Below are 56,066 nucleotides of genomic sequence, written 5' to 3'. Positions count from 1 at the left end.
AGCATGCGTACACGAAGCAGCTGCTGAATGACGTGCCGAAGCTGAACGAAACCTGGTCATTGAACTAAAACCTCACCAAAATTCTACCCTACTTCTCTTTCCTGAAAACCCTGGCCATTCGGCCAGGGTTTTTTCTTCGCCAAAATTCATATCGCATCTTCCAATCCCCAAGGAAAGGTTGTATAATTATAATCAAGAGAAAATTTGTCCAAAGAAGAAAGGAGCCGCAATATGTATCGATCCTTAAATCCCGGTATGATTGGTGTAGACCTTCCCTTTGAGAAGCTTGCTAAATTAGCCCCTCAATATGGCTATGGCGCTGTTGAACTCTCGCCTACCGCTCTTGTTGAAGAATATGGGGTGGCTGGCACGCAGGATATTATGGGACAGAATGGTTTGATACTGTCCTCCTTCATGCTGCCGGTGTCCTTCCAGTGGGATCCCTCCAAGTTTGAAGAGACCTTCCCCAAGCTGGAAGTTGCCGCCAAAGCTGCTGAAAAGCTTGGCTGTCATCGCTGCAGTACGTATATTTTGAACTTTTCCGACGATCTTCCCTATAAGGAAAACTTTGAGAATCACTGCCGCATGCTGACGGAATGCGCCAAGGTGCTGGCTGATCATGATATCCGGTTTGGATTGGAGTTTGTAGGACCCAAGACTCTGGCGGAAGGTCATAAATATCCCTTCATCCGCGGTCTTAAGGAAATGCTGGAACTGTGTGATGCCATTGGTACTGGCAACATGGGTATTCTTTATGATGCTTATCATTGGTACACTGCGGGCCTCGATTTTTCTGCATTTGATCTGTTCCGCAAAGAAGAAGAGGTTGTGTCCGTGCATATCAACGATGCGAAGAAAGGCCTGCCCATTGATGAGTGTCTGGATGGCCTCCGCTATCTGCCCGGTGAGGGCGGCGGCGTGGATCTCAAAGGCTTCCTGCAGCATTTGAAGGATATGCATTACACCGGCCCTGTAATCGTGGAGCCCTTCAGCGAGACGCTGAAAGCCATGAATACGCCGGAAGAAAAGCTGGCCGCTGTGCAGAAGGCCGTGGATTCAATCTGGGTGGATTGATTGCAGCGCAATGGGGGGGACGGGGCAGACCGTCCCCTTGTTCTTTAAGGAGGTCACGATGAAGGATAAAATCGCAAAATTGAGCCGGATGATGATTGAGTTTGATCGTGAGACACCGGATCGTGTGAACCATTTTTTAAAGGTGTATGGCTTTGCAAAGAGCATAGGTGAACTGGAAGGACTGGATCAGCAGACCCAGTTTACGCTGGAGACAGCCGCGCTGGTGCACGACGTGGGTATTAAGATCAGCCGTCAAAAGTACGGGGACGGCGGATGGCGTCATCAGGAGATCGAGGGACCTCCGGTGGCCCGCAGGATGCTTGAAGAACTGGCCTTCCCACCGGAAATGATTGAGCGGGTATGTTTCCTGGTTGCCCATCATCACACCTATAACGCTGTGGACGGTGCAGATTATCAGATTCTACTGGAGGCCGATTTTCTGGTCAATATATTTGAAAAGGGTATGAATCGTAGCCAGATTGCAGCCATCCGGGACAAAAATTTCCGCACAAAAACGGGAATGGAATACATCAATTGGCTGTTTTTGAGCTAATCAAACAATGGCATCGAAGCAGTAATTTTATCCGCACCTCTTGCCTTTTTTAACGCGTCCCTGTATAATATTATCCGTCCCGCACTTCGGGACGAATAATCAGGAGAAGTATCGAAGTGGTCGCAACGAGCCGCACTCGAAATGCGGTTGTCCGCAAGGGCACGTGGGTTCGAATCCCACCTTCTCCGCCAGATACCCGTACAAACTCAGTTTGTACGGGTTTTTATTTTTGAGGACGATTGAATGCGCTGCCTTTTTGGATTGTTCCGAAGGGTTAAACGAGAGCCTTTTTTATCGAAAAAACGTTGAAATTCTTGGTGTTTCATTGCCATTTGTTTGCAGTTCTGATATCCTTATTATGTCTATAAATAGTGGTGAGCCGATAAAACCATTGCTCAAACCATTGTCCAGTAAGCATGCGTCTCCAGCATCGGTTTACTTTAAAGAATAAGGAGTTCAGGAATGAATAACCGGGGAGAATTAAATCGATATAGACGGAGATTTGCCGCGGTTCTAATCGCGGCGCTTCTGATGATGACCGTGCTGCCGTTGCCTGCGATGGCCGCGGAGGAGGACGAGCCACGCGTGCTGCGAGTCGCCTTCTATCAAATACAGGGGATGACTGAGACATGGGAGGACGGAACGCGTCATGGTCTGGTAGTGGACTATCTCAATGAAATCGCCAAATATACGAACTGGGAATATGAGTACATCGACGTGGGCAGCGGTGAGGAGATGCTGGAGCGGTTTCGAAATGGCGAATTTGATCTGATGGGCGGGAACTATTATGCACCCGAATTGGAAGAATATTATGGCTATCCGGATTACAATACGGGATACAGCCGCTCCGTCCTTCTGGCCAGGCGTGACGATTTGAGCATGCATACTAACATCATGGAAAGCATCGATGGCAAAACCATCGGAGTTTATGCCAATGCCAAGGAAAACATCCGCCGCCTCAAAGAGTTTTTATCCATAAACAATTTGAACTGCCCCATCAAGGAATACTCCGTTGAACAGCTGTCAGTGAAGGGTAATCTCTATACCTATTTGGCCAGCGGAGAGGTCGACCTGCTGCTGGGCAATTTCACAGAGCACAGCGAGGATTTTCGAATCGTAGTATCCTATGATTCGCAGCCCTATTATATCGTGACCACGCCGGGAAACCAAGAGGTTCTGGACGGATTGAACATGGCGCTTGCTGAGATCAGCGCTGCAAATCCAAATTTTGGAACGGAGCGTTTTGAAGCCAACTTCACGGACCCGACGCCAGATATTCTGCTTGATGCTGAAGAACTCGCCTATGTTCAAACGAAGAAGACCGTGACGGTGGCGGTGCCGGAGGGCTGGCATCCGCTTTTCTGCATGACCTCACAGGAAAGTACCCATGATGGGGTGGTGCCGGATATCTTAAAGAAGGTTGAAGCCTATACCGGCTTATCCTTTCACTATGTGTATGCAAAAAGCTATATGGACGCCATTCATATGGTCCAAGAGGGGCGAGCGGACATACTGGGTTTTTATCTGGATTCGGAGGAACATGCATCGGAGGAGGGACTGGCGCTGACGGCCTCCTATGCGAGTTTGAACAATATCGTTGTGCGCAATAAGGCGTCCTCTTATCCGGATGATGGATTGGTGGGCGGAATCGTGGAGGGGCGGGAGCTTCCCATGAACGTTCCGGCGGCGGAAGTAAAGACCTATTCGGATATGGATGAAGCTCTTGCCGCGGTGAATCGTGGCAAAATCGATTTTGTTTATGGGCTGCCCAATCGAATCGAGCTAGAAATTCAGCACAGCTATCTTAACAATGTGGTGCCGGTAACGCTGGTCAACGATATCAGTCATGTGGGCTTTGCGCTGGCTCGGCCTACGGATACGAAGCTTCTCACCATTTTGAATAAGGCGATCAACAGCCTCGATGCCGAAGAGAAGGATGATATTCTCAATCGTAATCTGGTCTCTCTTGGCGCCAGTCAGTTGTCTTTAATGAATTTTGTCTATGCCAATCCGTTCCTGTTTGCGGCTATTCTGGGCGTCGTTCTGCTGATTGTTTTGGCGGCGGTGATTCTGATTGCCCGTTCCCGCATGAAAGCGGCGGCTATGCAGAGCAATTTGGAAAAGGCGGAGGCTTCCAGCCGGGCCAAGGGAGAGTTTCTCTCCAGGATGAGCCATGAAATCCGCACTCCCATGAACGCGGTGGTGGGCCTCGCTGACCTGACCAGCATGATGGAGGATATTCCGGAGGCCGCACGGGCGAATCTAAGAAAGCTGCGCACGTCCTCCCAGTACATGCTCAGCCTTATCAATGATATTCTGGATATGAGCCGCATCGACAATGGAATGCTATCCATTGCCGACGAGTCCTTCTCTTTGGAACAGGTGCTGCATGACCTGCAAAGCATGATGAGCGGAGAGGCCTCGCGCCATGATCTGTCCTTTACTCTGGAAAAGAAGTTCACCCATGGTGCCTTGCGGGGCGATGCTGTTCGGCTGCGTCAAGTGCTGGTGAATCTTCTGTCCAATGCCTTTAAGTTTACCCCGGAAGGCGGGAAGGTCTTGCTGGAGGTGCTGGAAACCGGGTCCGATGAGCGGGGAGCCGCCTTTACCTTTCGGGTGGTCGACAGTGGTATGGGCATCCATCCCGAGGACCAGGAGCGGATTTTTGCTTCCTTTGAACAGCTTGGCAGCAATTCCTCAAAGAGCCAGGGCACTGGACTTGGGCTGGCCATCAGCAGCAGTATTGTCCGGCTGATGGGCGAGGAACTCAAGGTCAAAAGCCAGCCCGGCGAGGGTAGTGAATTCTATTTCAGCATCACGCTGCCCTTCGGCGAGGTGGTGACTGAACCTGAGGAAAAGCGGGAGGGTCAAAGGCTGGACGGCGTACAGGTTTTGATCGCAGAAGACAACGATCTGAATGCCGAAATTGCGATGGAGCTTTTAAAGATGCAGGGTGCAGTGGCCCATCGGGCGAAAAACGGCGCGCTGGCGGTAAAGCGTTTTGAGGAAAGCAGACCTGGCGAATTCCAGATCATTCTGATGGATGTACAGATGCCGGAGATGAACGGGCTGGACGCCACGAGGGCTATTCGCGCCCTTGACCGACCGGATGCGGCCGTCATTCCCATCGTTGCCATGACGGCCAACACCTTCCAAGAGGACGTTGACGCCGCCAAGAAAGCGGGGATGAATGATTTTCTGGCAAAGCCCCTTGATGTGGCCCGTCTTTACCGTGTCCTGCAAGGTCTGATTAATGGATGAGGGAGAGGCTAAAGTTTCTCCGGGACGCGCAGGGCCCGAACCTCGGGAAAACCAAGCCGGTCCATCAGCTCTGCTGTGAAGTTTAGCTGACGAATGGAAATGTCCTCTAACTCGACGGCAAAGGCGGCGCTGTCCTCCCGCTCCAAACAGTCCAAAAGGATTTCAAGATGGGGGAGTAAAACACGATTGAAGTCCCTCTGATTTCCATGGATGCCCCGCAGGGGGTGTCCCCAAAACAGCAGCTGGAGCAGCTGGGTATACACCATTCGAATCGTTTGCAGAGGTGCATGGCGGGAGATAAATTTCATGGAATCATAGATTATCGTTTCATACCGGCCGGTGCGGCGGATTTCGTTCAGCAGGTTCTTCCACTGCGTAAGGCTGTCCGGGGAAACGAAGGTACTCTCCGCCGTCCTTCTGCAGGTCAGGGTGAGGATCTGCAGACTTTCAATATAATCCTGCAGGCGTTTGCGGATGATGGGTTGGGTGAAATCGCAGTTTTCTGAGCTTTGGTCGAGAAGCAGGACCTGTGCGCCGACGCCGTTGATGGACCTTATCGCTCCGATCTGGTTGAGGATTGTCAGGGTCCGGCGAATGGTGCTTACGGAAACCTGTTTTTCTTTCGCCAGCTTTTCCAGACTGGGCAGATAGCTGCCCGCCGGGAATTCACCCCGGCTGATTGAGCCCAGAATCTCCCGACTGAGCGAGTAACACAGCTGGGACGGTTTTTTATAGCCGTTCCAGGCAAAGGAAATCTGCGGCTGGGCAGGAGAAGGCACAAGCCGCTCGGCGTAAAATTGAGAAAGAGCGGAGGGAAACACCGTCAAAAAATCGTCCACCGCGGCCTGCAGTCCTGTCCAATCCTTTTTCCGGCAGCACCCGGTCATATTCAGCAGAGGGTTTCCCGCTTTCACAAAATATTTGATATTCTCGGCAATGCTGAGAAAGGGCGCTTCAAAAAACATGAAGTTCTGCCAGACAAGACGCATCATGAGATCGTTGTGAAGCGAGTCATAGATCAGCTGCAGCTGGCGCGCATAGGAGAGGAATATGTTCTTCTCCCGGGCATAGTCTTCGATCTTATCCAGGGCCTCCGGCGGCATGGTTTTCATTGCCAGCCATTGGGTTTTGCCAAACAGAAGCCGCATGGATTGGCTCAAATCCAATAGAGCGTCCCTGCGCTCCCCATAGAACGCCCGAATGTTCCGTTCGATCTCGGCTCCGCTGTAGCGCACCCTTACCGTGGTGCCTATGCTTTTGGATAAGGTGATTAAGCCATCCGCTTGAAGCCGGCGGTAGGCTGAACGTACGGTATCAAAGGAAACCAGCATCTGCTGGCTCGCTTCCTCCATGGTGGGCAGACGGTCTCCAAAACGGTAGGCCCCAAAGCGTATTTGTGTGGTGAGGAAACTGTATATGACTTGGCAAAGCTCCATTTCATTGTGCAAAAGCTGTCCCTCCTGAATCCGGTGCAAACGTGCGGAAAAGAGTGTATCATACGGCTTTTTTTATGATAACATTTTTTCCTTGCAAATGCCAATCTTAAGCGCCCTCAGCAGGCCGGGCGGTTGCTATTCCTGTCTGATTTTGCTATACTGTACCTTATATTAGGTATATGAACAAGGATGCTTTATGAACGATAATACGCGGTAAACGAAGATGCAGCTGTACGATAAACAGTGTGAGGAAAGCATAAAATGTTGATAACAAAGCGTAAAATTTTAGTGGTGGAGGACAACGCACTCAACCGCATGCTTCTATGTCAGATTTTGGCCGGCGAGTACGAGGCACTGGAAGCGGAAAACGGTCAGGATGCTCTGGATATTTTGGAGCGGTATGGCGAGGAAATCTCCCTGATTCTGCTGGATATCAAGATGCCGGTGATGGATGGCTATACCTTTTTGACGATCATGAAAAAGAATCCGGCTTTTTCGTCCATTCCGGTGATCGTGACCACCCAGAGCGACGGCGAGACGGATGAAGTGACCGCCCTGTCCAAAGGTGCGGCGGATTTTGTGTCCAAGCCGTATAAGCCGCAGATCATCCTGCATCGGGTGGCCAGCATCATCAACCTGCGGGAATCCGCTGCGATGGTCAACCTCCTTCAATACGATCCCCTCACTGGAATTTACAGCAAAGCTTATTTTTATGAACGCGTGAAGGAAACGCTTCGGCAAAATCCCGATAAAGCGTACGATATCGTCTGTTCCAATGTGGAAAATTTCAAGGTGGTCAATGACGTTTTCGGCGTTTCGGCCGGCGACCGCCTGCTGTGCGGGATCGCCGATTTATATTCCGGTTTTACGCGGGGCCGGGGCCTCTGCGGCCGCCTGAACGCCGATCGGTTTGGATGCTTGGTGGAGCATCGGTGGGACTACACACAGACCATGTTCACGGACGCCCTGGAACGGATCAACACCCTGTGCGAGGCCAAAAACATTGTGATGAAATGGGGCATCTACCGGGTCAATGATCCCGCAACGCCGGTGGAGCAGATGTGTGATCGGGCTCTTTTGGCCGCTCAGAGTATCAAGGGGCAGTATGGCAAATATTACGCTGAATACGATGAGAAGCTGCGCAATAAGCTGCTGCGGGAGCAGGCGGTCACGGACTGCATGGAGTCCGCTTTGGCGCAGGATCAGTTTGAAATATATCTGCAGCCCAAGTACCGGCTTCAGGATGGCGCGCTGGCTGGCGCCGAGGCATTGGTGCGCTGGAATCATCCTGAGTGGGGGCTTTTGCCGCCGTCGGAGTTCATCCCGCTGTTCGAGAAAAATGGGTTTATCGCGAGGCTGGATCAGAGAATCTGGGATAAAGCGTGCCAGGTTCTGCGGGACTGGGACGGCAAAGGGTATCCTGTGCTTCCCATCTCGGTCAATGTATCCAGGGCCGACATCTATCAGGCGAACCTTACGGATATCTTGATGGAACTCATGCGAAAGTATCGGCTTTCCCCTTCGCGACTCCATCTGGAGATCACCGAGAGCGCCTATACGGAAAACCCGAGGCAGCTGATCGACACGGCGGGCCGCCTGCGTAAGCTGGGTTTTCCCATAGAAATGGACGACTTCGGGAGCGGCTATTCATCGCTCAATATGCTGAATGAGCTGCCCATCGACGTACTGAAGCTGGATATGAAGTTCATTCAAAGTGAGACCGCGAAGAAGGAAAGCCAGGGCATCCTGTGCTTTATCATGGATCTGGCAAGATATATGGGTCTGAGCGTGGTGGCGGAGGGCGTGGAAACTGCGGAGCAGCTGACGCGGCTGAAGGGAATCGCCTGTGACTACGCCCAGGGGTATTTTTTTGCCAAACCCATGCCGGTGGAAGATTTTGAAAAGCTGTTTCGGGACGGAGCAGTGGCGAAGGATCCGGAGCTTTCAAAGGATACCCTCTATGAGGCTGCCGGCCGCCAGCCTCTGCCCACGGAGCATATACTCAAACGGCGTCAGGAACTGCTCAATGATTCAATCGCCGGGGGAATGATGGGCGGATACATCGAGGAGGGCTTCCCCTATTACTTTGTGAACCGGCGGATGCTTGCCCATCTTGGCTATGCGGATGAGGCTGAGTTTGTTGCGGATATCGATGGATACATTACCAACTGCATGCACCCGGAGGACCGCGAGATGGTCGATGAAGCGGTGGGACAGCAGATGGAGGATTCGGACGAATATGTGGTCGAATACCGCATGAAGAAGAAGGATGGCAGCTATATCTGGATCCACGACGTGGGACGCAGAGTGATCGCGGAGGACGGCCGTCCAGCCATCATGTCGGTATGTTTTGATATCACCAAAGAGAAACGGCTTCAGGAGCAGGTGAAAAACCTCTACGAAAAAGAGCTGGCCTATTTTACGGAGATGGCTTCGACGGAAGGCAGTCATAGGGGCACCTTCAATATCACCCAAAACCGGCTGGAGGCCTACTACTTCACATCGGATGTGGCTATCGCCCATGTGGGCAGTTCCTACGACGAAACGGTTGATAATCTGGCGGCCTCCGCCGTGGATGAGGCCTATGGAAACGAGATCCGCAGACTGCTGAAACGGGAAACGGTGCTGCACGACTACGCTGCCGGGCGCACGGACTATCAGCTGGAATTTCTGCGCCGGCGCAGCAAAGGAGGCGTCTTTTGGGGGCGAACGAGTTTGAGAACCTCCCAGAACCCCGAAACAGGCGATATCATCTCGTTCTTCTATACGTTGGATATTACGGAGCAAAAGCTGCAGGAATGGCTGCTGGATGGAATCGCCAAGCTGGACTATGACGTTATCACTGAAATTGATACGGTGCGGGGAACCTACCGGCTCACCGCCCATGACAGCGCCTGGGAGCCGACGGTCCCGACCAAGGGGGACTTTCAAAAGGAGATCCGGGAGGCGGCGGAGCGCTGCATGGACGATCAAAACCGAAAGGAATTTTTGGCCCAGCTGGATTTTGCCTATATGCAGAAGCGGCTGGCCAAGGAGGATTCCTACACTTTTGTTCTGGAAATGAAGAACAGCCAGGGGGAGCTGCGGGTCAAACGCTTTCAGGTGTTCCAGGTCAGCCGGGAACTGAACCGCGTGTGCATGACCCGCACGGACGTGACCAACGTTGTCCTAAGAGAACAGCGCCAGAAGGAGGAGATGGCCTCCGCGCTGGTCGCAGCAGAGCAGGCCAATGCCGCTAAAAGCGATTTTCTTTCCAGGATGAACCATGAGATCCGCACGCCCATGAATGCGATTATTGGCATGAGCGCCATTGCGGCGCAGCATATTGGCGACGATGAGCAGGTGGAGGACTGCATCTCCAAGATAGGCATCTCCTCCCGGTTTTTGCTGTCGCTTATCAACGATATTCTGGATATGAGCCGCATTGAAAGCGGCAAGATGCTGCTAAAAAATGAAAAGATCCCCACGGAGGAGTTCCTGACCGGTATCAATTCCATCTGTTATGCTCAGGCGTCCGCCAAGGGCGTGGAGTATGAATGCATCATGGATCCGGTGCTGGACGACTATTACATAGGCGACGCCATGAAGCTTCAGCAGGTACTGGTGAACGTTTTAAGCAATGCCATCAAGTTCACTGGCGAGGGTGGCAAGGTGACCTTTTCGGCCGAGCAGCGCCGCAGGTCGAAGAACGATGCCGTACTGCGCTTTGTGGTCAACGATACGGGCATCGGCATGAGCGAAGAGTTCCTGCCCCATCTGTTTGAGCCCTTTTCGCAGGAATCCGGCGGCACCACCGCCTTGTACGGCGGCACGGGACTGGGTATGGCCATCTCCAAAAATATTGTGGATATGATGGACGGAACAATCAAGGTCCGGTCCATTAAGGGTGTGGGTACGGAATTCACCGTGGAGGTAAAGCTGGGCATCACGGAAGAGGAAAAGCTGCGCCATAAACAAAAGAAGCAGATCCATAATTTTTCGCACCTGAAGACTTTGGTGGTGGACGATGACGTGGCGGTCTGCGAGGGCGCGGTGGCCACGCTTTTGGAAATGGGCGTCACGGCGGAATGGGTGGATAGTGGGCGCAAGGCCGTCGAACGGGTAAGACGCCTTTGGGGTGAAAAGAAATATTACGATATGATTCTTATCGATTGGAAAATGCCGGATATGGACGGCTTGGAAACCGCCCGAAAGATCCGCGGCATTGTGGGTCCGGAGGTGACCATCATCATCGTGACGGCCTATGACTGGATATCCATCGAGCATGAAGCCAGGCTTGCCGGGGTGAACCTGTTGATGAGCAAGCCGATGTTTAAGTCCAGCCTGGTTTCCGCATTTACGAAGGCGCTGGGGGAGAAGGAGGAACTTGAGCAGCAGTCGTTGCCTTCCGAATATGATTTTACCGGCAGGCGGGTGCTGCTGGCGGAGGATAATCTCATCAATACCGAGGTGGCGGTGATGCTGCTGAAGAGCAAGGGATTTGCGGTGGATACAGCGGAGAACGGCCTGCGGGCGCTGGAACTGTTCAGCAAGAGCCGCGCCGGTTATTATGATGCCATTTTAATGGATATCCGCATGCCCCAAATGGATGGGCTGGCCTCCGCCAATAACATCCGGCATCTTTCCAACGCCGATGCCGGAACGATTCCCATTATCGCCATGACGGCCAACGCCTTTGACGATGACATCGAAAAAAGCAAGGCGGCCGGAATGAACGCTCATCTGGCCAAACCCATTGAACCGGGTCGGCTGTACCAGACGCTGTATGATTTTATCTATGGAAAGGGGACCTAGACGATGGGCGCATTTCAAAAAATCTTTGATGATTACGGTGCGGATTATTCCGTGACGATGGAACGCTTCATGGGCAATGAAGGAATGTATTTCAAATTTTTAAATATGCTCTTAGAGGATCAAAGCTTGAAAAATCTGGGAGCAGCGCTTGCGGCATCGGATTATCAGGGCGCTTTTGAAGCGGCGCATACGCTCAAGGGCGTGGCAGGCAATATGGGACTGACGCCGCTCTACAACGTGGTCTGCGAGATCGTGGAGCCGCTTCGCTTAAGAGAGCGACGGGACGATTATAAGGCTTTATATCAAAACATTGAAGAGGAGTTTCGGAAGGTGGAGGCGCTTCGAACGGCACTGGAAAAATAATCGTGCACCCATGCTGAAGGCTGCGCAGTGAGACAATCCGCCTAAGCGCCTGGTCTGGAATGCAGCAATCAAAGAAAGGAATCAAGAGGCTATGAAGAAAAGGACTTTGCTGCATACCAACCTTCTGGTCTGCGCCATTATTGTTGTGGGTTTTCTCATCACCGCGGTCATTGGCTATAAGGCCAACTGGGATGTTTTCGAGAAGGATGTGGAGCAAGTATCCGATCTGACCATGGAGAGCATTTCCCACCAGATTGATTCCAACTTCACCAAGCCGGTCAATATCTCCCTGACGATGGCCAACGACAGCCTGCTCAAGGGCTTTCTTGCCGACGAAGAGGATCATCTGGAGGACGAGGACTTCATTAAGACCATGCGGGAATATCTGGACGCCTACCGGGTGAAATATGACTATGATTCCGTCTTTCTTGTTTCCACAAGGACGAACCGGTATTATCACTTCAATGGTCTGGACCGCGTGCTGGAGCAAGGAAATCCGGAGAACGACTGGTACTATGCGTTCCTGGAGGCGGGGGAGGAGTATTCCCTGAACATAGACAACGATGAGGCCGCTAAAAACGAAGTAACAGTTTTTATCAATGCGAAGATCACCGGCCAGGCCGGCGAAATCATGGGAATTGTGGGCGTGGGGTTCCGGGTGGACACGCTGCAGGCCCTGCTACGGGAATACGAAGAAAAATTTGATGTTCGGGCCTATCTGGTGGCCGCGGACGGCACGATAGAAATCTCCACGGACCGAACGGGCTATGAAGCGACGGATCTGTTTGAGGACAGCCAGTATGCTCAGCTGAAGGACAATATTCTGCAAAGCGGGGAGGGCAGGCAGGCGTTTTGGTATGGGGAACAGGGCGCAAAAGGCTATCTGGCGTCCCAGTATATCTCCAATCTGGGATGGTACCTGTTGATCGATCATAATACCGCCGACCTGAACCGACAGCTCACCCTTCAGCTGCTTGGGGCCTTGGTGGTATTGGTCGTTGTCGTGATCTTTGTGCTGCTGACCATCACCGGCATCATCCGCAAATACAACCGGCAGGTTGTCGAGCTCACTGTTGCCCGGGAACAGGAGCATCAGGCCGCGTTTGTGAAGGCGACCGAACAGCTGTATGAGAACATCTATGAGCTGGATATCACTCATAACCGGGCGGCCAGCGAAGCGACGGAGGCATACTTTGAGAGCCTGGGTGCGCCAAAGGGGACTCCCTTTGATGAAGCACTGCGGATCATTTCTGAAAAACAAATCAAAGAGGAATTCCGCCAGCAATACCTCGACATCTTCTCGCCGGAACGCGTGCTGGAGGCTTATCAGCAGGGCACGGAAAATCTGCGCTATGATTTTCAGATCTCCACCGACGGCACCAACTATTATTGGATGCGCATCAACGCCCACATCTACACCGTAACGGAGGATGGTTCGGTGAGGATGCTGGTTTATCGACAGAATATTGATGCGGAAAAGCGTCGGGAACAGTATATGCTGGATAGGATGCAGCAGGATTCCCTCAGCGGCCTTTTTAACAAGGCTGCCACACGGGAACATATCCGTTCAATGCTGAAGTCCCCCGGCCCCTTCGCTTTTTTCATCCTGGATATCGATAACTTTAAGCAGGTCAACGACCGCTTTGGGCATGACATTGGGGATAAGGTGCTGCTGGATTTTGCCCGGACGATCCGAAGCCAGTTCCGGGAAAGCGATATTGTGGGCCGCATCGGGGGCGATGAGTTTATCGCTTTCCTGCCGGTGCGGGACCGGGAAGCCGCTGAGAAAAAGGCGCAGGAACTGACCGCCGTTCTGCGCCGGGAAATTGAGACGGATGCCGGCGTTTGCAAAATCGCTGCCAGCATCGGGGTGGCGCTGTCTCCTCAGTCGGGCGTTGATTTTGAGAGCCTCTATAAGAACGCCGATATTGCCCTTTACCAGGTAAAGAAAAAAGGGAAAAATAGGTACGCCTTTTATCCAAATGAACCTTAGCTGCGGCACGTATTCAGCGCTATTCGCCAGCATTTTATGCTTTGCTGGTCCGCTTGCCGTAGCGCAGCTCTCTTGGCGTTTTTCCGTACATCTGCCGGAAAGTTTGAATGAATACTTTATAGTTGAAAATACCGTTTTGCTCCATGAGCTCCGTGAAGCTTTTGCCGGAGGTCTGCATATCCTCCCAGAAACGGCTAGTACGATAGCAGTTTAGATATTCCAGGAAGGTCTGGCCGGTGTACTTCCGAAAAATTCTGCAAAAATGTTCCTTGGAGATGCCCAGAAGGCCGGCGGCTTCCCGCAGCGTCAGCTTCTGTCTGTAGTTGTTCTGGATCCATTCCATGACGTCCGCTATCCGCTGCAGATCCCGGTTATTGCCCTCATCGGAATCCGGTCTCATCTGATAGGCAAAATTCCGATACAGCAGATACAAAACTTTATAGAGGTTCGCCATGAACAGCAGGGTGTATCCGTCGTCCTGCGAAAGGTAAGCCTGCTTCATCTGCTGAAAAGCCTGGATGACTTCGGGAAATGGGGAGATCTCTTTCGCTGGAATGTAATTTTTGAAATGAACGATTTCAAAGGCGGGCATCATTTCCCGAAGACGCTGAACGGAAATTTGAATTAACACATAGGGAGCATCCGCACCGAGGGAAATGGTCCGATGAAGCTCATTTGGATTGACGATCAGCATATCTCCAGGCTTCAGTTCATATTGCTCCCCCTGGGCCGTTGCAGTCATTCGGCCGCTCAGCTGATAGATCATTTCTATATGTTCGTGCCAGTGCATGGTCATATAATGACATTTACGATTGATATGAAAATAAACGGGGATCTCCCCGTTGTTGTCCACGATCTCATGCTGTGCCGTCCAACGATCGAGCAAAATGGACGCCCCCCTTCTTTGGCGTGTTCTATTCCTTAGCATAGCATATCCATAATATCAATATCAACCGAATTTGGGTCAAAAATATCATAGAATCATCGGAATAAGAACACTATAATGGGAATTGTAAATCTATGAAATTCAAGAGAGGCTGGTCTAAATGGCATTAAAAGTAGGTATCCAACTGTATTCTGTTCGCAATTCCTTTCAAGAAAACAATTTTGCAACCCTTGCCAAGCTTTCGGAAACCGGATATAAGTATGTTGAAGCTGCCAATCATCACGCCGATACTGACGATGGCGTAGGCTTTGGATTCCCCGCCAGGGAGCTTCGTGAGAATCTGGCCAATTTGGGCCTGAAGATCGTCGGCAGCCATATCAATCCCCTTCGGCTGGACCGTCTGCCCGCCATCCTTGATTATCATCAGGAGCTGGGAAACAAGCAGATCGGCTGCGATACGGAGTTTTTCCCTTACAATGATATGGACTACATCTATCGCCGGTGCGAGTTCTTCAATGAAATCGGCAGGATGTGCCAGGAGCGGGGGATGCGCTACTATTACCATAATCACTACATGGAGTTCCAGCGGTTCAATGGAAAGAGCATCTACGATATCATCATGGAAAATACGGACCCCAGCCTTGTTTTCATTGAAATGGACACCTATTGGGTCACCCGCGGCGGCTTTGATCCGGTGGCGCTGATCAAAAAATATAAGGACCGCCTGGTTCTTCTTCATCAAAAGGATTTTCCGAAGAATGCTCCGCAGGCCATCAACATGTATGATGGGATCGTGGACGAGGGCAAAGAGGTGACCCGTGAAATCTTCCACGACACCAAGGACCCGCGCTGCTTCACCGAAATCGGCACTGGCGTTCTTCCGATTCAGGCCATCATTGACGCCGCTTCCAATGCGCCCCATCTGGAATACATGGTCCTGGAGCAGGATTTTACCCAGCTTCCTGAATTGGAATCCATCAAGGTCAGCATGGACGCATTCCGGAAGTTCAATGGCATTCAGTTTGAATAATAGGCCCTCTTTCTCATGTGTGGGGATTGTGACTTGGTCACAATCCCCAATGTTTTTTGCACGCTTCGGCCGATTCCGGGCGGCAGGTTCCGTGCGAGAAAAGAGCGGCTTGGAAGGAAATAACTCTGAATCTGTGGAACTATATGAATGGCCATGACTGACGACGGGCGCCGGGAATAGGGGCGTCCAATATATAAAGGTAAAGGTGAGTCCGATGAAATACGAAATCAGTACGTTTCTCGAAAACTTGAGCCATTTTTCGGCGCCGGGCCCGGGTGTGACCCGCCGCTCCTTTACAAAAGAGTCCCAGGATGCATGGGAATATATCATCGGGACGATGGAATCCCTGGGGCTTGATGTTCAAACGGATAACCTTGGAACGATCGCCGGACATTTGGAAGGCAGGAGGAAGGAAAGCATTGTGCTGGGTTCCCACTATGATTCCGTTATCCAGGGCGGGAAGTATGATGGCGCGGTGGGAATTGCCGTTGGCTTGGCGGTGGCCGCATATTTCACGGGAAAGGGGATCCAACCTGAATATTCCCTGGACATTCTGGCGACCAATGACGAGGAGGGAGGCACGATCGGCGATGGTTTTTTGTCCAGCAAACATATCTGCGGACTGCTGCAGGAGGAAAAGTGCCGAAATGAGGCCACTGGCAAAAGCCTGAATGCGTATATTTCCGAGGGGTGGTACACGAAAAACGGCCGCGGCCGGGACGATCTTCGATTGAATACGGCATTTCAAAACGTTATTCAATACATAGAAACGCATATTGAACAGGGCGGCATTCTCTGGGAGAATCAAGAACAGATCGGGGTCGTAAAGCATATTGTAGGGCTCACCAAATTGTTTGTTACGATTCGGGGGGTCAGCAATCATGCGGGAACTACGCCCATGAATCTTCGCAAAGATGCGATGGTTGCTGCGGCGAAGGTGATTTCGAAGATCCCGGAGCTTGCACGCGCCTACGAGGGCGCGGTTGCAACCGTGGGTGCGATCTATTGCAGTCCGAATGCGGATAATGTAATCCCGGGCGAAGTAAGATTTGCCGTGGACATCCGTTCCGCCTGTGATGAGGATCGAAGAGAATTGGTGGACGCTATTGCCTCACTGATCCAGCAGGAAAGCCCGGTGTCCTGCGAGATTGTCCAAAGCCTCAACCAGGTCGCGGTGGCTATGGCTCCCAAGCTGGTCAGCGCAATGGAACGGATTTGCAGGGATGCCCACTACCGGTACCGGGTTATGAACAGCGGGGCGGGGCATGATGCCCAGCTGTTTGGTCTTTATTTGGACACGGTGATGCTTTTTATTCCCAGTCAGGAGGGGATAAGCCACAGTCCACAGGAATTTTCGCGGATAGAGGATATGGAGCGTGCGGCGCAGGTATTGATTGATTATACGCTGTCTCTCGGGTAGAATTCAAGGGAGCTTAGAGGGCCCGTGTGAAGAGAATTCAGAACGATAAACAGAACACCAACGCTGCCAGCAAAAACGGCACCGTTGGTGTTTTCGTCCTTAGAGGGGCCGCATTTGTGCCGCCCTTTCATGTGAGGCAGGAAGCGCACAGGGAGGAAACTGCGGTCTATATCAGTCGTGAATCCAAAAGGGGATGCAGGGGCTAAGCGATCAAAAGGGCCCGAGATGATCGAGCCCTTTTGATTTAGCAGCACCAGCACAGCCGGCAGAGCAAGTTCATAAGACAAAAGCCCATGCAGTATTTGCCGATGTTCATGCCCGGCATATTGAATTGGCGGCCATAGGTGCCGTAGGCTTGCTCGGGACTGTGAAGAGCATCCAGGAACTCTCGATACTCCGGATTGCTGGGGTCCATGGACACCGCTTTTTCGGCGTAATCCTCGGCCTGCACCCGGTTGCCCAGTCCGGCATGGGCGATAGCGGCATAGTAGTACCATTCCGCTGTACGGTTTTGCATGCTGTCCAGAAGATTAAGCGCCTCCTGATACCTTCGGTTCTGGATAAAATTGCGGACAGCCTGCATATGGGCGTCCTCCGGATCATCATAGGCGTTGCTGCTGCGCGGACCGTAACCGCCGCCGAAGGGCCCATAGCCGCCAAAACCGCCAAAGGGTCCATAACCGCCGCCATAGCCCCCGCCGCCGTAACCCCCGCCCTGATAGCCGCCGGCGGAGCTCTGAGCGGTCTTATTCATGATCTGATCATAGGCGACGTTGATCTCCTTCATCCTCTGCTCAGCGACCTTGTCTCCCGGATTGGCATCGGGATGATACTTCTTGGCCAGCCGGCGGTAGGCCTTTTTTACCTCGTCGTCGGAAGCGGTGCTGGGCAGCCCAAGCACCTCATAAGGGTCCCTCATGATTCGTTCCTTTCCTTTTTCTTTTGAAGAAGCGTGTATTTTGTCCACACTCCGGAATAGAGAATGTTGCGGAGTATGGGCAGATCCTGAACCAGGGGCAGTTTTTCAAACGCAATGGCGCATTCGCCAAGAAAGAGGGTGAGAATTCGCTTGCACCGCACCTCAAAATCGGGGCCCTGATGAAGCTGGACCAGCGGATTGTAACGCCCTTTCCGCACATCCTTTTCCACGTCCTCGTAGGCGTCCATGGTGTAGATAAACCGGCCCAGGCCGGCAGCCATTCGCCGCAGGGCGTCCGCCCATGCGTCCTCCTTCCAAACGAAGATCTCCGCCATCAACGCGCCAAAGGCGTTGGCTGCGCTGTCCAAATCGGGAACGCCCGCTTTTTCGATGGCGGCCAGCTTGGACAGCCCCTCGGCGATAGCCTGGCACTGACGGGGATACCGCTTTTCGATGGCATCATAGTGTTTGCGGAGGAGCCTGGCCTCCGAATATCCCGCAAGGCTTCGATCGTCCTGCCAGTCATCCCAGCAGTTGTGATAGGCAAGAGCAACGTTCATATCCGCGGCGTAATCGGTGATGGGGGTACGCCAAAACGCATGGGTTTTAAAGGGGTGCACGGCACAGCGCCGCTGCCCCTGTTCGGTTTCCGGCTCATAAAGGGAGGACAGCAGCACAATGAGAAAGGTCATGTCATAGGTGAGGGTCACCCGGCCTCGCAGCCCATAGACCTCGCCCAGCCGCTGGCACAGGCCGCAGTAGCAGGCGCGGTAGTGCCGGGCGTCAGCCTCGGACAGATCCTCCTGATTGGCGATGATGTATCCAAACATTTGCGGCCCCCGTCAGGTGGTCTTAATAAAGGATTGCTTGCACTTGGGACAGGTGATGCGGATCTTGCCCTTGTTCTTGGGCACCCGAACGGTGGTGCCGCAGCCCGGGCATTTGAAGAACCGGTGGGTCTTCCGCTGGCTGGCCTGCTCCTTGGCACGGGTCCATCGGCTGGTGAAGCGGTAGCGGAAGCTCATGTAAGCCATGTTTTCCCGATAACGCTTATCAATCTTTCGAGAGAACATGCGCACATAGGAATAGATCAGCAGCGCCAGGGCCAGAAAATAAAAGATGGGCCCTACCACGGTCCGGCTCGTAAGAAGAGCGACGACCAGCAGAATACAGCAGATCACCAGGATAAATTTGCCCAGCTGATCCATACCATAGCGACCCCGCATGAAGCTCATCAATTTGTTTTTCATCCGTTTCCCACCTATACTTTGTAAGATTTCCCTTTCTGGATACTCTTAATGGTAAGGATACTCCAAAACGGCGTAATTGTCCTCATTTTTTTGCGAACAATTTTATCAAAATTGTGTCAGGGTCAAGTCGAAGGAGATTTTCGGAATCGCTGGAGGGAAAGGATCGTTGCGAGTATAATAAAAGCATGACAAAGGGTCAGCCCTTTTTTTGGAAAGAAGGTTGAAATATGAAGATTGGTCGAAACGATGCGTGCTGGTGCGGCAGCGGCCAAAAGTACAAGCGCTGTCATATGCAAATGGACGAGAGGATCGAGCATTACCGGGCCTTGGGCCATGAGGTGCCCGGACGGGAACTGATCAAAACGCCGGAGCAGATCGCCCGGATCAAAGAGAGCGCCGCGGTAAACAATGGGCTGCTGGACTACATCACGCCCTTTGTGAAGGCGGGTATTTCCACCGGGGAGATCGACCGGCTGGTGGAAGAGTATACCCGCGGGGCGGGCGCCGTTCCGGCGCCCCTTCATTACAACGGTTTCCCCAAAAGTGTATGTACATCCCTCAACAGCGAGGTGTGCCACGGCATTCCCAGTTCCGACGTGGTGCTGAAGGAAGGGGATATCATCAATGTGGATGTTTCCACCATTCTGGACGGTTATTTTTCCGATGCGTCCCGCATGTTCATGATCGGTGAAGTGAGCGATGCCGCTCAAAGACTGGTGCAGGTGGCCAAGGAATGCGTGGAGGTGGGCATTGCGGCGCTGAAGCCTTGGGGCTTTATGGGTGACATGGGCGAGGCGGTCCATGAGCACGCTTTAAAGAACGGCTATTCGGTGGTGCGGGAGATCGGCGGCCATGGTGTGGGCCTGGAATTCCATGAGGAGCCTTTTGTGAGCTATGTTTCCAAACGGGGCGCGGAGATGCTGCTGGTGCCCGGCATGATGTTCACCGTGGAGCCCATGGTGAACGAGGGCACGGACCGGGTGGTAACCGATGAGAAGAATGGCTGGACGGTGTACACGGCCGACGGCAAGCTTTCCGCCCAGTGGGAGAGTATGGTGCTCATTACCGAGGACGGCGTGGAGATCCTCAGTTGCTGACGGGAAGGGTGCGCCTCTACGGTAAAAAGCCCTACGGTGCGGCGGTGCTTCACGGCGGCCCCGGCGCGATGGGCTCGATGGAGGACGTGGCTCGTCATCTGGCGAAGTGGGGGGCAATGGAGCCCTGGCAGAGCCGGTTAACGGTGATGGGTCAGGTGGAGGAGCTCCATGAGCAGCTGACAGCTTATGGGGAACTTCCTGCGGTGGTTATCGGCCATTCCTGGGGAGCCTGGCTGGCACTGCTTCATAATGCCGCTCATCCCAAGGCGGTGAAAAAGCTTATTCTGGTGGACAGTGGACCCTTGGAGAGCCGTTATGTGCCGGAGATCATGGAGCGGCGGAAGGCGAATCTGGGCCCGGAAGCGAGGCGGACATTTTTGAGGCTGCTTGGCGAGGCGGAACGAGGGAACGCCAAAGCCATGGCACAGCTGGGGGAGCTGGCAGATCGAGCGGACAGCGTGGACCCGCTGCCCCAAAGGGCAAAGGAGCCGGACGCCGAACAGTACAGGCGGGTGTGGCCGGAAGCGGATGCCATGCGCCGTCAGGGAAAACTGAAGGAAGCCCTGTCCGGAATCAGCTGCCCGGTAACCGTGATCCATGGCGCCCAGGACCCTCATCCCCCGGCAGGGGTTCTGGAACCTCTGAAGGAGATGGGCGTTCCCTGCCGAAGCTTCATTTTGCCAAAGTGCGGGCATACGCCCTGGCTGGAGCGGAGCGCGAGAGAAATCTTTTACGAGCTTTTGGACGAAGAGCTCAAGGCCTGAAAGAAATAGTGCCCCCCGATCCTTTGGGACCGTACGCCAAACACCTGATCCAGAGTTCCGCTGTCAAAAACGGTTTCCGGCGAGCCCTGAGCGCGGATGTGCCCTTTTTCCATGACCACGATCTCAGGGCACCATTCAAGCGCCTCAGCAATGTCATGGAGCACAAGCACCACCGTTTTGCCCGCCCGATGAAGGAGATGGGCCAGTTCCAACACCTCAAAGCGCCGCCCAATGTCAAGATGGGTGGTGGGCTCATCCAAAAGGACGGTTTCGGCATCCTGAGCCACGATCATGGCAATGTAGGCCTTTTGCCGTTCGCCGCCGGAGAGCTGCCGAAGATAGCGGGAACGGTAGGCGGCGGCGCCGGTGATTTCAAGTGCCCGTTCCACCGCATCTCGGTCCTGCGGACCCAGCCGGCGGGGAAAGCCAAGATAGGGGAAACGGCCATGGGCCGCCAGGCCCTCCACGGTGATGTCAGGAATGTCCCGGCTTTGAGGCAGGATGGAAACCAGTCTGGCAAAGGCCTTGGGTTCGTATTCGGCGGCAGGTTTGCCGCCGATTTTGATTTCTCCGTCATAGGGAGGGAGCAGGCGGGCCATCACTCTCAGCAGGGTGGTTTTGCCACAGCCGTTGGGACCGATGATGGCGGTGAAGGAACCGGGGGCCAGACATAAATCAATGTGCTCAATGCGCTTTACACCGTCATAGCCTGCCGAGATCTTTTTCAATTCAATCATGAATACGCCCCCTCTTTCGGTTTAAAATGAGATAGATGAAAAAGGGTGCGCCCAAAAAGGACATAATGATGCCCACAGGGACCTCATAGGGCGCAAAGAGTATCCGGGCGAGAAGGTCACAGCCCATGGTGAAGACGGCGCCGAGAAGGGCGGACACGGGCACCAGAAGGCGGTGGTCCGGTCCCACCAGAAACCGGGCGGCATGGGGCACGATGAGCCCGATAAAACCGAGGAGTCCAGCAAAGCTTACGGCGCTGCCCGCGAGCAGGGCGGCGGTAACGATGAGCATGAATCGATACCGGCCCACTCGAAGCCCTAGGGAGGCGGCCGTATCCTCGCCCAGACCCAGCACATTGAGTTCATAACGGAACAGATGGGCGAGAAGAAGACCCGCCGCAATATAGGGCAGGGCAAAGAACAGATGATTCCAGCTCACGCCGGAAAAGCCGCCGATGAGAAAGGCATTTGCTCCGACGGCACTGTCGGGAAACAGGGTGATAAGTGCATCCATGCCTGCGGAAAGGAGGCTGGATACGGCCACGCCGGCCAGCACCAGCGTGATGCGGGAAATGCCCGTGCGTCTTGCTACCGTATAGATGATCAAAGTGGTGAGAAGGGCGCCGCCAAAGGCGGCGGCGGGCACGAATCCCAGAGCCGCGGGGAAGAGGGTGGATACGAGCAGGGCGCCCAGTCCGGCCCCCGCATTCACGCCGATGATATTGGGGGAGGCAAGGGCGTTTTGTAGAACCGCCTGCAGCAGGACGCCGGACACAGCCAGAGCGGATCCGCCCATGAGAGCGGCTACCGTCCGGGGAATGCGCACATACAAAAGAATGCTGGTGTGGGCCGGATCGCCGGAAGCTCCCAGCGCGGAGAACAGCTCGCCCGGGGAGATGGACACCGATCCCACCAGGATACTGAGACAAGCCATGACCAAAAGCGCCGCGGCCATGAGAACCACGACGCCATAGGGATGGCTTCTTATTTTTTTACGGATAGAGAATTTTGGCCAGTTCTTCATAGGCTTCTCCCCAGCGGGCATTGGGTTTGTAGTGAAACAAGTCCTTGGGCAGGACAATATAGCGGTCATTTTTTACGGCGGAAAGCTCATTCCAGGCGGGATTTTGCTGGACGCTTTCCTTGAGAGCGGCAAGGGCTTCCTCCGTGCCGCCCATGGTGGTTACCAGGATGAAATCTGGATCCTCGGCGATGATTTCCTCCATGCTGATTTCTTCCAGAAGGGAGGCGTGGCGGGCGGCTATGTTATCTGCGCCCAGGTCCTTCAGCATGGCGCCGGTCATATTATCATCGCCTTTAGCCTTAGCGCCGGTGGAGAAAGCCCGGATGAAGAGCACCGTGGGACGCTCATCGGGCCGGCCGGCCAATACTTCATCGATTTGCCGCTGGACGGCAAGACCGTTGCTTTCGTACAGGTCCTCCCGGCCGGTGATTCCCGTGAGCCTTTGCAGCATGCTGAGGTAGTCGGAAAAGAGCTCCACCTTGAAATAGGCGTGGGGAATGCCTGCGGCCTCCAACGTCTCACCGGCCTTCACATGTCCCTGGATATCGGCGGAGAGAATGACGAAATCGGGGCTGAGGGCCAGAACCTGTTCGAGATTGGGTTCCTTTACGGTGCCCACGATCTGAACGTCCTCCCCCAGGTCCAGCTTTCGTTCGTCGACAGCGTCGCTGGTGGTTCCTGCCAAGGCGCCGCCGGCCAAAAGCCAGGTTTCGGCGTAGGAGCCCATGAGAGCCACCACCTTTTTTGGCATACCGTTGAGACGAACCTCCCGGTCCAGATCATCGGTGAAGGTATGGTTCCTGTCGCTGCCGAAAGTGGGGGTGCAGGCCGCCAATACACTGGCCGCCATCAGAAAAGCAATTGCAAAGGCAATCCATTTCTTCATGATTAACCCTCAAGAATGGCTGTCTTGCGCTGGAGCAAAGCATCGCCTTCAAGCGCTTTTTCCACGGCGTCGATGCCCAGCCGGTCGATCATAGCGCCGAAACGCTCGCCGGGCTGGCCCTGTTCCTTATAGTAAAGGATCGCTTTTTCCACCATATCCAGCGCTTCCTCCGGGGTATATACCCGGCTGAGCAGGTTGCCGGGCCGGGTTTTCTTGCCCCAGCGGCCGCCCACATAGATCTTACAGCCTGCCATTCCGCCGGGAATGGCTTTAAAATGACATTTGCCAATGCAAAGGCCGCAGTTGTTGCACAGCTTTGGGTCGATGGTGAGAATCCCGTCTGCAATCTTCGCCGCGCCCATGGGGCAGGTATCCTCGATATTGCACTTCTTGCAGCCCCGGCAAAGCTGATTCTCATAGGCCGGCACCCGCTGACCCATGATGCCAAGATCATTGAGGTCGGGCTTGACGCAGTTGTTGGGACAGCCGCCCACCGCGATCTTGAATTTGTGGGGAAGGGTAACATTTCGGTAGCCTTCATAGAAACGGTGGTGGATGGCCTTGGCCAGGCCCTGGGTGTCCAATAGTCCATAGACGCACACGGTGCCCTTGCAGGCCACCACCGGCCGGACCTTGTTGCCCGTACCGCCGGTCACCATGCCCTCTTTTTGAATGTGGTCCTGAAGCTTCTCTATATTTTCATAGGTTATGCCCTGGATTTCCAGAGTCATACGGGCGGTAAAAGCCACGTTGCCATTGCCATACCTGTCGGCGGCTTCCCCGAGATTGATCATCTGCCGGGCGTTCAGCACGCCGTTCTCCGTGATGATGCGGGCGGAAAAGTGCTCCTCATCCCGATTGGACAGGATCCCCTGGCCCTTGAGACGCTTACGCTCCTCCGGTGTAATATTCATGTTCAAACCTCCCCTTTATTTGCTCACAGGTGTAAGCATACCTCTTGCAAAAATAAAAGTAAAATATTAAAATGTTATCGAATAGATAGGTAAAAACCTATGGAAATGAGGAATATCATGACGATACGCCATTTGAAAATATTCATTGAGGTTGCAGGTACCGGCAACATGAGCCAAGCCGCGGAAAAGCTGTTCATCACCCAGCCGTCGGTGAGCCAAGCCATTGCCGATATTGAACGGTATTATCAGATCCGGCTGTTTGAACGGTTTTCCAAGAAGCTTTTCATTACGGAAGCGGGCAGAGAGCTGCTGGGATATGCGCGGCATATCGTCTCCCTTTTTGAAGAGATGGAGGCCGTGGCCCTGAATCGGGCGGAGGTACCCTTCCTTCGCGTCGGCGCCACGGTGACGGTGGGCACCTGCGTGATCGGACCGGTGCTGGAGCGGCTGAAGGCGCTGCGCCCGGAAACGGAGACGGCAGTGATGGTGGATAACACCCGGGTGATTGAGGAAAAGCTTGTGCAAAGCGAACTGGATGTGGCCTTGGTGGAGGGCCGGATTAAAAGCGGAGAACTCAAGGTGGAGCCAGTGGTGAACGACCAGCTGGTGCTCATTGCGGGACCCGATCATCCTTTTTATAAGAGGAAGAAGGTCCAGCTGGCTGAGCTGAACGGCCAGCCCTTTATCCTGCGGGAGAAGGGCAGCGGCACCCGGGAACTCTTTGAGGAACGGATGGCGGCGGAAGGATATACGCTGCGGGAAAAATGGGTGTGCAACAATTCAGAGGCCATCAAAAAGGCGGTGATGGGCGGCCAGGGCTTGTCGGTGATCTCGACCTTGTTGGTGGAGGAGGAGATTCACCAAGGTAAACTGGCCAGCATACCCATAGAGGGCTGCCCGCTTCATCGGAAGTTTTCGCTGGTGTACCACCGCAACAAGTATCTGACCGAACCCCTCAAGGATTTTATGGCGGTATGCCGAAAACAATAATTTTCTGGCGCCTATTGCCTTTGGGCCGGGGATAGATTAAGATGGTGTTAGGACGAAAGGATGGGATGCCCCCATGGCGGCCATTCTTTTTGTTTACCAAAAAATTGTGGGGAGGCGATTTATGTAATGAATATCAGAAGCTTATTTCGGTGGGAATCGTCTTTTACACAAACAGTTTTTCGCATTGCCATTCCCATTGTGATACAAAGCCTGGTGACCGCATCCATGCATATTGTGGACAATGTGATGGTGGGCCAGCTGGGCGAAGCGGAGATTGCGGCGGTCACTCAGGCCAACCGCATCAGCTTTTTGTTCCAGTTGATTCTCTTCGGCCTTGGCGGCGGCACCTCGGTGTTTGTGGCCCAGTACTGGGGCAAGGGGGATATGAAGGGTATTCGGAAGGTGATGGGCCTTGCACTGGCCGTGTCCTTTTCGGTCAGTCTCGTCTTTGCGGCGGTGGTGGTGCTTATGCCGCAGAAGGTGATGGGCATCTTCCTTCATGAGCAGGTGACCATAGATCTTGCAGGCCAATACCTATCCATTGTGGGATTTTGTTATATCTTCCAATCCATCAGCTTCATCGTGGGTACGGTGCAAAAGTCCACCGAACAGGTGAAGCTGCCCATGGCGGCTGGAATTACGGCCATCGTCATCAACACCATTCTCAACTACGGCCTTATTCTGGGCAAGCTGGGGATGCCCAAACTGGGGGTTCAGGGCGCGGCCATCGCCACGGTGACGGCCACGGGTGTGGAAATGCTGTTGGTGGTGTGTCTTGGCTACAAGTTCCGCTTTGCTACGGCGGCAAAATTGAGAGAGCTTCTTCCCGGATCCCGGGCCTTCGTTAAACGGTTCTTCCGTATTGCGCTGCCAGTGATCTGCAACGAGACGCTGTGGGCCATGGGCGTATTGGTCTATTCCATCGTCTACGGGCACATGGGCACCACGGCGGTGGCTGCTTTCAGCATCTTCAACACTGTGGACCAGTTGACTTTGGTATTGGCCCGGGGACTTGTGGGCGCCTGTTCGGTGATGGTGGGCAAGGCTATTGGAATGGGCGAGGAGGATACGGCGCAGCTCTATGCCAAGCGGCTTTATGCTGCCAGCGTGGTGGTGGCACAGCTCACGGGCTTTCTCATCATAGCCCTAAGCGGCCTTGCGGTGAGCCTTTATAACGTATCGCCGGAGGTCGCCCGCACCGCTCAGACCCTTATCTGCATCAGTGCGGGATGCATGTGGCTGATGGCCTCCAACAACATCATCGTAGTGGGTATTCTGCGGGCGGGCGGAGACGTGAAATACTCCTTGGTGTTGGATGCAGGCACCGTTTGGGTGGTGGGCGTGCCCATGGCCATTCTGGGCGGCATTGTCCTCGGATTGCCCATCCAGTATGTCTATGCAATGATCCTTACGGAGGGTCTGGTGAAGATGATCATTGGATTCCGCCGCTTTCTTTCCAAGAAGTGGATCCATAATGTGGTGCGGCACGAGGACGACGGCGAAATCTTTCAGGTGGGGTAATGGCGCTGGGACGGTGTTGCGGCCTGGATTCTGGCCGGCATTTTCCAGTGGTCCAAAGCGATCGCCGGATGCCCCGCCCAGGGACTTTACGAATAAAGGGTGAAAGCATTGCTTTCACCCTTTTGAATACTTCCAGTCTTTCGTTTTCGCCGGCCTCGGCGTCCTGGACCAAATAGAATTATTGCCGTTTTTATGGGGCTTTCCCTATAAAATATGCTACAATGAAAAAAGGAAAGCGGGGTGGAATCATGGCGGAAGAACATATTCTGGTCGTGGATGATGAGAAGGAAATTGCGGATCTCGTGGAGGTTTATCTGCAAAACGAGGGTTTTGTTGTGCATAAATTTTATAATGGATTGGATGCCTGGCAGTGTATAGAAACGATGCATTTGGATTTGGCAATGCTGGATGTGATGCTGCCCGACCTGGACGGATTTGAGCTTTGCCGAAAGATTCGTGAAAGCCATAACTTTCCGGTGATTATGCTCACCGCCAAGGTGGAGGATATGGACAAAATTCAGGGGCTTGCACTCGGCGCGGATGATTACATTACCAAACCGTTCAATCCGCTGGAGATGGTTGCGCGTGCCAAAGCTCAGCTGCGCCGCTACAAGCGCTACAACCAGGGCAATCAGGACAATGGGGATTGCATCGAGGTTTCCGGGCTGATGATTAACCGGGCCACCCATACCTCAACGCTCAATGGCAAAGCGCTGGCGCTGACGCCCACGGAGTTTTCCATCCTGTGGCTGCTTTGTGAGAACCGGGGGCGGGTGATTCCCTCGGAGGAACTGTTTGAAAAGGTCTGGGGCGAAAAATATCTAGAGTCCAACAATACGGTGATGGTGCATATCCGAAGACTGCGGGAGAAAATGAACGAGCCGCCCAGAAAGCCCAAGTATATCAAGACCGTGTGGGGAGTGGGTTATAAAATTGAAAAATAATATGCTGCGCAAATTTAAATGGAAGATGTTTGGCAAATGCATTCTCTGGATTTTGTTTGGCATGCTCATTCTTTTTGTGCTGCTGTATCTAGCGGATACCCTGTTGAACGATGTGCTGGCCAATATGGTAAGCCTGGCGGACCGGTCCTTGTACCTGTTCTTTGTGAGAAACAAGCTTGAGACCGTTCTTGTGTTGATGGTTTTATTCGTGGTGGTCGCCATCTATTTCACGCTGAACAGCACAATGAAATATTTCAATCTGCTGATCGGATCCATCAAGAAGGTCTTTCAAAAGGATGAATCACTGATCACGCTGCCCAACGATTTTAAGGAGATTGAAAATCAGCTCAATACCATTAAATATGACACCCTGCGCAATGAGCAGCTGGCGAAGGAGGCTGAACAGCGAAAGAACGATCTGGTGGTTTATCTGGCCCACGACCTTAAAACGCCGCTCACTTCGGTGATCGGGTATCTGAGCCTGCTCAATGAGGCGGAGGGAATGCCGGAGGAACAGCGGGCCAAATATCTATCCATATGCCTGGACAAGGCCGAACGGCTGGAGGATTTGACCAACGAATTCTTTGAGATCACCCGCTTCAATCTGCAGAACATTACGCTGGAGATGGGCCGGGTCAATCTGTCGCTCATGCTTCGGCAGCTGGCGGATGAGTTTTATCCGCTGTTTGCCGCCAAGGGCCTCATGTGCCGGATGGAGGTGCATTCGGACCTTGTCATTCAGGGTGACGGGGACAAGCTGGCTCGGGTTTTTGATAATATTCTCAGAAACGCTATCAATTATGGATATGAAAACAGCGAAATTGAGATCCTGGCCCGCCAAGTGGATGAGAAGGTGCGCATCCGCTTTCGCAACCACGGCCCGCGCATACCCGAGGAGAAGCTGGATCATATCTTTGAAAAGTTCTATCGGCTGGACTCGGCGCGGTCCACGCGAAGCGGCGGAGCCGGACTGGGGCTTGCCATTGCCAAGCAGATCGTGGAGCTGCATCATGGCAGCATCTCCGCTGAAAGCGGCGAGGACATGACCGAGTTTACCGTGCTGCTGCCCCTTAGGGCAAAAAAATAGGAGGCGCTGGACGGCGACCGCCTCTTTTTTTCTTGACGATTCTGTACGGGAGGTCTATGCAGTACTGGAATGGAGCTTGGGTTGGAGCTTTGGGCGGCGGCAGGATGTCCGTATTGGGTTTAAATGTTGGATATAAAAAATTTTTAAATGGGCAGGAAAATGATAAATGGGGCTTCCGATGATCGGTGCCCTTTTTATTTGTCGAAAAGTAAAGAACATTTTGGGGAAAATGCACGAATTATAGTGAAAATCTAAGCCCTGCCAAAATAGGAATTCACGAAAAGCTTTGGTCCAACAAAGGTTTTAATTTTTTATAGAAAATTTTAAAAAATCACTTTATTTATATCATATTTTATGTTATGATATCCAAGGGTAAGAGAGTTGCGCGAATCATTGCATAGATGGTTCGAAAGAATCGGTATGCAGTATAAAATACAGACGCAATTTGAAAAGGAGGATTCTCGTGTGGAAAAAGTCAAAGTAGTGGTCGTGGACGACAACAGGGAGATCCGGGGGATCATCAAGCAGTATCTGGACAGCCAAAACGACGTGGAAGTCGTGGGCGTGGCCGGAGACGGAATGCAGGCGCTGGAACTTCTCAACCAGGTGGAAGCCGACGTGATGGTGCTGGACATCATCATGCCGGAGCTGGACGGTTTTGGGGTGCTTGAGCGGATGTCTTCGTGCACCGGCAAGCGTCCGGACGTGATCATGCTCACCGCGCTGGGTCAGGAGGACCTGGTACGCAAGGCGATCAACCTTGGCGCCAAATATTACATGGTTAAGCCCCTGGATCTCGGCGTATTGACTCAGCGAGTGGTGGAGCTTGGGCGCATGAAAAATCAGACGGTGCTGTCCGTGCCGCCGATTGCAGCGGCCGCGCCTCAGCCGGCCAGGTCCCTGGAGGAGAAGATCACCTCCATTTTTCTCACGATTGGTATTCCGGCTCATATCAAGGGATACCATTACCTGCGCTACGCGGTGAAGCTGGCGGTGGAAAACAACGATATTATCAGCCGCATCACCAAGGAGCTTTATCCGTCCATCGCAAAACACTTTGATACGACCCCTTCCAAGGTGGAGCGCGCTATCCGCCACGCTATCGAGGTGGCATGGAACCGAGGCAAAATTGAGAACATCAACCAGCTGTTCGGTTTCCATGTCTACACGAAAAGCGACAAACCCACCAACGGTGAGTTTATTGCTTTGGTGGCGGACAAGCTCATCATGGAAAAATCGGCTTAAACTTCTCTGTGCTGTGAGCGGCAAGGTCATCCTTGCCGCTCTTTTTTATCCCGTACTGGCGTGAGTAATTGGATTATGTAACCGTCAAGCGGGGATGTGTGGGTAATGTGAACAAAAGCAGAAATTTATGCACATTCGCAAAAGCCCAAAACATGGGCGATTGGGGATAAGTATGTGGATAATGTGGATAAAGTCGGCTCCAAAAGCGCTGGAATTGGGATAAACCCAAGTAGTTATCCACAAATTTTGATTTTTTGTAAACAAGTTTGTCTTTCTCCGCATGAAAGAGCTTTCCCCGGGGCATCCTAGAGCTAAAAGAAGGGAGCGGCGCCCATGGAAAGTCAAAGCCTTATCTATATTCAAAAGGAATTGAAGGATCGGGTGGGCCGGGACGTATGGCTCCGTACGAAACGGGAAAGGCGAAATCACAGCCTCAAGCAAGGCGTGATCGAGGGGACCTACCCCAGTTTGTTCACCGTTCGGGCGGCGGAAGGCTGCATGAGCTTCACGTATACGGATGTACTAACCCAGGCGGTGGAGCTGTTCTGGGACGAACAACCCGTCTCTCAAATGCTCTCCTGAAAAAGGGATCGCGGCTGCGATCCTTTTTTTGTTTTTCCGTCCATCATATTTGGGGGACTTCCTCCATATCATGTATTACTACAGTGGGATGGATTGGAAGGAGGAAAAATCCAATGGGAATGGATTTGAGGCAGGATACGGTGAGTCTTCGGCAGATGGTGGGCAGAACGTGTTCCCAGGCGGTGGTGGAAGGCGAGGTTGCGCTGCCCGATGACCGGCCGGATATGGAGCGCATGCTGCTATGCGACGCCAGAATGGTGGTCAGCTCCGTGGAGCTCTTGCAAAATAAAGTGATGGTCAACGGTACGGTGACCTTCTCCAACGTTTATCTATCCACCCAGGGACGGGTGGAGTGCATGACCAACACCTTTGGGTTCTCCCATTCGGTGGATGTGGAGGGCGCCGCGCCCAAGATGATGGTGCGGGTTGCTCCGGTGATCGAACACATTCAGTGTGAACGGCTGTCCGGACGCCGGGGTACGGTGCAGGCGGTGGTCAACCTCTGCGTGATGGTATGGAATCCGAAACAGGTGCAGTTCTATGTGCCCGGCGGAGACGCGGAGGTGGAGGTGGCCACCCAGCCCATGAAATGGCCCTCGTATATCAGTGAGGGAAGCACCCATGCGGTGATCCGGGAGGAAATGGAACTGTCCGCCGCCCAGCCGCCTGCGGATACGGTGCTGCTGTCCAAAATTCACTGCAAGGATCTGATGCCCGTTACGCTGGACGGCCGGGTGGAAGCTCAGGGTGAAATGGTGCTGCAGGCCGCCTATGCCACCGGGGATGAGGAGGTCCCCGTGGCTGAAACCGAGCAGAATATTCCGATTCAGGTCGCGGTGGATATTCCGGAGGCCCGGGAGGGACAGCAGGCGGAAATGTGGATTGAGGTGGAGGACATCTATATCCAGCCGCTGGAAAACGCTGCCGGTGAACGGACCATTCTCCGGGCGGAGATTTCCATCAAAGCGCAGGCCTGCCTGTGGGATCAGGTGGAGTCCGATGTGGTGACCGACGCTTATTCGCCGGCCCATATGACCCAGCCCGTCTATAATACCTACACGGTGGAACAGCCGGCGGCATCTCAGCAGCAGACGGTGATGGTGAAGGCGGAGCTTATGGCACCGGCGTCCTCACCGCCCATGGGACGGGTGCTGGAGGTGAAAGTGCTCCCTTCGGTAACCTCGGCTCAAAAGGAGAACGGCCAGCTGACAGTGGACGGCGTATTGGAGGGCGAGGTGCTCTATCTTCCCTCGGACAGCAGCGGTCTCAGCAGTTTTGTGGCCCAGGCGCCCTTCAGGCTGGAGCTTCCTGAGGGCGAGGAACTGACCGACCAAAGACTCCTTGTGGATCATGTGAGTCAGTCCCTCATAGCTCCCGATTCGCTGGAAGTGAGGGCGGCCATGAGTCTGGATGTGGAGACCCAAAGGCCCGATCAGTATCAGGTGCTCACCGATCTCGAGGTGAGCGAGGATGAACCGGAGCGGGTGACGGGCATGATCATCCATTTCGCCAAGGACGGCGAGACGGTGTGGGACATCGCCAAGAATTACTACATCGCTCAGGACGAGGTTCTCCATTACAATCCGGAGCTGCCGGAACATCTTACTGAGGGTGAGCGGGTTATTCTGTATCTGCGGAAGGATCAAAGCGCATAAATGAAGTGCGGAGGATTTCCTCCGCCTTTTTTCATTGATGGACTGGACAGGCTCGCTTATAATGAAGAAAAAGCCTGAAGGAGCAATCATGAAAATCACACTCATGGCAAGAGCCAAGATCAACTGGTCCATTGATGTTTTGGGCAGACGGGAGGACGGCTATCACCTGCTGGATATGGTGATGCAGTCCATTGGGCTTTGGGATGTTTTGACGCTAGAATCCGCCAGGGAGGATACGTTTTGCGTGGCGGGCCGTCCGGTTCCAGCAAATGGGGATAATCTGGTGCTGAAGGCGGTGGCGCTCATGCGGGAAGCCTCCGGCGTTTCGGAGGGGGTGGCCGCGGAACTCACCAAGACGATTCCTGTGGCGGCGGGCCTTGGCGGCGGCAGCGCCGATGCCGCCGCCGCCCTGGTGGGTTTGAACCGGCTGTGGAAGCTGAAATACAGTCAAGAAAGGCTCTGCGAACTGGGCGGAAGGCTGGGCGCCGACGTGCCCTTCATGATTCGGGGCGGGCTGTGCCGGGCCCAGGGCGTGGGGGATGAGCTGACGCCGCTGTCCGGCGGAGGCGCCTTCCATCTGGTGCTGTTAAAGCCAAGGAAGGGCGTTTCCACGCGGCTGTCCTATGGCAGGCTCAGGCTGGACAGGCTGGGCCGGCGCCCTCGGACGGAGGCGCTGGTGGAGGCGCTGAAAAGGGGCGAAAGCCGCCGCATTCCGGAGCTTTGGGGCAACGGCCTTGAGCCGGGCTCGGCGGAGCTGTGCCCGGACATCCTGAAAGCCAAGGCCGCCCTTGTCAATGCCGGAGCGATGGGCGCGCTCATGTGCGGCAGCGGAAGCACGGTGCTGGGTCTTTTTGAAAATGGTGAGCAGGCGAGGAAATCCGCCCAGGAGCTTCGGAAGGACTGGGGCTTTTCACGGGCGGTGCGCACCCAGAGCCGAGGCGTGACAGTGATGGATGAACAATGAGAAAGGCCGCGCTCTGGCGCGGCCTTTGCCGTTTAACCGTTGTTGTTGTGGAAGAAGGGGGCCAGCGCGCCGGCCACCGAACTGATGGGCATGGTCTGCAGAATGACCCGGCCCGGCCCGGTGATAACGGTATTGAACAGGCCTTCACCGCCGAAAATGATGTTTTTGGCGCCCTTCACGGTCTGCACATCCATGGAACAGCTTTCGCTCATGGCGGCCAGATGCCCGCTGCTCACCACGATGGTTTGGCCGGACTGGAGATCGTATTCCATGAGGGAGCCGTCAATTTCTACAAAAGCGGTTCCATTTCCGGAGAGGCGCTGCAGGATGAAACCTTCGCCGCCGAAAAAGCCGCTGCCCAGCTTGCGCTGAAAATGGATGGAGAGTTCGACACCGGCTTCCGAAGCGAGAAACCCGGACTTCTGCACGATGAGTCCTTCGCCGGGGGTGATCTCAAAGGGCATGATGCTTCCCGGAAAGCTGGACGCAAAGGTGATCATGCCGTCGCCGTTCGCGGTATACCGGTTTTGAAACAGAGCTTCTCCCGCGAACATCCGTCCAAGAGCCCGGCCCAGACCACCGCTGGTGGTGGTCTCCATGACCATGTTGGGGGACATCCAGCTCATGGAGCCCCGCTCGGTGATCATGCTCTCTCCCGAATTCAGCCAACAGGTGACCGCGGGCAGGGATTCGCCAGAAATTTCGTACCGCATAAAATACCTCCCTTAATTCAATTCATTTCAAGTATAACGGATAGTCCATTCATTTGTACATGTTTTTATAGGTATATTGCCGTGCGGCTCAGGTCATACTTAGAACACCAAAGGAGGGTGTTCTTGTGAAACGTGTGATTTTATGTGCGGCGGTCCTGGTGGCCGTGCTCTTTTTCAGCAGTGCGTCCGGCTCCGCCGTTTATCCGGCTTTAAGACTGCATGTCATTGCCAACAGCGATACCCAGCTGGATCAGGAGGTTAAGCTCAAAATTCGGGATGAGATTTTAAAAACCTACACGCCTCTTTTCAGCGCTGATGCCACAAGAAGTGAATGCCGGGACATCCTTGCCGGCTCTTTGGATGAGGTGGAAGCGATCGCAAGCGGGGTGCTCGAGGAGGAGGGCATGGATATGCCCGTGGCGGCAAGCCTGGCCGTGGAACGGTTTCCGGCCCGGGTATATGGCGAGACGCTGTATCCTCAAGGGCGTTATGAGGCCTTGCGGGTGGTGGTCGGCGAGGGAAGCGGCCGCAATTGGTGGTGCGTCATGTTTCCGCCCCTATGCGTCGTGGATACATCCGGCAAGGATGAGCCAAAGCTGGGCCCTCCGGCAGAGCTGATGGGGGACGGCAGCGGAGAGAAAGAAAAAATGGAAGTGCACAGCCGCATTTGGGATTGGCTCTTTAAACCATAAAAGCGCATATTCAAAAGTTCTCTTTGGCATAATACAGACAAACAGCAATGCAAAAAGAGGGTGGGAATATGCGAAAACGAGTGATAACCTTTGCCCTTGCGCTGGTTTGTCTGGCCCTGCTGACCCTGGAGGGTCCCAGTATCCAGGCGGCGCAGAACCTCGGATGGGGTTCCACCGGCGACAAGGTGATTGAACTGCAGCAAAAGCTCAAGCAATGGGGCTACTACAGCGGAGCCGTGGACGGCTCCTACCAAAGCGGGACTTTCAGCGCGGTGCAGAGCTTTCAAAAGAAGAACGGCCTCACGCCCGACGGCGTTGTGGGTCCAGCTACGGCGGCGGCTCTGGGAATGACCCTGGCAGGGAGCTCCGGAGGCTCCTCCGGATCATCCACCAGCCGCGGCAACGTGAGCAACGACGTTTACCTTCTGGCGCGGGCGATTCACGGTGAAGCCAGAGGCGAGAGCTACACAGGCAAGGTGGCTGTGGGCGCGGTGATCATGAACCGGGTCAAGTCCTCCAAATTTCCCAACACCATTGCGGGGGTGGTTTACCAGCCGGGTGCCTTCACCGCCGTATCCGATGGCCAGATCAATCTGGCCCCGGACAGCGAGTCCCTCCGTGCGGCCCAGGACGCCATCAACGGCTGGGATCCAACGGGCGGTGCGCTGTACTATTACAATCCGGCCAAGACCACCAATTCATGGATCTGGTCGAGGCCCGTGATCGCTACCATAGGGCAGCATCGTTTCTCGCTGTAGGAGGCTGAATATGAAGAAAATGACTTGGGTTTTCTGGGTGCTGGCCATTCTCGCCATCGGCGGCGTGGCCTTTGGCATCAGCGGGCATGTGAATCAACAGGCCTATCATCAAGAACTGCGAAATATCCATGAAAAATCCTTCTATGAGCTGGTGGATAACCTGGACAACTTGGAAGTGAAACTGGCCAAGCTTTCCGTCATTCAGTCGAAGGAACAAAGTGCTCTGCTGCTGAATGATGTGTACCGTCAGGCGGACGGTGCGTCTCAAGCGCTCTCCCAGCTGCCCGTGTCCCATGTGGCACTGTCGGATACGCTGAATTTCCTCAATCAGCTGGGGGATTTTACCCGCATTCTTGGTGAGAAGCGGGCGGAAAATATTCCTTTGACCGTGGAGGAGGAACAGACCCTGACGGAGCTCAGAAACACCTGCGGCGACCTGAGCGGACGGCTCACCGCCCTTTCGGCAAATTTGGATGAACTGGATTTTGAGATGGCCAGGGCGGACACCTTCTATCAGACCTCCGATTCCTTCATGGGCGAGAAGGACACCGAGCCCAGCATTGATTATCCTACCCTCATCTACGACGGCCCCTTCTCCGACGCCATGCAGAACAAGACGCCGGAAGGACTGTCGGGGGAGGAAATCGGCGAGGAGGAGGCAAAGAGCATTGCCGCCCGGTTCCTGGGGGTGGACGAGGATCGGCTGGTGCCGCAGGACGGCACGACGGGTCAGATCCCAAGCTTCTGCTTCGGCACGGTTGATAAAGGCTCCAAATATGCCTATGTAGCCAAATTCGGAGGTCAGGTGGTCCTGATGATGAAGGATCGGCCGGAGGGGGACGAACACATTTCCCTGGAGGATGCGGCGAGCCGGGCACAGGCTTTCTTGAAAAAACAGGGCTATCCCGAGGTGCAGATGGCATACAGCCAGCGCTATGGCGGAGCCGCGCTCATCAATTTTGTACCCACGGAACGGAACATCCGCATCTATCCCGACCTCATCAAGGTCAAGGTATCCCTGAGCGATGGGAGCATCGTGGGCTTCGATGCCCAAAGCTATTACACGTCCCATAAGGAAAGGGATATTCCCGTGCCGGCCCTTAAACAGCTGGACGCACAAAAGCTCATCAAAGAGGGGTTTGAATTTAAGAGCGCTCATCTTGCCCTCGTTCCCAAAGATGGTCAGGAGGTTCTGTGCTGGGAATTTGAGGGAAGCTATGACCGGGATCAGTTTATCATCTATATCAACGCCCAAACCGGTGCGGAGGAGAATATCTTTAAGGTGATCGATACCGGAGACGGCAGCCTGGTGGTGTAAGAAATGGCAAAAAGCCCGCAAAAGCGGGCTTTTTTTGTAGGTTCTAGAAAATGGTTGGATCTTACCGGACAATCCTATGCTATAATGCTGCTAGGAGGGTTTGGCATGAAAAAGGACGTTATGGTTTCCATTGTGGGCAGCCAAGTGGGCGGTGGCGAGGAGCAGCCCATTCACCTCATCACCACGGGAAAATACTATGTCAAGGACGGCGCTCACTATCTGGAATATGAAGAAAATGAGCTTGGCGGCATGGAAGGTTCGGTGACGGTGCTCTGCATCGAACCGGAAGCCCAGCGGGTAAGCATGCACCGGCAGGGGGACGTGCAGGCGGTTTTCGTATTTGAGGAGAAGAAACGCTATGTAAGCTCCTATCAAACACCCTTTGGCAACATTCTGATGGGTGTATTTCCCGTCCATGTTGCGGTACATTTTGACGAGGAAGGCGGCACGGTGGAGCTCAAGTATCAGATGGATATTGAGTCAAAATTCGCCAGTATGAACCAGCTTACCGTCAGCTTTCAAAATCAGATGCACAGTATTTATGCCGGATGTTGACAGGCCCCCCCTTCGCGGCTTAGAATGATAAGGAATGCGATGGGGAGGTATCATATTTATGGCTACAAAGTACATCTTCGTGACCGGCGGCGTGGTGTCGTCCCTGGGCAAGGGCATCACCGCGGCATCCTTGGGCCGGCTTCTCAAAACGCGGGGCCTCAAGGTGGCCCTTCAGAAATTTGATCCCTATATCAACGTCGATCCAGGTTTGATGAGTCCCTACCAGCACGGTGAAGTTTTCGTCACCGAGGGCGGCAAGGAGACCGACCTGGATCTTGGTCATTATGAACGATTTATTGATGTAAATCTTGCCAATTCCTCCAGTGTGACCGCGGGCCAGATCTACTGGATGGTCATCAACAAGGAACGGCAGGGGGACTACAAGGGTGGCACCGTTCAGGTGATTCCCCATGTGACCAATCAGATCAAGCGGGAGGTCTTTAACGTCAGCCGGGAAATGGAGTCGGAACCGGACGTGGTGATCACTGAGATCGGCGGCACGGTGGGCGATATCGAGGGACAACCCTTCCTGGAGGCCATCCGCCAGATCCGCACCGAGATGGGCGCGGAGAACTGTCTGTACATCCATGTGACCCTTGTGCCCTATATCCGCGCTTCCGGAGAGCTGAAGACGAAGCCTACCCAGCACTCGGTGAAGGAGCTGCGCAGCATCGGCATTCAGCCGGATATCATCGTGTGCAGGAGCGAGGCGCCGCTGGATGACGAGCTCAAACGGAAGATCGGCCTTTTCTGCAACGTACAGCCCGATTGTGTGGTGCAGAACCTCGATGCAGAGACGCTCTATGAGATTCCGCTTCTTCTGCACAAGGAGGGACTGGATGATATTGTATGCCGCAAGCTGAAGCTGGATTGCGGCGAGGCGGATATTCGGGAATGGTCGGAACTTGTGGACCGCCACAAGAATCTCCATAAGAAGGTCACCATTGCGCTGGTGGGCCGGTACATCAAGCTGCGGGACGCCTATTTGAGTGACGCGGAGGCGCTGGTGCATGGCGGCATCGCCAACGATGCCGAGGTGGACATCCGCTGGATCGCCGCCCAGGATATCACGCCGGACACGGTGGAGGACATTTTGGGAGACTGCCAGGGGATCCTGCTGCCCAGCGATTTCAGCAGCCATGGCGCCGAGGGCAAACTTCTTGCCGCCGAGTATGCGAGGAAAAACGGTCTGGCCTTCCTGGGCATTGGCATGGGAATGCATATGGCGCTGGCGGAGTATGGTGAGAATGTTGTGGGGATTCCCGGCATTCAGTCGGCTCAGGTGGATCCCGATACCACAAGCCCCATTGCAAAGCTTTCCCGCAGGGATGCCGATCCTCAGGACAAGTCGCTGTTCCGGCTGGGCGCCGAGCCGGTGAAGCTGGTACCGGGCACCCGGATCTATGAGGCTTACGGCGAGATGGATATCAGGGAGCGCCACCGCTGCAAGTACGAATTGGATGAGGAAACGATCGGCCGCCTGAAGGGTGTGGTCATCTCCGGAAGGCAGCCGGAGAAGGGCTTTATCGAGGCCGTAGAGCTTGCGGATCACCCGTGGTTTGTGGGCGTGCAGTATGAGCCTCAGTTCCTGTCCCGACCCAATCGTGCCCATCCTTTGTTCCGTGAATTCATTGCTGCGGCACTCAAAAAATAGCATGAAAAATCGCCGCTTCCATACCCCAAGGGTATAGGAGGCGGCGTTTTTGTTTATAATGGTAGAGGTCCTCAGGTTTTCGTTGACGTTTATGCGAGGTTGGCATACAATAATGTTACAGCTTATGGACATATCCAATGGGTCTTCAACATTCTAACACCTAACAGTATTTCAAAAATTTCATTCAATGTCTTTCCACCTTATTTGTTATACCATTTCATCAGGAAAGGGGCGTTTTGTGGTTGAATCGTGAAGAACTGCAAAAAATGAACATTAAAGATTTGAGGGTTAAGGCCCGGGAAGTCGGCGTGAACGCTCCCACCCGTTTGAAAAAGGACGATTTGGTGGAAGCGATTTTGACGATTGCGGAAAAGCCCAAGACTCAGGAACCTGCGGAGAAACGGGCTAAGCCCCGAAGCCCGAGGCCGGCGGCGAAAAGCTCTGCCAAGACGAAAGTTGAGCAGAATGAAGCTGCAGCGCCAAAACGGAAGGCGCCGGCCGCGGAGCGCCAGACCCAGGGAAACGTTCAGCTGGAGGCGAAGAAGCCCGCTCCCAGAATGGGTTTTATGGGACCGCCGCCCCAACAGCAGGTTCAGCTTACGGCAACCCATGGCTATGTGCCGAGACGATATCAACAGCGCGGCCAGCCCAATGCAGGCGGCGGACAATCCGGCGTGAGAAATGACCAGGAAGAGCAGCGTACGGGCTATCAGCCCCGTTTCAAACGGAATGAGGGCAGCTACAACAAGGAATACGGCACCTACAACCCCGCTGTTCCCGAGCTTTTAAACGGGGGTGAGTGCGGTGATGCCGAAGGCATTTTGGACATACATGCGGAGGGCTACGGCTTTCTGCGTTCAGACAACTATCTGCCCGGTTCGCGGGATGTGTACGTATCCATCGCCCAGATTCGGAGATTCTCTCTGCGGACCGGCGATTGGGTGAAGGGCAAGACCCGGCCTGTCAAGGAAGGCGAACGGTTCCTTGCCATGCTTTACATCACGGAGATCAATGGCGAGCCGCCGGAAGCGGCTAACCGCCGCATCCATTTTGAAGACTTGACGCCAGTCTATCCCGACGAGCGGTACACGCTGGAGAACGATAACAGCTCAAAGGATCTGGCCATTCGGCTCATCGATATTATCGCACCCATCGGCAAAGGGCAGCGCGGCCTCATTGTGGCGCCGCCCAAAGCGGGAAAAACGACGCTCCTCAAGAAGATTGCCAACTCCATATCGAAAAACTATCCCGACAGCCACCTCATCGTACTGCTCATAGACGAGCGGCCGGAGGAGGTCACCGATATGCAGCGTTCCATTGAGGGCGAGGTCATCTACTCCACCTTTGACGAGCTCCCGGAACACCACACCCGGGTAGCGGAGATGGTGCTGGAACGGGCCCAGCGCCTGGTGGAGCATAAAAAGGACGTGGTGGTGCTGCTGGACAGCATCACGCGCCTGGCGCGGGCCTACAACCTGACGGTGCCCATGTCCGGCAGAACCCTTTCCGGCGGCCTTGATCCGGCGGCCCTTCACAAGCCCAAGCGCTTTTTTGGCGCGGCCCGAAACATCGAGGGCGGCGGCAGCCTGACCATCATCGCCACGGCCCTTGTGGAGACGGGCAGCCGCATGGACGAGATCATCTTTGAGGAATTCAAGGGCACGGGCAACATGGAGATCCACCTCGACCGGAAGCTCTCGGAAAAGCGGGTGTTCCCCGCCATCGATCTCAACAAGTCGGGCACCCGGCGGGAGGAGCTTTTGCTCAGCCAAAAACAGCTGGAAGGCGTCTTCACCATGCGAAGACTGCTGTCCGGAAACAACTCCCAGGAATCCATGGAACAGCTCATCTCCATGCTGGCCAAAACGGGGAACAACGACGAATTTTTCGACCGCCTTCAGGGCTGGTTAAATATTTGGGAAAAGCAAGGATATTCTGCCGGAAGATAGTACAAGAAAGGTTGACTTTCTTAAAAAGTTATGGTATTATAATCCCCGCAACGAATATGCGATTAGCTGCGGGCGAAAGAGGTGAATGCAAAATGAAGGAGAATATACATCCAAACTATGGCGAAGCGACTGTCACATGCGCTTGCGGCGAAACATTCAAGACCGGTTCTGTAAAAAAGGATCTGCGGGTTGAAATCTGTTCCAAGTGTCATCCGTTCTTTACGGGGAAGCAGAAGCTCGTGGATACTGGCGGGCGTGTGGACCGCTTCAAGAAGCGTTACGGCCTTTGATGATGTCGCATAGGAATACAGACCGGGCATGCCCTGGTCTGTATTTTTCTTACACGGAAAAGGAGCGGTTATGAAGAAAACCAATATTGGCGGCCAAGCGGTGCTGGAGGGCGTGATGATGCGCGGTCCGAAAAATACTTATATGGCCGTACGCAGGCCTAAGGGCAATATTGAAGTGGTGGAAGTGGAGGACCGGCGCCCCCCTGCCAAAGGCGTTTTAAGCTGGCCCATCATTCGGGGCGTGGTCAATTTTGCGCTGACGCTGAAACTGGGCATCAAGGTCCAGCTGGATTCGGCGAAGCTTCAGGATATGGACGAGGAGGGGGAAGCCTCCAGGTTTGAGCTGTGGCTCTCCAAAAAACTGGGCAAGAGCGTGATGGATGTGATGATGTCCATGGCGCTGGTGCTGGGCGTGGCTTTGGCGGTGGGCCTTTTTATTCTGCTTCCCACATTTTTGACCCAGCTGGTGGTGGGCGGCGTAGAATCCTCCTTTGGCAAAAACCTAATCGAGGGGCTTATCCGTATGCTGGTATTCCTTGGCTATATGGTTGCGGTGTCCCTGATGAGGGACATCCGACGCGTGTTTCAATACCACGGCGCTGAGCACAAGGTGATCAGCTGCTATGAGCATGAGCTTCCTCTTACGGTGGAGAACGCCCGGAAGATGTCAAGACTTCACCCAAGGTGCGGTACCAGCTTCTTGTTCCTGGTCATTTTTATTAGTATCCTGTTTTTTGCGCTGCTGGGCTATTCCGGTTCCTGGTGGGAACGGTCCCTGCTTCGCATTGCGTGTCTGCCCATCGTAGCGGGCCTGTCCTACGAGATCTTGAAGCTGTCCGCCAAGTCCGATAATTTATTCGTACGCATCGTGCGCTACCCGGGGATGCTGCTTCAGCGGCTGACCACCAAGGAGCCCGATGACAGTATGCTGGAGGTATCCCTTGCCTCCTTCAATGCAGCATTGACCGGGGAGGTGCCCGATGAATATCAGGAAAGCCTTGCAGACAATGACGGAGGCGCTGAAGGCGAGAACGGAGGAGCCGAGATGGGAGGCCAGGATGATTCTGGCCCATGTGACGAGGCAAAAGCCGGCGGAACTGCTGTTCAAGCTGGACGAACCGCTGTCACAGCCGCTTTGGGCGACATGCCGGGAGCTGACCGCTAAAAGACGGGAGGGTCATCCCCTGCAGTACCTTGTTGGCGAATGGGATTTTATGGGCGAGACCTTTTATGTGGAACCCGGTGTGCTCATCCCAAGACCGGAAACGGAGCTTTTGGTGGAGGAGGCCCTGCGCTGTCTATCTCCCAAATCGGTTTTTGCCGATGTGGGTGTGGGCAGCGGCGCCATTGCGCTCAGTGTGCTGAAAAGAATGCCGGGCGCCAAAGCTTACGGCTTGGATGTGAACGAAAGAGCTCTGGCCCTTTCCCAAAAAAATGCTCAAAGATTGGCTGTGGAGGATCGCATAACGCTTCTCCGAAGCGATCTGTTTTCCGGGCTGAGCGAGGATGTACGGCTGGACGGTGTGCTGTCCAATCCTCCCTACATTCCAACGGGGGATATCGAGGGCCTGATGACCGAAGTACGGGATCACGAGCCTTTAAGTGCGCTGGACGGCGGTGCGGACGGCCTGGATTTTTACCGAAGGCTGGCCGGGGAGCCCATGCCCCTCAAAAAGGGCGGCGTGATGCTTCTTGAGCTGGGCCAGGGTCAGGATTCCTCTGTGCGGCAGATCATGGCACCGCTTTTTGAACGAACCTACTGTATCCAGGATTATAGCGGCATTCCCCGGATTTTTGTGGGCTGCGGCTGGCTGAAGGAGTGAAAGAATGTTTCTCGATCAATTGGAACGGGCCCGGTCCCGCTATGAGGAGCTGGCCATACTGCTGAGCCAGCCGGAGACGGTGGCCGATCAAAATAGGTTCACCGGGCTGGCCAAGGAACATGCCGAACTCAGCGAATTGGTGGAGGCCTACAACGGCTATCGTGCCAAGGCCCGGGAGCTGGAAGAGCTGCGGGCCATGATGGAGGACAGCGATCCGGAAATTCGGGAGCTTGCGGAAGCGGAGGAGCCGGAGGTTCAGGAAACGCTTCAAAGGATGGAGCAGGATATCAGGATTCTGCTTCTGCCTAAGGATCCCGATGCGGACCGCAACGTGATTATGGAGATTCGGGCCGGTGCGGGCGGGGAGGAAGCGGCCCTTTTCGGCATGGATCTCATGCGCATGTACACCCGTTACGCTGAGCGGCGAGGCTGGACGCCGGAAGTGCTGTCCCTGTCTGAAACGGAGCTTGGCGGCGTGAAGGAAGCCTCCTTCATGCTAAGAGGCAAGGGGGCCTTCTCCCGGCTTATGTACGAATCGGGCGTGCACCGGGTGCAGCGGGTGCCTACCACGGAATCGGGCGGCCGTATTCATACGTCCACCATCACGGTGGCGGTGCTGCCCGAAGCGGAGGACGTGGAGGTGGATATCAACCCGGGAGACCTTCGCATCGACACCTACCGTTCCTCGGGAGCAGGCGGACAGCATATCAACAAGACCTCGTCCGCCATTCGCATCACCCATATGCCTACGGGGATCGTGGTTCAGTGTCAGAACGAGCGCTCCCAGCTCCAAAACAAGGAGATGGCCATGCGCATGCTGCGCACACGGCTGAAGGATCAGTTCCAATCGGCCAAGGATGCCGAATATGCGCAGAACCGCAGAAGCCAGGTGGGCAGCGGCGACCGCAGCGAACGGATTCGGACCTACAACTTCCCCCAGGGCCGGGTGACGGATCACCGGATTGGGCTCACTATCTATAAACTTGACGCCTTCCTGGACGGCGATATGGACGAGGTGCTGGATGCCCTCGTGCTGGAGGATCAGGCGAGAAAGCTCGAAAAGGCGGGTCTGTAAAGCATACCCCTGTTCCCTTTCCTGTATATATAGGGGAAGGGGGATGGCAATGCAATATGAAATAATTTTGGCTCTGTCCTTGGCCTCCGGTGTGCTGGGTACGGCTCTCGGAGGTGGACTGGCCTTTTTTTTAGGCAATCCCAAGGACCGCACTCTTTCGGCGGTGATGAGCTTTTGCGCGGGGCTGATGCTGGCCGTGGTTTGTTTTGACCTCATTCCGTCCTCCCTCGCCTCCGGCGGCTTCGCCCTTGGCTTTGGGGGCGTGCTCTTTGGAGTGGGCACGGGCATGGTGGTGGACAGCCTAATCATGCGGCTCAAACGAGACGATAAGGTTTCACCGCTGGTGCGGGCGGGGCTCATGCTGGTTATTGGCGTGGCTTTGCACAATTTTCCGGAGGGACTGGCGGTGGGCGTCGGATTCATCAAATCGGTGAGCTATGGCGTGGGGATGTGCCTGGTCATTGCACTGCACGATATCTTTGAAGGCATCGCCATGGTCACCCCTCTGGTGGCGGGCGGTTGGAAGGCGGGCAAGGCCTTTTGGTACGCGGCGCTGTCGGGACTGCCCACGGCGCTGGGCGCAGGCCTTGGCCTCTGGGCGGGAGAGATCTCCCAGTGGGTGATTGATTTTTCTTTGGCCTATGCCGGCGGCGCCATGCTGTATGTGGTGGTGGGCGAGCTCATGCCGGAGGCCTACCAGCTTCACCGGGGAAGGTTCAATGTGATGGGCCTATGCTTCGGCGTGATGGCGGGGATCGCATTGACCGCCGCTTTTTAAAAAAAGGAGGACTGAACGTGTACGATACCAAGGTGTGGCCGGGAACGGAGACCTATATCCGGGAAGCGGCCAAGCTGCTTCAGCGGGGCGAGGTAGTGGGCATGCCTACGGAGACGGTTTACGGTCTTGCGGGGGATGCAACAAATCCTGAGGCGGTGGCTCGAATCTTCGCGGCCAAGAGCCGGCCCTCGGACAACCCCCTCATCGTGCATATTGCGGCCAGGGAGCAGCTGGAGGGTCTGGTGAGGCGCGTTCCAGAGGCGGCGAGGAAGGCCATGGAGGCCTTTTGGCCTGGTCCGCTGACCCTCATTATGCCCAAAGGGGAAAAGGTGGGACAAGCGGTCACGGCGGGACTGGACACGGTGGCTGTGCGCTGGCCGGCCCATCCCGTGGCCCAGCGGCTTATTTTAGCGTCCGGACTGCCCATTGCCGCGCCCAGTGCCAACACCTCCGGCCGGCCCAGCACCACTGAAGCGCGCCATGTGCTGGAGGATCTGGGGGGGAAGATTCCTGCCATCTTGGATGGAGGTCCTTCCAAGGTGGGCCTTGAGTCCACGGTGCTGGATACGACGGGGGAAGTGCCGGTGGTACTGCGGCCGGGTGGGGTGACGGCGGAGGAGCTGCGCGGACTGCTGGGCGAAGTGCGGGTCCACGAGAGCGCTCTTATGCCGCTTGAAAAGGATGCGGCGGCGCCGTCGCCGGGTATGAAACACAAACACTACGCGCCCAAAGCGCCGGCGATTTTGTTTGAAGGCGAAGTGGGCCATGTGGCAAAAGCGCTTGGCAGCTGGTATGATGAACATCTGGAGGAAAATCCGTACATTCTGGCTCTGGCCGATGTAGCAAAGAATCTGGGCGGACGCCGGGTCCGGGTCATGGGCGGGAGCACCGGGGAGGCCGCTCACAGTGTTTTTGCCGAACTGAGGGCACTGGATGAGGCGGGTGCAGGACTCATCCTGATTCAGGGCGTGGACAAGGCGGGCATCGGGCTTGCGGTGATGAACCGTTTGCTTCGAGCGTCGGGATTTCATGTGGTGGAGGTGTAGCATGATTCACGTTCTTTTCGTCTGTACCGGAAACACCTGCCGCTCGCCCATGGCGGCGGCGCTGTTCAACCATTGGGCGGAGGTGATGGGAATGAGCAGCCGCGTGAGAGCTGGCTCCGCAGGCATGGCGGCCCTGGGCGGCGAGGCGGCTTCGGAGCATGCGGTAAAGGCGATGGCAAGGCGGGGAATCAATCTTGCCCATCACCGTGCCCGTCCGGTGGAGGAGGCCATTCCAAAGGCGGATCTCGTCCTGTGCATGGGCCATGGACAAGCTCAGCTGCTCCGGGAACGGTACCCCCGCTTTGCGGAACGGATTCATCCGCTGATGCCCTATGCCTGGGGTCTTCGCACCGATGTGGAGGACCCCTATGGCGGAGATCTTGAAACGTATGAGGCCGTGGCTGAAAAACTTGAGGAAACGGTGCAGTCGGTGCTGCAGAAGCTGGAAAATTCGAGGGAGACATAGGCTGATTTGCCGATTGATGATTGCCAAGGCCTGTCCCATTACGTTATAATGGTTAAAGTGTATAGGAATAAATTCAAGGGGGTTTAAGAATGAGCAAATTCTGTGTGGTGGACCATCCTTTGATACAGCACAAGCTTTCCCTGATGCGGGACGAGAGCACGGGGGTCAAGGAATTCCGGGAACTGCTGAATGAGATTTCCATGCTCATGGCCTACGAGGCCACCCGGGACCTGCAGTTGGAGGAGACGGAGATTCAAACGCCCATCATGAAGGCAAAGTTCAAGGTTATTTCCGGCCGGAAACTGGGGCTGGTACCGGTTCTTCGTGCGGGCCTTGGCATGGTGGACGGCGTTTTGAGCCTCATCCCTGCGGCAAAAGTGGGGCATATCGGCTTATACCGCGATCCCCAAACCCTGAAGCCCGTGGAGTACTACTGCAAGCTGCCCTACGACGCGGAGGAGCGGGAACTGATTGTACTCGACCCCATGCTGGCCACCGGCGGCAGTGCATCGGCGGCCATCCAGTTTATCAAGGATCGGGGCTGCAAAAACGTCAAGCTTATGGTTTTGGTGGCGGCGCCGGAGGGCGTGGCTCGAATTCAGAAGGATCATCCTGACGTGGATATCTATGCGGCGGCGCTGGATGAAAAACTCAACGACCATGGCTATATCGTGCCGGGTCTGGGCGATGCCGGCGATCGGCTGTTTGGCACCAAATAGATTCCGCTGCATAACGGAGGAAAAATTTGAAATCTACAAATAAGGGGGGTGGCCGTGTGCCATCCCCCCATCTTCGAAAGATGGACCGCAAGAAAAAGAAGAGATCCATCCCTTGGAAAACCCTGTTTTCTGCGGGCCTTGGTCTCATAATTCTTATTGCAATCATTGTGATTGCGGCCAAAGGCTGCGGCGGGGATACGCCGGCAAGCGGCGCCATCTTCGGCACACCGCCCCCGGCTCAGGGCGCGGCGCCCACCCCCAACTGGGAGGACAACGTGCGGCCGGAACCAGCGGACAAATATGTGATGACATGGGATTATAAACCGACGGCCTTTGAAGGCGTTCCGGAAGGGGTCAACGTTCTTTGCCCCACATGGCTTTACGTGGAGGAGGGCGCGAGCGGCACCCCCAGCTTTGAAAACATTGCGGATCAGGGGGCCAACGCCGACTTCGAGGGCTATGTGAACAGCGCCCATGGGGCGGGAGCTGAAGTCTGGGGCACGGTGGTCAGCTTCAATCCCGAGCTCAGCAAGCGGGTCATCACCGATGGGACCACCCGGCAGGCTTTCTGCGCGTGGCTGGCGGAGCAGGTGGAGACCTTGAATCTGGATGGTCTGTGCCTTGATTTTGAGCGCATGGACCCCGACAACAAGATGGACTATTCCGCATTGGTGTTTCAGGTCAAATCGTCCTTGCCGAAGGATAAGACGGTATGTGTGTCGGTGACGGTAAAAACTGCTGTGGAACAGCCGGATAATTGGTATCAAAGCTATGATTATCCCTCCCTGGCGGAGGCGGCCGACTACATCGCTTTGATGGCCTATGACCAGCACACCGCTTCCTCGGAAACGGCAGGCCCAGGTGCGGCGCTGCCCTGGGTGGAGGACCGGCTGCGGAGAGCTCTTTGGGAGATTCCATCCGATCAGCTCATCCTGGGCATCCCCTTCTATGGGTATGATTTTCCCCATGCCATTCCGGAAGGCGCCGAGGATGTGGAGCGGGATGCGGAACCGATCTGGAAGAATGGCGGCATGAAAGCGGTGGCCGTGCTGAGAGCGCAGATTGAAAAGCTGAATTCCGATGGGGAAGTTACCGTGCGCAATCAGGCGCTCGCAGTGGACCGCTGGATAACCCGGGACACATGGTCCAACGAGTTTCAGGTGCGCTATCTCAGCTTTGTGGACAAGCAGGGCCTGCTGCACCGCCTGTGGTACGAGGACGATCAATCGGTGGCGAAAAAGGCCGCCTTGGTTAAACAGTATCATTTGAAAGGCGCTGCCGTCTGGCAGCAGGATTATGGCCGGGATTCCATGTGGCAGGCTGTATCCGGCGCCATACAATAATTTTTGAAAAATATGAAGGAATTTTTTCGCGCCGCCCGTCTAAGCTACAAATGCGAAACAAAAAGGAGCGAAAAAAATGAAACCATGGATTCGTTCAATGAATGACCGGGTGATTGCTGGTGTGTGCGCTGGTCTGGCCAACTCTCTCAATTTGGATGTGGGCCTGGTCCGGGTGCTGTGGGTGATCATCAGTTTCTTCACTTTGTTTGCCGGCGTTCTGGTTTACATCGTATGCGCCATCATCCTGCCTCAAGGGCCCACGCCGGTAAGAGGCGGTTACACCACGACCACGACCTACGAGAGTACGGCTTCTTCGGGGCCTTCGGAGGGCCCGAGCCATGCCGAACAGGCTGAATCGGACCCGTACCATGGACCGGTGGTGGATGAGAACAGCAACGTGGTGGGTCAGGAGCAGCATCTCGGCGGCGGGAACAAAGCGGCAATGATCTTCGGCGGTATCCTGGTCATCATCGGCGTCATCGCCATGCTGGAAGTGATGGGATTCAATATCCCCTATCGGATCGTGTTCCCCGTAGCTCTCATGCTGGTGGGTGCGTTCGTGATTATCCGAAGCGTTAAACGCTGATGGGAAGAAGAAGTAAAAAACAAGGCAGCCTGCGGGCTGCCTTGTTTGTATTCTTTGAGGAGAAAACGCAAGGTTGTGCGTTGGGAATATTCAGGGTCTACTATAATGTATGCGCAGGGCTGGCAAAGGTGAAAAAGGAAGCCTGTGCTGTGCGGCGGACGGCTTTGCCAAGAACACGGATCGCCCCTGGAAATCGGCCGGGCAAAATCACCCCGTCTGGGGAGCCGTCAGGGCCCGGCGAAACATATTTCTTTACCCATGATTATACATCCATTGACAGTCCTTCTGATTGGGCAGACGATAGTTTTAAGTTTACTCTGCAATTGGTGGAATCGGTAAACTGATTGACCCCGCCTGTTTTGCCGAAGAATCATTAAAAGAACCCTTCAGGATTTCCTGAAGGGTTCTAATTTAAGAGGGGTTTCTTCGTCCGCGGAGAAGAACATAAAGGCCAATCAGCACCAGACCTGCCGGGCCCACAAAGTTGGTGGCCACATTGATGATGCGGGCCAGAACGACCACATTGTACTGCCATAGCAGGTTTTCCACGATCTTTACGCCCCACATGCCGCCCAGAATAAGCAGCAGTATGCCGATATGGACAGCCGTAATTTTGGGCATCTTGAAATCCACAAAGCCTTTGTCCTCCACGGGGAAGCCGAGTTTTAGCTGGCGGTGGATATGCAGGGTATCAAAAACGTTGTAGCAAAGTACCAGCAGGGCAAAGAAAAGCCCCAGATACTGCATGGGCATAACGCTTAAAAACAGCAGGCCCAGAAAAAAGGCGGCCAGGTACTGTGCGCCCCGGGTCATGAGCCCCATATACATCAATCCACAGCCGGGAACCAGGGAGAAAAGAACCGCCAAAAATCCACTTTTTGCGCGAGGATGATATTGCATCGGAGACCTCCTTATTTATCAAAAGAGAATGGCATGGTGATGAAATCCAAAAAATCATAGAAGCCATCCTCCACTCGTGTGCCGAAGGATTGAAGGGATTGCTGGAATCCGCCGCCCTGTCCCGATGGGGGGAAGCTGAGGTTGGAAAATTGCAGGGCGATGATAATGAGGCTCGCCGTTACAAGGCTGAGTCCCACACGAAGTGAATTCTTCATGAATGGGGAGGCGCTGCGAACAGGCTGCCGCTCCTCCAAATGGATGGCCTTCATGACATTCCGGGAGAAGTTCTTGGGCGCCGGCGGCGCGGGATAGCGAGGCATATCCTGAAAGGTATTATCCTTGTTTTTCATGCGGTTCACCTTCCTTCTTCATGTGCTTCTCAAAGGCGTGCCGAGCGCGGTAAAGCCGCGTTTCCACCGTCCGTACGGGCAAATCCAGCACATGGGCGATCTCCTTGTAGGAGAGCTCCTGGTAGTAGTAAAGAATGAGAACGCTTCGGTATCGCTCGGACAGATCGTCCAAGGTTGCCTGCACGCTCTGCCGCTCTTTTTTACGGATAAACGCTTCCTCCGGCGAAGGATCGCGGTCGGGAAGCTGGTCCAAAATGGGAAGCTCCTCCGAAGCGTCGGTGTGGCGCCGGGAGGTTTCCCGTTTATTTTTGCGCGCCCAGTCGATGCATTTGTTGACAGCAATCCGGTACAGGTACGTGGAAAATTGTGAACGGTAAGCAAAGCGGCCCAGATTTTTATAGGCGGTAACAAACACCTCCTGGGCCACGTCATCCACATCACTATGACCGCCCAGGAAACGGTAGACCGTTCCATAGACGTGATTTTGATAGCGTTCCACCAGAATCTCAAATAGATCGGTGTCGCCGTCCAGCACGCGCTGGATCACCTCCGGATCGGTCAGCACGCTCACCTCGCAATATTCCATGATCCTTTAATCAATGGTAATCGAGCCGTTTTGCGTTGTCAAGGTAACCTTCTTGCCGCCGTCACCCAAGGTCATATCCAGGCTGTCGGAGGTGGTCTGGCGGTTGACTTTGTCGGTGAGGGAATCGGCGGAAATGCTGCCAAAGCGGGCCTTGGCGGACAGAGTGGCATTCTCGAGGTCCCGAGCAGCATGCTCATAATCGATATCACCAAAACTGCAGGAAGCATCAATGTCGCCGGCAATGCCTGCAAGGGTGATGTCGCCGTTTTGATTGGTCAGCTTAACACTGCCGCCAATGCCGGCCAATTCCATGTCCCCAAAGGAGTTTTCCGCTGTGACGTCCTTTTTAATCTCGCTGATCTCGATATCGCCGTTGGCCAGGCGCACGCTGACCGTACCCTGGCAGACATCGATGGACACATCGCCGAAGGCGCTGTCCACGGCAACATTGCCCCCAATGTCCAGTATATCGATATCCCCGTAGGAGGAGCGTATTTCCACAGAAGGCAGTGCGGGCAGGACGATGTCAAGATCCACCGGCGGAATGCTGCCGTCGTCCCTGGGAGTCACCTTGAGATAGTACCGATCGGCCTGTTCCTCCAGGATCATTTCGGGCATATCGGCCTCCCGGCCCACCGGAATGCTGGGAGTGGCAATGATCTCGCCGTCTTGAGATTCCCGCACATGAATGTCTCCGTAGGAACTTTCCACCACCAGCGGCTTTTGGGCATCAGCCTTGAGAACGAGAGGCGGCTGCACGACATAGTGTCCATTCACGCGGTCGTCCCAGCTGCGTACAATGCGGTGGATATTCCAGCCGTTTTCTCCAGCCACGTAGCCTACGAAATAGGTGCCGCCCACGCACAGCAGATAAAATACCAAAAGTACGATGGCGATGGCACTGGCACCCACCTGGCGGGGCGGATTCATCCGCTCTGCAAAGATTCGGGTGAGCAGAAATTCAAGACCCAGTGCGATAAAGACGATGGGAAACGCATAGGGCAAGTAGGGTATGACATCAAAGTCCATGATCAGTCGGCATAAAATCAGCACGCCGGTCAACAATAGAGCGATACCCAGCGTAAAATAGCCTACCTTTTTCTTTTGGGGATTCATGATTTGCCTCCTCCGATACGTTCGTTCTTCCGTCTAACCCTTGGACGTTGGCCGGGACCGGAATCCTTCACTTTTGCCGGGCCAATTTTTGCCGGAAGAAAGAACTTGATTGAAGGCTTTGAATCGTGTACAATGGGTTAAGCCTAAAATTTGCCGTGCTAGGCGGGGAGTTAGCGGTGCCTTGTACCTGCAATCCGCTACAGCAGGGCTGAATTCCTGCCCGGAGGCTTTTTGTTGTGAGGTCTGGGCTTGGTAAGGAGTGTTGATGGTCGGGTCCCGTGCAATCAGGCTTTGTGAACCCTGTCAGGTCCGGAAGGAAGCAGCAGTAAGCAAATGACCTGGTGTGCCGCGGGATGGCCTGGCTGGAGCCACCTGCCAAGTGTCCGCTTGGAACAACGAGTCGAGGGGCGGGTGCACGGCATTCCATTAATAAAAGAAATCATCCATCAAAAGTGGATGATTTCTTTTATTATGGATTTTTGGATTTGGGCTCGATGACGGTATATCCCTTACCGCCGGTATCGTATTGACTTTTGGGTTCAGCTATGACCGCATTGTCCGCAAAGTATTTCATCGCCATATTGATGAGCTCATTGCGGGAACGGCCCGTTTTTTGAGAAAGCCGATCGAAGGTCGCCACCAATTCCTTTTGCACGCGCACACTGAATGTTGTGCTCGTATCCGAATCTTTTGGCTGAATGACAATTGGAGCCATTGTTGTATCACCACCCTCTTAATATTATAAACACTTAAATCTTTTTAATATATGGTATTTTTTGTTGCAGGATTACTATTGCATTATATAATTAACATGAAGTTTAAATTTATGATATGATCATGTTACATTAGAGGTCATACATTCGTAAAGGAGCGTGAACCATGGCAACCCGTGAGGAAAATTTTGTGGACGAGGGAGAATTGCTGCAGGCCGAAGATTTGGAGGACAAGCTTGCCCTTATTCTCTATCAGACGCTGAATCATCACTTGGAGCAGGGCGGTACGGCCAGCGGCCGCCGAATTATCCTCAGCAGAATGAGCGCGGCCCTGAACGCACAGGATATGGCCCTTTGCGTGCTGCGCCAAACCGGCGAACGGCTGTGGTGCTGCTTCGGTGAAAAAAGCGAAGCCTGGTGGGAAGAGTGTCTGAATGGGCCTGCCGGCAGGGTGTTTTTAAAGGATGCGCGGAAACATTCCCTGCTGGAGCTGGATTGCCATGAACGCTCGGACAGAGCAAAGATCCTAAAGAGTGCGGGCATTCAGAACCTGATATGGCTTCAGTGCGACCTGGACGGGGATCACGTATTTTTGATCGTGCCTGACCCAAGAATCCGCAATCCGTGGAGCGCTCAAAATAGACGGCTTATTTTCAGCTTGATGGTGCTTCTGGGGAAAAGCGTGCTTGCAAGCCATGGGGCTTCCAAGGATGTTGGAGATTATGAGCGGATGATGGAATGGCTGGTGAACGGAATCACCGAATGTGCCTTCGTGCTGGAACGCAACGATGTGGTGCTGGCCAATGAACGGGCGCTTCAATATGTGCACTGCTTTCAGCCCTCCATCGGGGATGACCCATGGCGGCATTTTTATGAAAAAATCCAAAAGCTGAGTGAAGCGAGAGAGGGCATGGTCTTCGAGCAGGTCCTTGCTTTTGCCGATGAATGCCGGTGCATTAAAACCTATCTGATGCCTCTAGCGGCGGAGGGCAGAAACTGGACACTGGTTATTGCCGTGGATATCACCGACCGGTGGGAAACGGCAAGAACCAATGGAATCCTCGAAGAAAAGGTGGAGGAGAACCGCGCCTTGTTCAAATACCTGTCCAACGTGTCCCACGAGCTCCGAACGCCGCTCAACTCGATTCTGGGAACCATCCAGGTTTTGGAGATTCTCGTTCGCTCGGGCAGGCCGCTGGATCTGGAGAATAAGCTGGAAGCCATGCGCCTCAACTGCTATCGGCTGCTCCGTCAGGCCAACATGCTGATCGATTTTTCCAAGATCAACGCCGGATACATGACCCTTTGTCCCTGCAACTGTGATTTGGTATCGGTGGTGGCAGGCATCTGTAACACGGTCGTGCCCTACATCACGCAAAGAGGTCTTTCATTCCAATTTGTCAGCAGTGAGGACCGGTGTGTGGCGGCTGTGGACATTCATAAGCTGGAACATATCATGCTCAATCTGCTGTCCAATGCGGTAAAGTTTTCCCGGCCGGGCGGAGTGATCGTGGTGGGGGTCGCATCCCTGGCGGACACGGTGGAGATCACCGTATCCGATCAAGGCGCCGGCGTGCCGGATTCCATCCGGGACAAGGTATTTGATCTATATTGCGTGGGGGATCCGAGGAAGGTTCGGGGAAGCGGCAGCGGCATAGGTCTGGCCATGGTCAAGTCCTTTGTGGACCTTCATGGCGGTAAGGTGAGCTTTGAAAGCGAAGAGAATGAAGGCACCACCTTTACCATTGAGCTGCCCCGCCGTGTCGTCGACGATCAGAAAGTGGTGGATTACAAATACTTTAAGGATCACATGATGGTGAACACAGAATTCTCATCCTCCCTGAGCTGATTATAGGAAGCCAGGGCTTGCCAAGCGGGTTTCACAATGGTATGATTCCTCTATACGCAAAATGGAGGAGGCGCAGGCATGGCCTGGATTGTGCAAATGTTCAACAAACTGCGCAGCCGTATCCATTTGAAACCGGTTCAGATTTTGGTGGGCGGCTTTGCGCTGGTGATTCTGGTCGGCTCCCTATTGCTCAATTTGCCCATTGCTTCCCGCAGCGGGGAAAGCGTGGGCTATTTGAATGCCCTTTTTACCTCCACCTCTGCGGTATGCGTGACCGGGCTTGTGGTGGTGGAAACGGGATCCACCTTCTCCATCTTTGGCCAGATTGTAATCATCGCCCTCATCCAGTTTGGCGGTCTGGGTCTGATGACCTGCGCCACGTTCCTGTTCATGATTCTTCGCAAGAGAATCACGCTGAAGGAGCGGCTGGTCATGCAGGAGGCCCTCAATGAAAGCGGACTTCAGGGACTGGTTAAGCTGACCCGCAGCATCCTCATCATGACTTTGACGGTGGAGCTTGTGGGCGCGGCCCTGCTGTCCACACGGCTTGTACCCTATTATGGGTTTGCAAAGGGACTTTATTATTCCTTCTTTCATTCCATCTCAGCATTTTGCAACGCAGGATTCGACGTTTTCGGTACCGGACAGAGTCTCATGCCCTTCCGTGAGGATTTCATGATCAATTTCACGATCATGGCTTTGATCATTATCGGCGGTCTTGGCTTCACGGTTATTCTGGAGGCCAACAACAAGCGGCGCTTTAACCGGCTCAGCCTTCAGGCGAAGGTGGTGCTGTCCATGAGCGCTCTGCTCATCGTGGTGGGTACACTGGTCATCGCCGTTTTGGAGTGGAACAATCCGGGAACCCTAGGGGCGGAGGGGATGAACCCCTTTGAGAAAATCATGGCGGCCATGTTCCAGTCGGTGAGTGCCAGGACAGCGGGTTATGCCACGGTGGATCAGGCGGCGCTAACGCCCGCCAGTAAATTTTTTACCGTTATCCTGATGTTCATTGGCGCTTCCCCGGCATCCACCGGCGGCGGCATCAAAACGACCACCATCGCCGTTTTAATTCTGCTGGTGATCAGCGTGATCCGGGGTAAGCGAGAGATCGAAATCTTTGGAAAGAGCCTTTCCTGGGGTACCATTACCCGGGCGGTGGCCATTGCCATGCTGGCTTTGGTGCTGGTGGTGGGCGTGACCATGGTGATCAGCATGATTGAGCTGGGCCTCGGCGACCCCATGGTGGCCCATGGAGGGCTGGATGACGTGCTCTTTGAATCGGTATCGGCTTTCGGCACCGTGGGGCTCAGTGCCAATCTGACACCCTTTTTGGGCACGGTCAGCCGGATTATGCTCATACTGACCATGTTCATTGGACGGCTGGGGCCGATGACCTTG

The 56,066-nt window shown here is 54.5% G+C and carries 51 protein-coding genes, 1 tRNA gene, 1 other RNA gene and 1 pseudogene (1 of these 54 cut by a window edge); 39 read left to right on the top strand and 15 right to left on the bottom strand.

The window, feature by feature from the left end; translation table 11 throughout:
* Positions 1-231 precede the first annotated feature (231 nt).
* The 4 genes from H8696_RS07750 to H8696_RS07735 all read left to right on the top strand — a co-directional run bounded on the left by H8696_RS07750 (position 232) and on the right by H8696_RS07735 (position 4,888).
* The gene (locus H8696_RS07750) at positions 232-1,074 is read left to right on the top strand and encodes a sugar phosphate isomerase/epimerase family protein (protein WP_249316347.1); all 843 of its coding nucleotides are present in this window, start codon (positions 232-234) and stop codon (positions 1,072-1,074) included.
* Positions 1,075-1,132: 58 nt separating this feature from the next.
* Positions 1,133-1,627: an HD domain-containing protein gene (locus H8696_RS07745; RefSeq protein WP_249316346.1), complete on the top strand. Its 495-nt coding sequence runs from the start codon at positions 1,133-1,135 to the stop codon at positions 1,625-1,627.
* Between the two features lie 102 nt (positions 1,628-1,729).
* Positions 1,730-1,818 (top strand) — tRNA-Ser (locus H8696_RS07740).
* 271 nt (positions 1,819-2,089) lie between these two features.
* Entirely contained in the window at positions 2,090-4,888 is a 2,799-nt protein-coding gene (locus H8696_RS07735) for an ATP-binding protein (RefSeq protein WP_249316345.1), read from the top strand.
* 8 nt (positions 4,889-4,896) lie between these two features.
* On the opposite strand, the gene H8696_RS07730 is transcribed toward H8696_RS07735, so the two are convergent.
* Positions 4,897-6,336 carry a GntR family transcriptional regulator gene (locus H8696_RS07730; RefSeq protein WP_249316344.1) on the bottom strand — a complete coding sequence of 480 codons (1,440 nt, stop codon included), beginning with the start codon at positions 6,334-6,336 and terminating at the stop codon, positions 4,897-4,899.
* 249 nt (positions 6,337-6,585) lie between these two features.
* On the opposite strand from H8696_RS07730, the gene H8696_RS07725 reads away from it, so the two are divergent.
* The 3 genes from H8696_RS07725 to H8696_RS07715 all read left to right on the top strand — a co-directional run bounded on the left by H8696_RS07725 (position 6,586) and on the right by H8696_RS07715 (position 13,474).
* Positions 6,586-11,118, top strand: a complete 4,533-nt coding sequence (locus H8696_RS07725; RefSeq protein WP_249316343.1) for a response regulator — start codon at positions 6,586-6,588, stop codon at positions 11,116-11,118.
* A 3-nt stretch (positions 11,119-11,121) separates the two neighbouring features.
* Entirely contained in the window at positions 11,122-11,481 is a 360-nt protein-coding gene (locus H8696_RS07720) for an Hpt domain-containing protein (RefSeq protein ID WP_249316342.1), read from the top strand.
* 91 nt (positions 11,482-11,572) lie between these two features.
* On the top strand, positions 11,573-13,474 hold the full coding sequence (locus tag H8696_RS07715) for a sensor domain-containing diguanylate cyclase (protein WP_249316341.1): 1,902 nt from the start codon (positions 11,573-11,575) through the stop codon (positions 13,472-13,474).
* A gap of 34 nt (positions 13,475-13,508) precedes the next feature.
* Here the strand turns inward: H8696_RS07715 and H8696_RS07710 are convergent, their stop codons facing one another.
* Complete coding sequence (locus H8696_RS07710; protein WP_249316340.1) at positions 13,509-14,360, bottom strand: AraC family transcriptional regulator; 852 nt, start codon at positions 14,358-14,360, stop codon at positions 13,509-13,511.
* Positions 14,361-14,520: 160 nt separating this feature from the next.
* Here H8696_RS07710 and H8696_RS07705 point away from each other — a divergent pair, with 160 nt between their 5' ends.
* Together H8696_RS07705 and H8696_RS07700 are read left to right on the top strand one after the other, a co-directional pair.
* The gene (locus H8696_RS07705; protein WP_249316339.1) at positions 14,521-15,390 is read left to right on the top strand and encodes a sugar phosphate isomerase/epimerase family protein; all 870 of its coding nucleotides are present in this window, start codon (positions 14,521-14,523) and stop codon (positions 15,388-15,390) included.
* A gap of 214 nt (positions 15,391-15,604) precedes the next feature.
* The gene (locus H8696_RS07700; protein ID WP_249316338.1) at positions 15,605-16,810 is read left to right on the top strand and encodes a hydantoinase/carbamoylase family amidase; all 1,206 of its coding nucleotides are present in this window, start codon (positions 15,605-15,607) and stop codon (positions 16,808-16,810) included.
* 244 nt (positions 16,811-17,054) lie between these two features.
* Here the strand turns inward: H8696_RS07700 and H8696_RS07695 are convergent, their stop codons facing one another.
* The 3 genes from H8696_RS07695 to H8696_RS07685 are packed head-to-tail and all read right to left on the bottom strand — an operon-like array spanning position 17,055 to position 18,979.
* Entirely contained in the window at positions 17,055-17,729 is a 675-nt protein-coding gene (locus H8696_RS07695; RefSeq protein WP_249316337.1) for a DnaJ domain-containing protein, read from the bottom strand.
* Positions 17,726-18,559 (bottom strand): DUF5685 family protein, encoded by an 834-nt coding sequence (locus H8696_RS07690; RefSeq protein ID WP_249316336.1) that lies wholly within the window; start codon positions 18,557-18,559, stop codon positions 17,726-17,728. Before H8696_RS07690 ends, H8696_RS07695 begins: the two co-directional genes overlap by 4 nt.
* 12 nt (positions 18,560-18,571) lie before the next feature.
* Positions 18,572-18,979 (bottom strand): hypothetical protein, encoded by a 408-nt coding sequence (locus tag H8696_RS07685; RefSeq protein WP_249316335.1) that lies wholly within the window; start codon positions 18,977-18,979, stop codon positions 18,572-18,574.
* A gap of 227 nt (positions 18,980-19,206) precedes the next feature.
* On the opposite strand from H8696_RS07685, the gene H8696_RS07680 reads away from it, so the two are divergent.
* Together H8696_RS07680 and H8696_RS07675 are read left to right on the top strand one after the other, a co-directional pair.
* Entirely contained in the window at positions 19,207-20,076 is an 870-nt protein-coding gene (locus tag H8696_RS07680; protein WP_249316334.1) for a methionyl aminopeptidase, read from the top strand.
* Positions 20,070-20,840 carry an alpha/beta fold hydrolase gene (locus H8696_RS07675; RefSeq protein WP_249316333.1) on the top strand — a complete coding sequence of 257 codons (771 nt, stop codon included), beginning with the start codon at positions 20,070-20,072 and terminating at the stop codon, positions 20,838-20,840. The genes H8696_RS07680 and H8696_RS07675 overlap by 7 nt, the downstream gene beginning before the upstream one ends.
* Here the strand turns inward: H8696_RS07675 and H8696_RS07670 are convergent.
* Genes H8696_RS07670 through H8696_RS07655 form a run of 4 tightly spaced genes read right to left on the bottom strand, consistent with a single transcriptional unit; the run spans position 20,807 to position 24,398 of the window.
* Entirely contained in the window at positions 20,807-21,577 is a 771-nt protein-coding gene (locus tag H8696_RS07670) for an ABC transporter ATP-binding protein (RefSeq protein ID WP_249316332.1), read from the bottom strand. The genes H8696_RS07675 and H8696_RS07670 overlap by 34 nt on opposite strands.
* Positions 21,570-22,598 carry a FecCD family ABC transporter permease gene (locus H8696_RS07665; protein WP_249316331.1) on the bottom strand — a complete coding sequence of 343 codons (1,029 nt, stop codon included), beginning with the start codon at positions 22,596-22,598 and terminating at the stop codon, positions 21,570-21,572. Before H8696_RS07665 ends, H8696_RS07670 begins: the two co-directional genes overlap by 8 nt.
* Positions 22,567-23,484, bottom strand: coding sequence for an ABC transporter substrate-binding protein (locus H8696_RS07660; RefSeq protein ID WP_249316330.1), 918 nt, complete (start codon positions 23,482-23,484; stop codon positions 22,567-22,569). Before H8696_RS07660 ends, H8696_RS07665 begins: the two co-directional genes overlap by 32 nt.
* A 2-nt stretch (positions 23,485-23,486) precedes the next feature.
* A complete protein-coding gene (locus tag H8696_RS07655; RefSeq protein WP_249316329.1) occupies positions 23,487-24,398 on the bottom strand; it encodes a (4Fe-4S)-binding protein in 912 nt (303 codons plus the stop codon).
* A gap of 117 nt (positions 24,399-24,515) precedes the next feature.
* Between H8696_RS07655 and H8696_RS07650 the strand changes: the two genes are divergently transcribed.
* The 9 genes from H8696_RS07650 to H8696_RS07615 all read left to right on the top strand — a co-directional run bounded on the left by H8696_RS07650 (position 24,516) and on the right by H8696_RS07615 (position 33,386).
* The gene (locus H8696_RS07650) at positions 24,516-25,388 is read left to right on the top strand and encodes a LysR family transcriptional regulator (RefSeq protein ID WP_249316328.1); all 873 of its coding nucleotides are present in this window, start codon (positions 24,516-24,518) and stop codon (positions 25,386-25,388) included.
* 126 nt (positions 25,389-25,514) lie between these two features.
* Positions 25,515-26,909 (top strand): MATE family efflux transporter, encoded by a 1,395-nt coding sequence (locus tag H8696_RS07645; protein ID WP_249316327.1) that lies wholly within the window; start codon positions 25,515-25,517, stop codon positions 26,907-26,909.
* A gap of 248 nt (positions 26,910-27,157) precedes the next feature.
* Positions 27,158-27,853, top strand: coding sequence for a VanR-ABDEGLN family response regulator transcription factor (gene vanR, locus H8696_RS07640; protein WP_249316326.1), 696 nt, complete (start codon positions 27,158-27,160; stop codon positions 27,851-27,853).
* A complete protein-coding gene (locus tag H8696_RS07635) occupies positions 27,843-28,940 on the top strand; it encodes a sensor histidine kinase (protein ID WP_249316325.1) in 1,098 nt (365 codons plus the stop codon). The genes vanR and H8696_RS07635 overlap by 11 nt, the downstream gene beginning before the upstream one ends.
* Positions 28,941-28,996: 56 nt before the next feature.
* On the top strand, positions 28,997-29,122 hold the full coding sequence (locus tag H8696_RS11310; protein WP_283244935.1) for a hypothetical protein: 126 nt from the start codon (positions 28,997-28,999) through the stop codon (positions 29,120-29,122).
* Positions 29,123-29,405: 283 nt separating this feature from the next.
* On the top strand, positions 29,406-30,185 hold the full coding sequence (gene spo0A / locus H8696_RS07630) for a sporulation transcription factor Spo0A (protein ID WP_249316324.1): 780 nt from the start codon (positions 29,406-29,408) through the stop codon (positions 30,183-30,185).
* Positions 30,186-30,518: 333 nt separating this feature from the next.
* The gene (locus H8696_RS07625; protein WP_249316323.1) at positions 30,519-30,767 is read left to right on the top strand and encodes a Veg family protein; all 249 of its coding nucleotides are present in this window, start codon (positions 30,519-30,521) and stop codon (positions 30,765-30,767) included.
* A 113-nt stretch (positions 30,768-30,880) separates the two neighbouring features.
* Positions 30,881-32,422 (top strand): DUF3794 and LysM peptidoglycan-binding domain-containing protein, encoded by a 1,542-nt coding sequence (locus H8696_RS07620; protein WP_249316322.1) that lies wholly within the window; start codon positions 30,881-30,883, stop codon positions 32,420-32,422.
* Positions 32,423-32,510: 88 nt separating this feature from the next.
* On the top strand, positions 32,511-33,386 hold the full coding sequence (locus H8696_RS07615) for a 4-(cytidine 5'-diphospho)-2-C-methyl-D-erythritol kinase (RefSeq protein WP_249316321.1): 876 nt from the start codon (positions 32,511-32,513) through the stop codon (positions 33,384-33,386).
* A 32-nt stretch (positions 33,387-33,418) separates the two neighbouring features.
* Here H8696_RS07615 and H8696_RS07610 read toward each other — a convergent pair whose 3' ends face one another.
* Entirely contained in the window at positions 33,419-34,099 is a 681-nt protein-coding gene (locus tag H8696_RS07610) for a TIGR00266 family protein (RefSeq protein WP_249316320.1), read from the bottom strand.
* A gap of 125 nt (positions 34,100-34,224) precedes the next feature.
* Here H8696_RS07610 and spoIIR point away from each other — a divergent pair, with 125 nt between their 5' ends.
* The 16 genes and pseudogenes from spoIIR (at position 34,225) to H8696_RS07530 (ending at position 49,151) form a co-directional block, all read left to right on the top strand.
* Positions 34,225-34,791 (top strand): stage II sporulation protein R, encoded by a 567-nt coding sequence (gene spoIIR, locus H8696_RS07605; protein WP_249316319.1) that lies wholly within the window; start codon positions 34,225-34,227, stop codon positions 34,789-34,791.
* 68 nt (positions 34,792-34,859) lie between these two features.
* Entirely contained in the window at positions 34,860-35,549 is a 690-nt protein-coding gene (gene sleB / locus H8696_RS07600) for a spore cortex-lytic enzyme (RefSeq protein ID WP_249316318.1), read from the top strand.
* A gap of 10 nt (positions 35,550-35,559) precedes the next feature.
* Positions 35,560-36,867, top strand: a complete 1,308-nt coding sequence (gene ypeB, locus H8696_RS07595; RefSeq protein WP_249316317.1) for a germination protein YpeB — start codon at positions 35,560-35,562, stop codon at positions 36,865-36,867.
* A 105-nt stretch (positions 36,868-36,972) separates the two neighbouring features.
* Positions 36,973-37,422, top strand: a complete 450-nt coding sequence (locus H8696_RS07590; protein ID WP_249316316.1) for a DUF1934 domain-containing protein — start codon at positions 36,973-36,975, stop codon at positions 37,420-37,422.
* Between the two features lie 58 nt (positions 37,423-37,480).
* Complete coding sequence (locus H8696_RS07585; RefSeq protein WP_249316315.1) at positions 37,481-39,076, top strand: CTP synthase; 1,596 nt, start codon at positions 37,481-37,483, stop codon at positions 39,074-39,076.
* Positions 39,077-39,342: 266 nt separating this feature from the next.
* Complete coding sequence (gene rho, locus H8696_RS07580) at positions 39,343-41,025, top strand: transcription termination factor Rho (protein ID WP_407926375.1); 1,683 nt, start codon at positions 39,343-39,345, stop codon at positions 41,023-41,025.
* Between the two features lie 92 nt (positions 41,026-41,117).
* Positions 41,118-41,315, top strand: a complete 198-nt coding sequence (gene rpmE / locus H8696_RS07575; RefSeq protein WP_249316313.1) for a 50S ribosomal protein L31 — start codon at positions 41,118-41,120, stop codon at positions 41,313-41,315.
* A 28-nt stretch (positions 41,316-41,343) separates the two neighbouring features.
* A pseudogene (locus tag H8696_RS07570) lies at positions 41,344-42,267 on the top strand (DUF1385 domain-containing protein); the annotation flags it as partial.
* A gap of 28 nt (positions 42,268-42,295) precedes the next feature.
* On the top strand, positions 42,296-43,138 hold the full coding sequence (gene prmC / locus H8696_RS07565) for a peptide chain release factor N(5)-glutamine methyltransferase (RefSeq protein WP_330605398.1): 843 nt from the start codon (positions 42,296-42,298) through the stop codon (positions 43,136-43,138).
* Positions 43,139-43,142: 4 nt separating this feature from the next.
* A complete protein-coding gene (gene prfA, locus H8696_RS07560; RefSeq protein ID WP_249316312.1) occupies positions 43,143-44,213 on the top strand; it encodes a peptide chain release factor 1 in 1,071 nt (356 codons plus the stop codon).
* Between the two features lie 49 nt (positions 44,214-44,262).
* Positions 44,263-44,991 (top strand): ZIP family metal transporter, encoded by a 729-nt coding sequence (locus H8696_RS07555; protein ID WP_249316311.1) that lies wholly within the window; start codon positions 44,263-44,265, stop codon positions 44,989-44,991.
* A 17-nt stretch (positions 44,992-45,008) separates the two neighbouring features.
* Positions 45,009-46,037 (top strand): L-threonylcarbamoyladenylate synthase, encoded by a 1,029-nt coding sequence (locus H8696_RS07550; RefSeq protein ID WP_249316310.1) that lies wholly within the window; start codon positions 45,009-45,011, stop codon positions 46,035-46,037.
* A gap of 1 nt (position 46,038) precedes the next feature.
* A complete protein-coding gene (locus H8696_RS07545; RefSeq protein WP_249316309.1) occupies positions 46,039-46,503 on the top strand; it encodes a low molecular weight protein arginine phosphatase in 465 nt (154 codons plus the stop codon).
* An 89-nt stretch (positions 46,504-46,592) separates the two neighbouring features.
* Positions 46,593-47,222, top strand: coding sequence for a uracil phosphoribosyltransferase (gene upp, locus H8696_RS07540; RefSeq protein ID WP_249316308.1), 630 nt, complete (start codon positions 46,593-46,595; stop codon positions 47,220-47,222).
* Positions 47,223-47,278: 56 nt separating this feature from the next.
* Positions 47,279-48,565, top strand: a complete 1,287-nt coding sequence (locus H8696_RS07535) for a glycosyl hydrolase family 18 protein (RefSeq protein WP_249316307.1) — start codon at positions 47,279-47,281, stop codon at positions 48,563-48,565.
* 76 nt (positions 48,566-48,641) lie between these two features.
* Complete coding sequence (locus H8696_RS07530; RefSeq protein WP_249316306.1) at positions 48,642-49,151, top strand: PspC domain-containing protein; 510 nt, start codon at positions 48,642-48,644, stop codon at positions 49,149-49,151.
* A 411-nt stretch (positions 49,152-49,562) separates the two neighbouring features.
* Here H8696_RS07530 and H8696_RS07525 read toward each other — a convergent pair whose 3' ends face one another.
* The 4 genes from H8696_RS07525 to H8696_RS07510 are packed head-to-tail and all read right to left on the bottom strand — an operon-like array spanning position 49,563 to position 52,103.
* On the bottom strand, positions 49,563-50,051 hold the full coding sequence (locus tag H8696_RS07525; protein WP_249316305.1) for a hypothetical protein: 489 nt from the start codon (positions 50,049-50,051) through the stop codon (positions 49,563-49,565).
* Between the two features lie 11 nt (positions 50,052-50,062).
* Complete coding sequence (locus tag H8696_RS07520; RefSeq protein ID WP_249316304.1) at positions 50,063-50,401, bottom strand: hypothetical protein; 339 nt, start codon at positions 50,399-50,401, stop codon at positions 50,063-50,065.
* Positions 50,385-50,987, bottom strand: coding sequence for an RNA polymerase sigma factor (locus tag H8696_RS07515; protein ID WP_249316303.1), 603 nt, complete (start codon positions 50,985-50,987; stop codon positions 50,385-50,387). Before H8696_RS07515 ends, H8696_RS07520 begins: the two co-directional genes overlap by 17 nt.
* A gap of 6 nt (positions 50,988-50,993) precedes the next feature.
* Positions 50,994-52,103 (bottom strand): DUF4097 family beta strand repeat-containing protein, encoded by a 1,110-nt coding sequence (locus H8696_RS07510; RefSeq protein ID WP_249316302.1) that lies wholly within the window; start codon positions 52,101-52,103, stop codon positions 50,994-50,996.
* Positions 52,104-52,256: 153 nt separating this feature from the next.
* Here H8696_RS07510 and ffs point away from each other — a divergent pair.
* An RNA gene (gene ffs / locus H8696_RS07505) (signal recognition particle sRNA large type) lies at positions 52,257-52,522 on the top strand.
* 50 nt (positions 52,523-52,572) lie between these two features.
* On the opposite strand, the gene H8696_RS07500 is transcribed toward ffs, so the two are convergent.
* Positions 52,573-52,818 (bottom strand): CopG family ribbon-helix-helix protein, encoded by a 246-nt coding sequence (locus H8696_RS07500; RefSeq protein ID WP_249316301.1) that lies wholly within the window; start codon positions 52,816-52,818, stop codon positions 52,573-52,575.
* Between the two features lie 164 nt (positions 52,819-52,982).
* Between H8696_RS07500 and H8696_RS07495 the strand changes: the two genes are divergently transcribed.
* Complete coding sequence (locus H8696_RS07495; protein ID WP_249316300.1) at positions 52,983-54,665, top strand: sensor histidine kinase; 1,683 nt, start codon at positions 52,983-52,985, stop codon at positions 54,663-54,665.
* A 78-nt stretch (positions 54,666-54,743) separates the two neighbouring features.
* Positions 54,744-56,066, top strand: partial view of a TrkH family potassium uptake protein gene (locus H8696_RS07490; protein WP_249316299.1) — the 5' portion only. 81 nt of this gene lie beyond the right edge of the window; only the first 1,323 of its 1,404 coding nucleotides appear in the window; the start codon lies at positions 54,744-54,746; its stop codon lies off the right edge, out of view.

The sequence above is a fragment of the Gehongia tenuis genome, from assembly GCF_014384795.1.
GTDB classification, from domain to species: domain Bacteria; phylum Bacillota; class Clostridia; order Christensenellales; family NSJ-53; genus Gehongia; species Gehongia tenuis.
The sequence above is the reverse complement of the archived record's forward strand: the minus strand, read 5'-3'. Positions and strand labels throughout refer to the sequence as shown.

Coding starts and splice junctions, on each gene's coding strand:
- H8696_RS07745 (WP_249316346.1), top strand. CDS start 1,133: ATGAAGGATAAAATCGCAAAATTGAGCCGGATGATGATTGAGTTTGAT.
- H8696_RS07700 (WP_249316338.1), top strand. CDS start 15,605: ATGAAATACGAAATCAGTACGTTTCTCGAAAACTTGAGCCATTTTTCG.
- H8696_RS11310 (WP_283244935.1), top strand. CDS start 28,997: ATGCAGTACTGGAATGGAGCTTGGGTTGGAGCTTTGGGCGGCGGCAGG.
- H8696_RS07695 (WP_249316337.1), bottom strand. CDS start 17,729: ATGAGGGACCCTTATGAGGTGCTTGGGCTGCCCAGCACCGCTTCCGAC.
- H8696_RS07525 (WP_249316305.1), bottom strand. CDS start 50,051: ATGCAATATCATCCTCGCGCAAAAAGTGGATTTTTGGCGGTTCTTTTC.
- H8696_RS07705 (WP_249316339.1), top strand. CDS start 14,521: ATGGCATTAAAAGTAGGTATCCAACTGTATTCTGTTCGCAATTCCTTT.
- prmC (WP_330605398.1), top strand. CDS start 42,296: ATGAATATCAGGAAAGCCTTGCAGACAATGACGGAGGCGCTGAAGGCG.
- H8696_RS07620 (WP_249316322.1), top strand. CDS start 30,881: ATGGGAATGGATTTGAGGCAGGATACGGTGAGTCTTCGGCAGATGGTG.
- H8696_RS07720 (WP_249316342.1), top strand. CDS start 11,122: ATGGGCGCATTTCAAAAAATCTTTGATGATTACGGTGCGGATTATTCC.
- H8696_RS07735 (WP_249316345.1), top strand. CDS start 2,090: ATGAATAACCGGGGAGAATTAAATCGATATAGACGGAGATTTGCCGCG.
- prfA (WP_249316312.1), top strand. CDS start 43,143: ATGTTTCTCGATCAATTGGAACGGGCCCGGTCCCGCTATGAGGAGCTG.
- H8696_RS07555 (WP_249316311.1), top strand. CDS start 44,263: ATGCAATATGAAATAATTTTGGCTCTGTCCTTGGCCTCCGGTGTGCTG.
- H8696_RS07715 (WP_249316341.1), top strand. CDS start 11,573: ATGAAGAAAAGGACTTTGCTGCATACCAACCTTCTGGTCTGCGCCATT.
- H8696_RS07610 (WP_249316320.1), bottom strand. CDS start 34,099: ATGCGGTACGAAATTTCTGGCGAATCCCTGCCCGCGGTCACCTGTTGG.
- H8696_RS07665 (WP_249316331.1), bottom strand. CDS start 22,598: ATGAAGAACTGGCCAAAATTCTCTATCCGTAAAAAAATAAGAAGCCAT.
- H8696_RS07655 (WP_249316329.1), bottom strand. CDS start 24,398: ATGAATATTACACCGGAGGAGCGTAAGCGTCTCAAGGGCCAGGGGATC.
- H8696_RS07690 (WP_249316336.1), bottom strand. CDS start 18,559: ATGTTTGGATACATCATCGCCAATCAGGAGGATCTGTCCGAGGCTGAC.
- H8696_RS07530 (WP_249316306.1), top strand. CDS start 48,642: ATGAAACCATGGATTCGTTCAATGAATGACCGGGTGATTGCTGGTGTG.
- H8696_RS07625 (WP_249316323.1), top strand. CDS start 30,519: ATGGAAAGTCAAAGCCTTATCTATATTCAAAAGGAATTGAAGGATCGG.
- H8696_RS07510 (WP_249316302.1), bottom strand. CDS start 52,103: ATGAATCCCCAAAAGAAAAAGGTAGGCTATTTTACGCTGGGTATCGCT.
- H8696_RS07495 (WP_249316300.1), top strand. CDS start 52,983: ATGGCAACCCGTGAGGAAAATTTTGTGGACGAGGGAGAATTGCTGCAG.
- H8696_RS07750 (WP_249316347.1), top strand. CDS start 232: ATGTATCGATCCTTAAATCCCGGTATGATTGGTGTAGACCTTCCCTTT.
- H8696_RS07670 (WP_249316332.1), bottom strand. CDS start 21,577: ATGATTGAATTGAAAAAGATCTCGGCAGGCTATGACGGTGTAAAGCGC.
- H8696_RS07615 (WP_249316321.1), top strand. CDS start 32,511: ATGAAAATCACACTCATGGCAAGAGCCAAGATCAACTGGTCCATTGAT.
- H8696_RS07500 (WP_249316301.1), bottom strand. CDS start 52,818: ATGGCTCCAATTGTCATTCAGCCAAAAGATTCGGATACGAGCACAACA.
- H8696_RS07585 (WP_249316315.1), top strand. CDS start 37,481: ATGGCTACAAAGTACATCTTCGTGACCGGCGGCGTGGTGTCGTCCCTG.
- H8696_RS07515 (WP_249316303.1), bottom strand. CDS start 50,987: ATGGAATATTGCGAGGTGAGCGTGCTGACCGATCCGGAGGTGATCCAG.
- H8696_RS07685 (WP_249316335.1), bottom strand. CDS start 18,979: ATGAAAAACAAATTGATGAGCTTCATGCGGGGTCGCTATGGTATGGAT.
- H8696_RS07680 (WP_249316334.1), top strand. CDS start 19,207: ATGAAGATTGGTCGAAACGATGCGTGCTGGTGCGGCAGCGGCCAAAAG.
- H8696_RS07650 (WP_249316328.1), top strand. CDS start 24,516: ATGACGATACGCCATTTGAAAATATTCATTGAGGTTGCAGGTACCGGC.
- rpmE (WP_249316313.1), top strand. CDS start 41,118: ATGAAGGAGAATATACATCCAAACTATGGCGAAGCGACTGTCACATGC.
- ypeB (WP_249316317.1), top strand. CDS start 35,560: ATGAAGAAAATGACTTGGGTTTTCTGGGTGCTGGCCATTCTCGCCATC.
- H8696_RS07545 (WP_249316309.1), top strand. CDS start 46,039: ATGATTCACGTTCTTTTCGTCTGTACCGGAAACACCTGCCGCTCGCCC.
- H8696_RS07660 (WP_249316330.1), bottom strand. CDS start 23,484: ATGAAGAAATGGATTGCCTTTGCAATTGCTTTTCTGATGGCGGCCAGT.
- H8696_RS07520 (WP_249316304.1), bottom strand. CDS start 50,401: ATGAAAAACAAGGATAATACCTTTCAGGATATGCCTCGCTATCCCGCG.
- vanR (WP_249316326.1), top strand. CDS start 27,158: ATGGCGGAAGAACATATTCTGGTCGTGGATGATGAGAAGGAAATTGCG.
- H8696_RS07590 (WP_249316316.1), top strand. CDS start 36,973: ATGAAAAAGGACGTTATGGTTTCCATTGTGGGCAGCCAAGTGGGCGGT.
- H8696_RS07645 (WP_249316327.1), top strand. CDS start 25,515: ATGAATATCAGAAGCTTATTTCGGTGGGAATCGTCTTTTACACAAACA.
- H8696_RS07725 (WP_249316343.1), top strand. CDS start 6,586: ATGTTGATAACAAAGCGTAAAATTTTAGTGGTGGAGGACAACGCACTC.
- upp (WP_249316308.1), top strand. CDS start 46,593: ATGAGCAAATTCTGTGTGGTGGACCATCCTTTGATACAGCACAAGCTT.
- sleB (WP_249316318.1), top strand. CDS start 34,860: ATGCGAAAACGAGTGATAACCTTTGCCCTTGCGCTGGTTTGTCTGGCC.
- rho (WP_407926375.1), top strand. CDS start 39,343: ATGAACATTAAAGATTTGAGGGTTAAGGCCCGGGAAGTCGGCGTGAAC.